Here is a 42,531-nt window from a genome sequence, read left to right as displayed (position 1 = left end):
GACGAAGAGGAAGTGGTAGATGGTCGTCAGGCCGAACTGCCACCGGGACAGCACCAGGGTGCTGAGCAAGTCGTTCATGCGGTCGACCCTGGTGCCCTCACCGGTCGTGCACCAGGGACCTTCGTCCCGCGTGCATCACTCGCTCGGTTCACCGTCAGCGCGCCGCGGCGACTCCGATTCGGGCTGTCGCCGGGCGCGGTCACGCGCTTCCCGCTTGAGGCGTTCCCACTCGGCCTCGGGAACGCGGTGATGCTGGTCGTCTGTGTGCATGGAGTCCAATCTCGCCTGGGATCGTCGAAGCCCGCAGAGTCGAAGGTCCCGTCGTGTCCGCGGGACCTTCGACCCTGCGCGAGGGACCCAGCGGCGCCGAGGATCGAGTCGTCCGCGACCGGTCGGCCGCGGACGGGGAGCGAGGAAGACGCATGAGCGACATGACCACGACGATCACCAGGACGCCCACCGGATCGGAGGCAGGAGCGTTCCGGCGCGGTCCTGGCAGATCGGTGGACGACTCGGTGCTCGATCAGCTCCACACGTGGTGGCGGACGGCGAACTACCTGTCCGTGGGCCAGATCTACCTGCTCGACAACCCGCTGCTCCGTCGTCCGCTCACCCGCGAGGACGTCAAGCCGCGCTTGCTCGGGCACTGGGGCACAACGCCCGGGCTCAACTTCGTCTACGCCCACCTCAACCGCGTCATCCGTGAGCGTGACCTCGACACGGTGTACGTCACCGGACCTGGACACGGTGGACCCGGAATGGTCGCGAACGCGTACCTAGACGGCACCTACAGCGAGGTGTATCCGGGCATCCCGCAGACCGAGGACGGCGTCCGGAAGCTCTTCCGGCAGTTCTCGTTCCCGGGTGGGATCCCGTCCCACGCGGCTCCCGAGACCCCCGGCTCCATCCACGAGGGCGGTGAGCTCGGGTACGCGCTCTCACACGCGTACGGCGCCGCCTTCGACAATCCCGGGCTGCTCGTCGCCGCGGTCGTCGGGGACGGCGAGGCCGAGACCGGGCCGCTCGCCACGAGTTGGCACTCGAACAAGTTCGTCGACCCGCTCCACGACGGAGTCGTCCTGCCGATCCTGCACCTCAACGGGTACAAGATCGCGAACCCGACGGTGCTCGCCCGGATCCCCGAGGACGAGCTCCTCGCCCTGATGCGCGGCTACGGCCACACGCCGTACATCGTCTCCGGCGGCTTCGACGGCGAGGACCCCCGAGCCGTGCACGCTCGCATGGCCGAGACGCTCGACCGGGTCCTCGACCAGATCGCCGACATCAAGGAACAGGCCGCCGCGGGCACGCTCGACGGTCGACCGGCCTGGCCGATGATCATCCTCCGGACGCCGAAGGGATGGACGTGCCCGCCGGAGATCGACGGCAAGCCGGCCGAGGGCAACTGGCGCGCCCACCAGGTGCCGCTCGCGAACGCCCGCGACACCGAGGAGCACCTCCACGTGCTCGAGGGCTGGCTCCGCTCGTACCGCCCCGAGGAGCTGTTCGACGACGCGGGCGCCCCCGTGGCGCTGGCGACAGCGCTCGCACCCCGGGGGGACCGCCGCATGAGCGCGAACCCGGTGGCGAACGGCGGCCTGCTCAAGCGGGACCTCGTGCTCCCCGACTTTCGTGACCATGCGGTCGATGTGCCGACGCACGGTGGCTCGGTCAACGAGTCGACGCGGGTGCTCGGGGAGTGGTTGGCGGAGGTCGTCCGGCTGAACCCGGACAACTTCAGGATCTTCGGACCCGACGAGACCGCGTCGAACCGCCTCGGCGCGGTGCTCGAGGTCACCGACAAACAGTGGGACGGGGAGTACCTCCCGTCGGACGAACACCTCGCACGCGCCGGGCGCGTCATGGAGATGCTCAGCGAGCACCAGTGCCAGGGCTGGCTCGAGGGGTACCTGCTCACCGGCCGGCACGGGCTGTTCACGAGCTACGAGGCGTTCATCCACATCGTGGACTCGATGCTCAACCAGCACGCCAAGTGGCTGAAAGTGAGCAAGACGATTCCCTGGCGACGACCGATCGCTTCCCTCAACTACCTGCTCTCGTCGCACGTCTGGCGGCAGGACCACAACGGGCTCTCCCACCAGGACCCTGGCTTCATCGACCACGTCGTCAACAAGAAGCCGGACGTCGTCCGCGTGTACCTGCCCTTCGACGCGAACACGCTGCTGTCGACCTACGACCACTGCCTGCGTTCCGTCGACTACGTCAACGTCGTCGTGGCGGGCAAGCAACCGACGTTCAACTGGTTGTCGATGGACGAGGCGATCGCGCACATGACGCGCGGCCTCGGGATCTTCGAGTGGGCGGGCAACGAGGCCCCCGGCGAGGAACCCGACGTGGTGCTCGCCTGCGCCGGTGAAGTGCCGACGCTCGAGACGCTCGCGGCCGTGTCGATCCTGCAGGACGAGATGCCGGACCTGCGCGTCCGCGTCGTCAACGTCGTGGACCTCATGCGACTCGTCTCGGAAGGGGAACACCCGCACGGTCTGTCCGACGCGGAGTACGACGCAGTGTTCACCACCGACAAGCCCGTCGTCTTCGCCTACCACGGGTACCCGTGGCTCATCCATCGGCTGACGTACGGCCGCCACGGCCACGCGAACCTGCACGTGCGCGGCTACAAGGAGGAGGGCACCACCACGACGCCCTTCGACATGGTCATGCTCAACGACATGGACCGGTTCCACCTCGTGATCGACGTCCTCGATCACGTGCCGGGGCTCGGGTCCCGCTACGCAGGACTCCGTCAGCGGATGCAGGACGCCCGGGTCGCAGCGCGCGCGTACACGCGGGCCCACGGCGAGGACGCGCCGGAGGTCGCCGACTGGACGTGGAGCGAGATCTCGGCCGCGGCACACCCGGCCGCGGTGCGTGCCGCCAACGTCGGTGTCGGCGCGGCCGGCTCCACGACGTCGGCGGCGGCCGCCACCGGCGGCGACAACGAATGACCACCCTTACCCGACACGAGGACAGGAACACCATGAAAGCAGCTCGCTACCACGACCGCGGCGACATCCGGATCGAGGAGATCCCGGCGCCCGAGGTGGCCCCCGGGACGGTCCTCATCGACGTCGCCTGGTGCGGCATCTGCGGCACCGACCTGCACGAGTACCTCGACGGACCGATCTTCGTGCCGCCGGCGGGGCACCCGCATCCGATCTCGGGCGAGGCGGCCCCCGTGACGCTCGGGCACGAGATGTCGGGCACGGTCGCGGCGCTCGGCGACGGCGTGACCGACCTGCGCATCGGCGAGCACGTCGTCGTCGAGCCGTACATCATCCGCGACGACGTGCCCGCCGACCCGGGCACCGAGTACCAGCTGTCGCCGGACATGAACTTCATCGGTCTCGCCGGCCGCGGGGGCGGCCTCGCCGAGCGGATCGCGGTCCAGCGGCGATGGGTCCACCCGGTGGGCGACCTGCCGCTCGACCAAGCTGCACTCATCGAACCCCTCTCGGTGGGCCACCACGCATTCGTCCGCAGCGGGGCCCGCACCGGCGACGTCGCCCTCGTGGGTGGCGGCGGACCGATCGGACTGCTCGCGGCGGCGATCTGCAAGGCCGAAGGGCTCACGGTCGTCCTCAGCGAGGTCAGTGCCGCGCGGAAGGGCATGGCGAGCCGGACCGGGGTCGCGGACCACGTGCTCGACCCCACCGAGGTCGACGTCCCCGAGCAGGTCCGTGCGCTCACCGGTGGACGCGGCGCCGACGTCGCCTTCGAGTGCGCGGGCGTCGACGTGGTCCTCGACACCCTGCTGAGCGCGGTCCGCCCTGGGGCGGTCATCGTGAACGTGTCGATCTGGGGCCACCGCCCCGTGGTCGACCTCGAGAAGCTCGTCGTCAAGGAGATCGACCTGCGCGGCACGATCGCCTACGCGAACGACCACGCCGCGACCATCGAACTCGTCCGGTCCGGGGCGCTCGACCTCGCGCCGTTCATCACCGGTCGCATCGCACTCGATGACCTCGTCGAGCAGGGCTTCGAGCAGCTCATCCACCACAACGAGGACCACGTCAAGATCCTCGTGCACCCCTGACACCGATCAGGACACGAGGAGGGGTCCGCCGGTCACGGACCGGCGGGCCCCTCCTCTTCGCCTTCTCGCGGAGCAGCGAGGCGGGCCCCCGAGCAGCGGTGCCGTCGCGAGTGTCCACCGCTCGAGGCTGATCACGTTCCTCGACGGGCCGAGCACGCGGCTCACCGTGTTGCTGTCCCGTTGTCCGCTCCGTTGCCAGTCCTGCCACATCCCGGACACCCTGCGCGTGCGCGACGACACCACCACACCCTCGCAGGGTGTGCTCGCAGTGACCAGGCGCTACCGGATCGTGTTCGCGATCGTCGCACGCTGGCCGATCGTCACACGCTGGCCGAACAACGAACGCGTCGAGGTCCTGCCGATCGCGGGGGGACCTTCGGCCCTGCTCCAGCCGTCGGTTCCGGAGAAACATGGACGTCAGCGGGGAAGAAGGAACCCCGACGAAGTCCGAAGGGACATGCGCACCATGACCACCACGACGCACCGCATCCACCACACCCCACGGGCGACCACGACCAACCGCCGCGAGCCTGCTCGCGCGGAACGCACCCTCGTGACCACGTCGGCCGGGCGACGCGCGCTCGGCATGCTGCGCCTGGCCACGGGGTTCATCTTCCTCTGGGCATTCCTCGACAAGACCTTCGGCCTCGGGTTCTCCACGCCGTCGGCGGGGGCGTGGATCAACGGCGGGAAACCGAGCCAGGGCTTCCTCATGAGCGACGCCGTCAGCGGACCCCTCAAGGGCTTCTTCGCATCCATCGCGAGCCCGACGACGGACGTCCTGTTCATGGCGGGCATGCTCGGGATCGGCGTCGCGGTGATGGCAGGTGTCGGGCTGCGCGTCAGCGCGGTCGTCGGGACCGTCCTCATGCTGCTGATGTACCTCGCCGAGTGGCCCTTCGCGGCGAACGCAGCATCGACGAACCCGCTCGTCGACTACCACATCGTCTACGCGCTCGCGCTGATCGTGGTCGCCGTCCTCTCGGCCGGGGACACGTGGGGACTCGGTGCCTGGTGGAAGCGGCTCCCGGTCGTCCGCAAGGCGCCGTGGCTCATCTGAGCTGAACGGCCCGACGCGACAGAGCCCGAGGACGGATGGACCGTCCTCGGGCTCTGCCGCGTCACCGTGCGTCGGGCCTGCGCATCCCGTGGTCCGCGCCGTACAGCGCAGCCTGCGTGCGGCGCTCGAGGCCGAGCTTCGCGAGCAGCCCGGACACGTAGTTCTTCACGGTCTTCTCCGCCAGTTCGAGCCGCTCACCGATCTGGCGGTTGGTCAGCCCGACGGCGATGAGTTCCAGCACCTGACGTTCCCGGAGCGTCAGGTCCGGCATGTCGTCCTCCGGTCGCCTGGTGATCCGTTCGACCGCCTGCGCCACCGGGACGGTTGGGAGGAGACGCCGACCGGCCGCGACCTGCCGGATGTCCTCGACGAGGGTCTGCCCGCGGATGTCCTTCACGACGTAGCCTGCCGCGCCGGCGAGCAGAGCGGCCTGCATCGCCGACTCGTCGTCGTAGGCGGTCAGCATCAGGCACGCGATCGCCGGGTGCGCGGACCGCACCGATCGGCACGCGTCGACGCCGCTGCCGTCCGGGAGGCGGACGTCGAGGACGACGACGTCGGGCCGGGTCGCGGCCACCCGCCCCGGAGTGTCCCGCACGGTGCCGGCTTCGCCGACGACCTGCAGGTCGGGTTGCGCGTCGATGAGGTCGGCGACGCCGCGTCGCACGATCTCGTGGTCATCCACGAGGAACACCCTGATCATCGTGGTTCCTTCCGTTCGGTCCGCCCGAGGGGTGCGGCCCAGATGACGATGGTCCCGCCGTCGACCCCGGGGCCGAGCTCGTAGCGTCCGCCGCGCATCGTCGCGCGCGCGGCCAAGTTGGCGGTACCGCTGCGACGTTCGCTCGACCCGGGACCAGGGCCGTCGTCCTCGACGACCACCTGTACGGCGTCGTCGGTGACGGCGACCTCGACGCGGCACTCAGCGCCGGGGGCGTGTCGCGCGACGTTGGCGACGGACTCCCGGACGGCGGCGACGACGTCGTGAGCGAGCGCCCCCGTGACGTCGATGTCGACCGGTCCGGTGAAGGTGATGCGAGGCGGACGGGAGAGCGCTGGCCGGAGCTCCGCGAGGACGTCGAGCAGCCTGTCCCGGGTGCTCCGTGCGGTCGGGCGGTCGGAGCTGCCGAGCGCGAAGACCGCCGTGCGGACCTCAGCGATCGCCGCGTCGATGGCGCTGACCTGTTCCTCGAGGTGGTCGCGCAGGTCCTCCGGGACGCGCTGGGCGGTCGCCTGCAGTGCCAGACCGGAGCCGAACAGCCGTTGGATGACGTGGTCGTGCAGGTCCCTGGCGATCCTGCTGCGGTCCTCCGCGAGTTCCAAGCGTCGGCGGTCTCGACGGCCGCGCGCCACTGCGAGTGCGACGCTGGTCTGCCGGCCGAACTCGTCCGCCATGCCCAGCTCAGCGTCGGCGAACACCGGCCCGCCCGGCGCACGGGCGACGACGAGCGCGCCGAGTGCGTCGCCGGCCACCCGGAGCGGGATCGCGATCGTCGGCCCGAGCGGGGGCGTCCACTCGCATCCGGCGAACGCGGTTCCGGTCGTGTCCGCGACGACCCGGCCCGTGTCGATGGCACGCCCGGCGAGTGATCCCGCGGCGGGGTACCGGCGGTCGCGGAGCGGCTCAGCGCCCGGACCGACCGCGATGGCCACCTGCAGGTCCTCGGCGTCGGCGTTGGGCAGGACGACGCTGACCAGGTGCGCGTCGACGAACGCGAGGACGCGATCAGCGATGATCGTGAGCACGTCCTCGATGGACTCGTCGGCCACGAGCGCCGAACTGACGTCGGCGGTCGCGGTCGCCCACCGCTCGCGCAGCCGGCTCTCCTCGAACAGGCGCGCGTTGTCGATGGCCACGCCTGCGGTGGCACCGAGCGCCTCGACGAGCTCTTGGTCCTCGTGGGTGAAGTGCCCGCGTCGCGGGTTCGTCAGGTAGAGGTTCCCGTAGACCTTGTCGCGCACCCGCAGCGGGACCCCGAGGAACCCCTCCATCGGCGGGTGACCCTCTGGGAACCCAGCGGAGCGCGGGTCCTCACCGAGGTGCTCCAAGCGGATGGGACGCGCGTCCTGCACGACGGCGCCGAGGACACCGTTGCCTCGCGGGAGGTGTCCGATACGCCCGACGTGCTCCTCGTCCATCCCGACGTGGATGAACCGTTCGAGTTCCTTGCCGTCCGGTGCGATCACGCCGAGCGCGCCGTACTCCGCGTCGACGAGTTCCACGGCCGCGGCCACGACCGCGTGCAACGTGTCCTCGAGGGCCAGGTGCTCGACGATCCGGCGGTTCGCGGCGAGCAGGTTCCGCAGTCGGCCCTGCGTGCGGAGGACCGCTTGCGCACGGTCGACGAGCTCGTCGATCGTGCGCTCGAGCGCGGAACGCGGAGCGTCCGGGAAGGCGAGCGGTTCGGCCATGAGGTCCCTTCGGGTGTGGACCTTCCGATCCTAGGACGGCATGTCGAATCGGACCCATGTTCCCGGACCGTTGAGCGAGCGCTTGGCCGGACCGGGGCGCCCGATCCGCTTCGGGTCCGGATCAGGCGCCCTGCGATGAGCAACCTAGAGGAGCTCTGGGGTCAGTGGTAGGACCAAGGTCCCGTGACCTCGGCCGACGCAGGAGGTCCGGCGAACTCAACGCTCGCGGAGCGCTCGGCGCCGCTGCGGCACCACTGCCACGGGCGTGCGTCCCTGCGTGATGAGGCCGTGCGCGGTGGAGCCGGTGAACACGCCGCCGATGGTCGTCCGGTGCCGGCGGCCGACGACGATCAGCGAGGCGGACGGTGCGTGCGCGAGGAGCCGTGCGACGGGGTCTCCTTCCTCGAGCAAGGGGCGGTGACGTAAGCCGGGGTACCGCAGGTGCAGGAGCCGCTCACTGTCCGCGAGGACCGAACGGTTGTGGTCCTCGTACAGCTGCGGATCCTCGAGCACGCTCAACGCACCCGTCGCCGTGGCAACCGGGAGCTTCCACGCCCGGAGCGCGCTGAGACGTCGGCGGCTCCGGAGTGCCTCGTCGGCGGCGAACCGCAGCGCTGCGTCCCCGGTCGTAGCGTCGACCCCGAGGAGGACGTCGCCGTCCACCGGTTCCCAGTCCTCGGGGACGACCACGACCGGGAGGTCGGCGACCGTCGGCACGCGTTCCGGCATCCAACCGTCGAGAGCCGTTCGTAGGCGGTGTTGGCGGCGGTTGCCGATCACGAGGAGGTCCGCGTCGGCGGCGGCCTCGATCAACGTACGGTCGGGCGCGCCGAACCGAACCAGGGTCTCGACCTCCACGTGACTCCGGTCAGGGAGCCGCGCCGCTGCTGCTTCCACCATTGCCCGATCGGCGCGGGGACTCGTCGTCCATCCGTTCGTCACGGTGACGACGTCGACACGGCTGCCGGACGGAAGATCCCGTTCCATCACCCAGTCGATCGCGCGCAGACTCGCCTCGTGCTCGTCGATGCCGACCACGACGTGCTGCGGCACGAGAGCCGCCGCGTCGTGCATGTCAGTGCACCTCCGCCGGCGCGGGTACGGCTGGGGCCGTTGCCGGCACCGCGGCGGCTGGCTGGGGGACGATGCAGACCGGCGCATGGGAGCGGTGCATCAGCGCTTCACCGACCGACCCTCCGAGGAACGCCCCGATGGCGGTGCGGTGCCGTCGCCCGGTGACGATGAGCGAAGCATCCGCCCCGGCTTCCTCCAGGAGGGCGGTCGCCGTCTGGCCGTGTCGACGGACCGCGTGGACGACGAGGTCCGGGTGACGGTCCGCCACGGCACGGCTCGCGGCCTGGAGCTCGAGCGTGCTCTCGTGCTCCCACAGCTCCCGGTCGTCCGCGAGGTAGATGTTCGCGTACGGGGAGATCGTCAGCGGGATGTCCCAGGCCCGGACGAGGACGAGTTCGCTGCCACGGACGGCGGCCTGGTCCGCGGCGAACGCGAGCGCGGCTGAGGCGGTCCGACCGTCGACGCCGACCACGACCGGGCCCGCACCGTGGTGCCAGTGCTCGGGGACGGCGACGACAGGCACGGTGGTGCGGGCCACGACACGTTCGGCGATCCGTCCGCCGAGCGTCGCGAGCACGACGTGCGCCTGACGGGCCCCGAGCACGAGAACGTCGGTGTCCACGGAGTCCAGGAGCAGCCGTTCGACGGTCGGCCCTTCGGGGACGGACTGCTCGACCACCAGTCCCGGATGGTTCCGGCGCAGCCTGTTCTCCGCCTGATCGAGTCGCTGCTCGGTGTGGACGACCGTCTCGGAGTACAGCTCGCTGACGGTGAGGAGCCGGACGCGGTCTCCTGGGCGGAGGTTCTCGTCGATCCAGTCGACGGTCCGCGAGCCGGCGTCGGTGTCGTCGACGGCGACGGTGTACCTGGTCATGGTTGCTCCTCAGCAGGTTCTTCCGGTCCTTTGCCCGGCAGGTGACCGAGGTGGTCACCTGCGAGGACGGTAGGTCGGCCAGGAGGAGCTGAGGAGGGTCGAACGTCCCACCGGCCGCGCTGGTGCGGTGCCTCGGCGGTCGACGCTCGACCCGACGGTCGCCGTCCGCAGCGTGCGTCGGGAACTCCCTGACCTGCGGATGCGCGCCGGGGAGGCCCACGCCAGCGTCCGCCCCGCCGACGGGTCAGGCGGTGAGTCACGCTCTTCGGGAGACCGCCGGGCTCGGCCTCGGTCTGCACCATGATCGGCGGGACGGCGCTGATCAGGACGGCACGGGCGACGCGCTCCGATGTGGATGGCGTCGTGCGGGTCGAGGTGCTCGGTGAACGCCGCGAGGTCGGGGGCGTCGTGGTCCATGTCGTGATCGTCGGAGGTCTGCGTGGACCGGCCGTGGCTGAAGACGATGGGCTGACCGGTTCCCCAGCCCTCGTCCCCGCCGCGATCGGTGCGCGAACACGAGCGCCGCGGCGTGCACATCGGGTCCCAGATGCCGCGGTCGCGGATCGATCGGCGTCCCGCGGCGGCGACTGGTTGTCTGGGCGCATGACCGAACCTGCCCCGTCGGTGACGCCGCACAGCGGCGAGCCGCACACCGGTGACCTCGCCGGCCGCCTCAACTGGCTCCGGGCCGGGGTCCTGGGAGCGAACGACGGGATCGTCTCGACCGCCTCGATCGTCGTCGGTGTCGCCGGTGCCTCCACGTCCGTCGCGGCCATCGCCACGGCTGGCGTCGCGGCGCTCGTCGGCGGCGCCGTGTCGATGGCCCTCGGCGAGTACGTCTCCGTCAGCAGTCAGCGCGACAGCCAGCGGGCCGTCATCGAGCAGGAGCGCCGCGAGCTCGCCGAGGACCCGGCCGCCGAGCTCGAGGAACTCACGCAGCTCTGGCAGGCCCGGGGTCTGCGCCGTTCGACGGCCGAGCTGGTGGCCGCCGAGCTGACGGAACGGGACGTGCTCGGCGCGCACCTCTCGGCGGAGCTCGGGATCGACGAGGACGACGTGGTGAGCCCCTGGCACGCGGCCTTCGCGTCGGCGGCCGCGTTCTCGATCGGCGCGGTGCTGCCGTTGCTGGCCGTCCTGCTGCCGCCCGATGCGGCGCGGGTGCCGGTGACGTTCGTGGTGGTGCTCCTCGCGCTCGCCCTGACCGGGGCGGTCGGGGCACGCATCGGTGGCGGATCGAAGCGCCGCGCCACCGTGCGGGTCGTCGTCGGCGGTGCGCTCGCCCTCGCGGCGACCTTCGCGATCGGCTCCGCCCTGGGAGCGAGCGGGGTCGCCTGACGACGCTCCCGCACGACGTCCCCGGGCGGCACCCGGATCGTCAGCCGGGCCAGCGCTCCAGCGTCCAGGACCCGTCCGCGCGGCGTTCGTACGCCAGACGGTTGCTCGGCGCGTCGGTCGCCCCCTGCCAGAACAGCACCCGCACGGGGTCGATCGCGAACCCGACCCAGGTCTCCGGCGCGTCGAGTGCGCCCTCGCCGTGGTCCCGCTCGAAGGCCGCCCACCGGGCCCGCCGCTCGCCGTCGGGGAGCGCGGCGAGCTGGTGGTCGTTGACCCAGGCGAGTACCTGGAGGTAGCGGGTCCTCGCGGCGTAGGCGACCCATGCCTCCTCGGCCGTGACGACGCCGACGTCACCCGTCAACACCAGCTGTCGGCCCGCCTCGGGCCAGACGACCGTCGCCGTCGCGCGCGGCACGGCCGCGAGCTCGGCGGCCTTCCTGCTGCGTGCGTCGGTGTGGAAGTGCACGCGGCGTCCGTCGTACGCGGAGACGAGCACGGTCCGCGCCGACGGGTAGCCGTCGAGCCCGATCGTCGAGAGCGTCATCGTCGTGGTCGCGACATCCCGAGGCGCGAGCCACGACCCGACGAGCGCGAGCGGGTCCTCGGGCGCCGCGTCGCTCACCGCCGGACCGCGGGGTCGAACCGGGCGATCTCGTGCAGGGACGCGACGGCCTCGTCGAGCGAGACTTCCCACAGGGCCTGCCCGTAGGCCGCGGTCGCCCGGCTGGCGTCGCCGACGACCCCGGGGGTGCCGAAGTCGTTCGACAGCCACCCGAAGCTCACCGGTCCGCCGTTGAACCGGATCCGCTCGAACTCCGCGAGGTGGTCCGGCACCCAGCGCTCCGCCTTCGTCATGTCGACCAGGTCGGGACGCAGGTGCAGGATCATCGACGTCTCGGCGGCACCGCCGTGGATGCCGAGCCCGCGTTCGTCGGCGTCCTCGCCCGCTGGCCCGGGCGTGCGGGCGAGCGTCGGCATGAGGAACGTCTTCAGGCCGTACCGCTTCCGGATCTCGCGGAGGGCCACCTGGAGCAGCGCGACGTTCCCGCCGTGGCCGTTCGCGAACACGAGGGTCCCCGCGCCGGTGAGGGCGACGGCCCGGCCGATCTGCACGACGGTGTCGAACATCGTGCCCTCGTCGAGCCAGACGGTACCCGGCGCCCAGCTGTGCTCGTCGGACTTCGTGAACGCCAGGGTCGGCAGCTGCCAGACGTCGAGGCCCTCGGCGGCGGCACGCTCCACGGCAGCGGTACCGATCCGGTCGGCGAGGAGGAAGTCGGTGATGAGCGGCAGGTGCGGGCCGTGGTGCTCGACCGCTCCCGTGGGCTGGACGACGATCGTGTCCGACGTCACACGGGCGGCGACCTCGGGGCCGGAGAGCTCGGAGAGCAGCCGCCCGCTCACTTGCCGAACCCCGGGACGGCCGGCTGCGCGGAGGCGGTGGAACCGCCGGTGACGACCAGCGAGGGGTCGATGATGTGGCCGGGGTTGAGGAGGCCGTCCGGGTCGGTCCGCTGCTTCAACGCGACGAGTTCCTCGACACCGTGGTCGACGTAGTACTGGTGGGGGCTGTGCACCCGGACGCCGAGCCCGCGGAGGGTCGGGTACCCGGCGTACACGTCCTCGGCGCCCGTGTACGGCGCGGTCAGCATGCCGATCGGCCCGACGTGCGCGGCCTCGATGTGGAGCATGCCGCCGGGGTAGACGGCCTCGACCTCGGCGATCCGGTCGATGAGCGCCTCGCCGCCGACCTCGACGTGGAAGTACTCGGTGTCGGGGGTGTTCCGCTTCAGCCACCAGATCGGGTGGTTGTAGGAGAGCATCGACACGCGGGTGGTCTGCTGCAGTCCCTCGCGGACGTCCTCGACGGTGCCGCCGGCCGACGCGATGAGCGCGCGGGCGTCGTCGAGCGTCACGGCGTCGATGATCCCCCGGAGGCTGGCCCGCCCCGCGACGAACGCGGGGTCCTTCGGCAGCGTGGCCGTGATCTCCGCGCGGTCGGCGCTCACGAGACGGGGCGCCGGTTCCAGGCCGCGGAGGGTCCGGACGGCGGTCAGCGCGTGCTCGAACGTCGGGAACGACGCGTACACGGCGCGCCAGTCCTGCAGGGGTTCCAGTCGCACGGTCGCCCGCGCGATGACGCCCGCCGTGCCGTAGGTGTGGACGAACGTCTGCGCGTCCTCGCCCTCGACGTGCACGAGGCCCGGTTCGCCGGGCAGGGCGATGTCGAGCGCGGTGACGAAGCCCTCCCAGTTCGACCCGTGCGAGATCGAGCCGGTGCCGCCGGAGCCGCCGGACAGGAATCCGCCGATGGTGGACTGCGCGGTCGACGGGTACATCCAGAGTTGCTGGTTCTGCGCGGCGGCCGCCTGCTCGAGGGCGACCATGGTGGCGCCGGCCTCGGCGGTCACCCAGCCGTCGCCGACCTCGACGACCGCGCGGGCGCGGCTCGTGTCGAGCACGAGGCCGCCGTCGAGCGGGATGCCCTGCCCGTAGTTGCCGGTGCCCTTGCCGCGGGTGGTCACGGGCACGCCGTGCCGGACGGCCGCCTGCAGCGTCGCCGCGATCTCGTCGGCGTCCGCCGGGGAGGCCACCAGGTCGGCGAGGCCGAGGGGCAGCTGCTCGGAGAGGATCGGGCTCATGGTCGCCTCGTCGACGGAGGCGCGCTCACGGGTCTTCTGGTCGGTGCTGACTCCGCGCTCGCCGAGCAGGGCGACGAGGTCGGTCCGCAGCGCCTCGAGGGCGGCGGGGGTGGCGGGCATGGGGACTCCTGGATGAGGGGGAGGGACGCTGGGGGAGACGGGCCGGGAGGCGCGGTGCCGGTCGTGCACCGCGCCTCCCGTCCGTGGGGTGGTCGGCTCGGCCGACCGGGGATCAGTTGCCGAGACCGATGGACTTGTCGAGGAACTCGTTCGTGTACAGGTCCGAGGTCGTCAGGCCGCTCTTGACGTCGCCGGAGCCCGCGAACACCGGGGTCGCCTTCTTCACGAAGTCCGACATCCGCTGCTCGTCCATCGAGCCGATGAAGCCGTCGGTGTCCTTCGCGATTCCGAGCTTCACCATCTGGGCCGCGGCGAACGCGCCGACCTTCGAGTCGTAGGTCCAGCCGTTGTTGTACTGCTGCACCAGCTTCGTGATGAGGTCGTTCGTCGCGCCCGGCGACTTGAGGTAGTCGACGTCCGCCTGCTGCATGACGGGGACGAGCTTCTTCAGGCAGGGGCTGAGCTTCTGGAGGTCACCGGACCGGACGCTCATCGCCTCGGGGTACGGGTTCCACCCCGTGCTGGAGATGAGCGAGTAGTCGACCTTCTTGCCCCAGGCCGCGACCTGGTTCTGGTAGATGTACGGCTCGGCGGTGGCGAAGCCCTGCTGCGCGTCCTTGCCGCCGGCGGCGACGAACTTCGACGGGGTGCCGTCGTAGCTGCCGTCGAGGACGCTCTTCGGCAGGACGCCGGACTGCTGCAGGTAGGTCATGTACGAGGCGCCGTTGAAGTAGCGGACGACCCCGCCGTCCTTCTCGAGCGCCTTGCCGAGGCCCTTGATGCTGTCGACCTTCGGGTACGTCTTCGGGTCCCACATCAGGACCATCGGTGACGTGTCGTTCTCGGCGAACACCGCCGTGGTGGGCAGGTTGCCGGAGAACTGGACGGCCTCGTCGGTCGAGACGTAGCCGAGCGTGATCGACTTGTCCTGGTACATCTGCGAGGAGACCTTCGAGTAGCCGATGGCCGGGCCGCCGGCGCGGATCTCCAGCTTCACGCCGGTGCTCTTGCCGTTCGCGTAGAGGTCGCCGGTGACGGACTTGTCGGACGCGTCGATCGAGGGGTTCGGTCCGAGCATCTCGTAGAGGTGGCCGTGCTCGCCCTCCGGGTTCCAGTCGGTCTGCACGACCACGGTGGACGGGCAGACGCCGGACAGGTCGACCGCCGGGCCGCTGGCGGCCTTGGTGCTCGCGGCGCTCGTGGAGGTGCCGGCGGACGAACCGGCGGCGCACCCGGTGAGGGCGATCGCGGTCGCGGCGACGGCTGCGGTCGCGATGCTGAGGCGGCGGGTGGTGGTGCGCATGGAGGCTCCGTTCGTGGTGCGGGTCTCGTGGTGCTGTCGGGTTGGGGAAGGGGACGGGACGGGTGGGAGGTGGTCAGCTGAACTCGTGCCAGCGGCCGACGGCCAGGCGGCCGAGCAGGCCGAAGACGAGGAACACGGCGACGCCGTAGAGCGAGGCGATGATGATGGTCGCGTAGAGCTCCGGGCCCATCAGCCGCGACGCGGTGACCTGGATGAGCACGCCCAGGCCGGCGTTGCCGCGCTGGAAGAACTGGTCGCCGACGATCGCGCCGATGACGCTCAGGCCGGCGGAGGTGCGGAGGCCGACGAAGATCGACGGAAGGGCCGCCGGGATCCGCAGCTTGAACAGCTGTGCCGCGCGGCTCGCCCGCTGCAGCTGGAAGAGTTCGCGCTGCCCCTTGTCGGCGGACTGCAGGCCGAACAGCGTGTTCGACACCATCGGGAAGAGCGCGATCATCACCGTGACGATCACGCGGCTCGTGAACTCGTACCCGAACAGCGCGCCGATGAGCGGCACGAGCGCGAGGATCGGCACGCACTGCAGGACGACCGCGTACGGGTAGAGCGAGTTCTCGAGCCACTTCGCCTGCGCCATGAGCATCGCCCACACGACGCCGATGACGATCGCGAACGCGAGACCGACGAGGGACACGACGGTCGTGCGGCCGAGCGCGGACCACAGGTCGCTGCCGAACGTCGAGGGCGAGCCGTCCGGCATCGTCGGCGCGACGATCGCCTTGAGCACGAGGTGCGGGTACGGGACGAGGAACGCGAGGTTGCGGACGTGGTCGTAGTAGGCGGCCGCGGCGTACCAGACGCCGACGAGCACGGCGAGGACGACGACGGGCTGCCACCACATCACCGTGCGGCGCGGACGGGAGCGCCGGACGGCGACGCGAGCGACCCGGGCCTCGGTGACCTCCTGCAGCGTGGCCATCAGCGGTGTCCTTCCCGGAGTGCGTGCGAGACCTCGCCGACGAGCTCGGCGAACTCGGGGGTGAATCGGATGTCGGGGTCGCGCGGCATCGGGAACGGCACGTCGAACCGCCCGACGACGCCGCCCGGACGCCCGGACATGACGATGACCTTCGTGGAGAGGTACACCGCCTCGGACACCGAGTGGGTGATGAAGAGCCCGGCGAACCGCTGCTGGACGAAGAGCCGGAGGAGTTCGTCGTTGAGGCGCTCGCGGGTGATCTCGTCGAGGGCGCCGAACGGTTCGTCGAAGAGGAACAGCTCCGGGTCGAGGGTGAGCGACCGGGCGAGCGAGACGCGCATCCGCATGCCGCCGGAGAGCTGCTTCGGCAGGTTCGTCTCGAACCCGTTCAGGCCGACCAGGTCGATGGCGCGCTTCGCCTTCTCGGCGCGCTCGGCCTTCGGGACGTGGCCGAGCTCGGCGAGGAGTTCGACGTTGCCCTGGACGGAACGCCAGGGCAGGAGCGTGGCGTCCTGGAAGACGTAGCCGATGCGGTCCGCGGCGACGCCGGCGGTGCCGTGCGAGGCCGTCTCGAGTCCGGACGCGATCCGGAGCAGGGTCGACTTGCCGCAGCCGGAGGGGCCGACGACGGAGACGAACTCGCCACGGTCGACGGTGAGGTCGACGCCCTGGAGCGCGACGGTGCCGTTCGGGAACGTCATCTCGACGTCCGCGAAGTCGAGCAGCGTGTCCGTCCTCGTGACGGGTGCTGGAGCGGTGGTGGTCACGGCTACCTCTTCTTCTGGCTTCTGGTCGGGGTGGGTGCTGGGTCGGTCGGGCGGGGCCCGGTCAGGAGACGAGCCCGGCGGGGAGCGGGGTGGCGGGGAGCGGGGCGGCCACGGTGCGGCGGACCTCGGTGACGGCGACGACGCGGCCGTTCGCGATCACCGTGCGTTCCGCGGGTGCGTTCGCGACCGCGTCGACGAGGCTCGTGGCCGCGACGGCGACGAGGTCGGCCCGGGCGCCGACGGCGACGCCGGCGACGGGCAGCCCCATGACGCTGCGGGCGCCGTCGGTGACGAGGGTCCACGCCTCGTCCGGGGTGAGGTGCCCCGCGCTCACCAGGAGTGACGCGGTCTCGAAGGCGTCCGAGCGGCCGACGGGATTGAACGGGTCCCGCACGTTGTCCGCTCCGGCCGCGACCCGGACGCCTGCGTCGATGAGGGCCCGGAGCGGTGCGATGCCGCGCGGGGTGGCGACCGGGTGCTGCCACCCCTGCAGGTACAGGTTCGTGATCGGCAGTGCGATGACGCCGAGGTCGGCGGCGACCAGGTCCGCGATGACCTCGTCCAGTCGCGCGGGCGACAGGGTGCCCAGCCGGACGCAGTGCCCTGCGGAGTACTGGCGGTCGCGGGGCCAGTCGCGGACGGTCCGGGCGTAGCGGTCCAGGGTCACCGGGCCGTCCAGGTTCTCGTCGGCGTGGAGGTCGACGCCCAGGCCGCGCCGTGCGGCGACGGCGAGGAGGCGGTCCACGTCGGCGTCCGGGTCGTCGGCCAGGTGGGGTGCACCCCCGACGAGGTCGACGCCCAGGTCGAGGACGGCCTCGACGTGCTCGTCGGGCACGTGCGGGCCGGCGAGGGCCACGAGCTCGATGTCGACGAGCCCGGCGAGCTCGCGGCGCACCTGCACGAGGGCCCGGGCTCCTCGGGTGGCCTCGTGGAGGGACGCCTCCCCGTGGCCGCTGAGCACGTCGACGTGGGACCGGACCGCGGTGGTGCCGGCGGCGAGCATCGCGAGGGCCTGCGTCCGGGCGCGGTCCGCGATGTCCTCCACCGTCATGGTGGTCGCGTGGTCGCGCCAGGCCTCGATCGCGGACCCGAGGTCGCCGAGGGGCGGCTGGATGCGGTCGAAGCTGAGCGCCTTGTCGAGGTGCGCGTGCGGTTCGGCCGGGGCGGTCAGGAGGAGGCGGCCGTCGAGGTCGAGGACGGCGTCGGCCGGAGCGGTGCGGGTCCGTGCCGGAGCGACGTCGGTGACCGTGCCGGCGCTGACGGAGACGTCGACCCGGCGCCCGTCGGGCAGGAGCGCGTCACGCAGGAGGGTGACCGGACGGGGCAGTTGCTGGTCCACGGGACCCCTCTCGATCGTGTGTGAGAATGTTGATCGCATCAACATCGCCGATGCTACGAGGGCCGTGTTTCCCCTCTGTTTCGCGGCGGTTGCCGTTCGTGACACCGCTCCGGCCGACGGCCCCGAGCGGTCCGAGACTCCAGGAGTCGTCATGCCCACAGACCTCGTCCAGACCGTCCCGCCGAACCCCCGTGTCGTCGACGACCAGGCCCGCCGCATCGGTGAGCACATCCGCGGACTCCGCCGGGCCAGGGGCCTGACCCTGGTGCAGCTCGCCGATCGGACCGGCCTGTCGCACCCGTTCCTCAGCCAGCTCGAACGCGGGCACTCGCGCGCCAGCATGGTGTCGCTGGAGAAGATCGCCCTGGCGCTCGAGACGAGCCAGGTCGAGCTGCTCGCCGCTGGCGACCCGCAACCGCGCGACCCCGACGACAGGCGTCCCGACGTCCTCCGGTCGGACGAGGGCGCGCGGGGACCGTTCTCGCAGGGCGAGGCGCGCCTGCTCGTCCACGGCGGCGCGCACGCGTTCGAGCCGCTCGAGTTCACCGGCTCGAACACCGACCCCGGAGCGTTCTACGAGCACCGCGAGGACGAGTTCCTCTACGTCCTCGGCGGCTCGGTCCGGCTCGACCTCGGCGCCGACGAGCCGCTGCTCCTCGGTGCCGGCGACTCCGCGTACTACCGAGGCGGTACCCCACACCGGTGGTGCAGTCCGGACGGGGGCCGCTTCCACCTCATCGTCGTCAAGGAGAGCCCGACGCGCGGGGGTGCGTCGTGAGCGGCGGCATCACGAACGGGCAGGCGGCCCGGTTCCCGGTGCGGGTCGCCGACCGACGGGTCGTGGCGCGGGACGTCGTGACCGTCGACCTCGCACCGGTGGGCACGGCGACGCTGCCCGGATGGGAGGCCGGGGCGCACATCGACGTCGAGGTCACCCCGGGCACCGAGCGGCAGTACTCGCTCGTCACGACGACGCCCGAGGGGCACTGGCGGGTCGCCGTGCTCCGGGAGCGAGACGGCCGCGGTGGTTCGGCGGCGGTCCACGACGGGTTCGCGGTCGACGACCTCGTCGTCGTCGGCGGCCCGCGGAACCACTTCGGGTTCGACCCGTCCCGGCCGGCGGTCTTCGTCGCGGGCGGCATCGGCATCACGCCGATCAGCGCCATGATCGCGGCCGCCGAGGCCGCCGGCACCCCGTGGGAGCTGCACTACGCCGGCCGGAGCCGCGCGGGCATGGCGTTCGCCGACGAGCTGCAGCGCGCCCACCCCGAGCGGGTCGTCGTCGCGGCCGCCGACGAGGGCCGCCGGGTCGACGTCGCGGCGCTGCTCGCGGATCCGCGGGGAGCGGTGGTCTACTGCTGCGGCCCACGGCGCCTCATGGACGCCGTCGAGGCTGCGGCAGCGCACTGGCCCGCGGGCAGCGTCCGTGTCGAGCGGTTCGAACCCGCCGAGGACGTCGACGCCCCGGGGGAGGCGTTCGAGGTCGAGCTCGCCGTGTCCGGGTCGACACTGACCGTCCCCGGGGACCGGTCGGTGCTCGAGGTCGCCGAGGACGCCGGCGTGTTCGTCCTGTCGTCGTGCCGCGAGGGGACCTGCGGGACGTGCGAGACGCCGGTGCTCGAGGGGACGGTCGACCACCGGGACACCGTGCTCAGCCCGGCGGAGCAGGCGGACGACCGCACGATGATGATCTGCGTGTCCCGCGCGGCCGCGGGCTGCCGGAGACTGGTGCTCGAGCTGTAGCGACGCCGACGAGCACGGCTGGCGAGCTGCACCGCGGCTCGCCAGCCGTGCCGTTCACGGTCGTTCGGTCCCGTCGAGCGACGCCCCGGTGAGCGCCGACAGCCGTTCCAACCCCGCCTCGCGGACGAGCTGCCGCGCGAGGGGCCGGGCACGCTCGACCGCCTCGACCACGTCGACCTTCGTCACCTCGGAGTCCTCGACGCTGAGGTCGCCGTCGACCCACACGTCCCGGACCTCCCGGCTACCCGCGACGAACACGACCGCCTGGTACGGGTCGTGCACGTTCGCGAGCGTCGGGCTCTCGCCGTCGAACACGACCAGGTCGGCACGCTTGCCGGGTTCGAGCGACCCGATCTCGTCGTCCATCCGGAGCGCCCGCGCGCCGCCGATCGTCGCCATCTCGAACGCCTCCCGAGCGCTCATCGCGGTGGCCTGCAGGTCCCGCACGCGGGCGAGGAGGGCCGCGGTCTTCACCGCCTGCAGGAAGTCCTGCGAGTCGTTCGACGCGGGCCCGTCGACCCCGATGCCGACCGGGATCCCGAGCGCCCGCATCTCTGCGACGGGTGCGATGCCGCTGGCGAGGATGCCGTTCGCGACGGGGTTGTGGGCGACGCCGACGCCGTTCGCCGCGTAGCGCTCCCGGTCGTCGCGGTCCACCCAGACGCTGTGTGCGGCGATGACCGGGACGGCGAACATGCCGGAGGCCTCGGCGTGCCCGACGACGGTCTTCCCGGTGCGCTGGCGTGCGGCCGTGACCTCCTCCCGGACCTCCTGGATGTGGATGTGGATGCCGTGCCCGCCGTCCACGGCGTAGCCGATGTGCTGCTCCCAGGCGTCGTCGGTGTACCGCCCGATCGAGGACATGCCGACGCGGAACGTGCTGTACCGGCTGGCGTCGGCGGCTTCGCGCAGGGCGTGGAACTCCTCGAGGATCGGCGCGGGACCGAAGCCGCGGTCCACGTCCCCCGACCCGAACGAGACGACGCCACGGAGGCCGAGTTCCTCGAGCGCCTGCACGACCCCGGGCGTCGCCGGCTCGCCGGGGATCGGGTCCGAGCAGAACATGTCGTTGGCCGTGGTCACCCCGCTGCGGAGCATCTGGATGCCCTGCAGCAGCGTGCCCGCGTACGCCTTGTCCCGGGTCATCACCGGGTTGACCCGCGAGATGAGCTCCTGCAGCCACTCCCACAGGGTGTACTGCGAGCCGATGCCGGTGATGAGCCCCTCGCTGAAGTGTCCGTGCGTGTTCACGAACCCGGGCGTCACCACGTCGTTCGCTCCGCCGCGGACCACGGCGTCGGGGTGGGCGGCCGCGAGCTCGGCGTACGGACCGACCGCGGCGACGCGGGCGCCGTCGAGGAGCACCGCGCCGTCTCGGATCGCCGCGGGGGTCGCGGCACTGGCGGGGGCGGCGGTGAGCACCCAGCCGCCGCGGATCAGGGTGAGGGTCATGCCGCGACCCTAGGAGCGCCGTGTCACGCGGGTGTTTCGGCCAGGTGTCCGGCCGACACGTGCCCGAAACGCGCCGCTGCTAGAACGTCGTCATGCTCACCGTCTCCGGCGCCGTCCGTGTCCTCGTCGATCCCCGGACCGAACGCGACGGCGACGTCGTGCTCGACGACGGCCGTCCCGAGCACAGCGTCCTCGACGCCTCCGGCGCCGTGGTCACCGCGGGGCTCGTCAACGCGCACCACCACCTCCTGCAGACCGCGTTCCGCACGCTCCCCGGGACCCGCGGCGTGCGCATGGCGGACTGGCTGCCGACCATGGCCGCGGCGTACGGCCGTGTCGGGCACGACCCGGAGCTGTACGGGCTCGCGGCCGCGGTCGGGGCGGCCGAGGGGCTGCTGTCCGGGGTCACCACGATCGCCGACCACCACCTCAACTGGCCCGCAGACGCGTCCGCCGACGACACCGTCGGCCTCGCTGCCGCCACCGCCGATGCCGTCCGCGGGCTCGGTGGACGGCTCGTGTTCGTCCGCGGCTCGGCTCGTGACGACGCGGACCGCGCGGGGGAGTCGGCCGAGGCGATCGTGCGCGGACTGCTCGGTCCGGGGGCGCCGGGCGGGGTCAGCCCGGACGGCCGGCTGCAGGTCGCGGTCGGTCCGGCCGGGGTGCACTCCGACCCGGAGGCGACGTTCCGGGTCCTCGGCGACGTCGCGGCACGGTACGGCCTCCGTCGTCGCACGCAGGCGAACGAGCAGGTCGACACGGCCATCGCCCTCGAGCGCTACGGTCGTCGGCCGGTCGACCTGCTCGAGGAGTGGGGCTGGCTCGCTCCCGACGTCACCCTCGCGCACCTCTGCGACGTCACCGACGACGAGATCGCACGGCTCGCGGCCGCCGGCGTCACCGCGACGCACGCGCCGGGGTGCGACGTCCCGATGGGCTGGGGGATCGCGCCCGTGGCCAGGCTCCTCGACGCCGGCGTGGCCGTCGGTCTCGGGACGAGCGGGGGCGGCAGCAACGACGCCGGTCACCTGCTCGCCGACGCGCGGCTGGCGATGCAGGTCTCGGCGCTGGTCGGTCCGCAGCTGCCCGCCCGCCAGGTGCTCGGCGCGGCGACGGAGGGCTCTGCGACCGGCCTCGGTCGCCCCGAGCTGGGGCACCTCGGTGACGGCACCGCCGGGGACCTCTGCGTGTGGGACGTCTCCGGGGTCGCGGACGCGGGCGTCGACGACCCGGTCGCCGGACTCCTCTGGGCCTCGCCGGGTCGCCGTCCGCGGCACGTCGTCGTCGGCGGCCGGGTCGTGGTGCGCGACGGTGCGCTCGTCGGCGTGGACGAGCGCGAGCTGGCGGCCCGGCTCCGTGGACGGCTCGCCCGCACCCCGGCCGTCTGACCGTCGACGTCGCAGCGGCCTGGAGGCGCGTCAGCCGACCGCGAGCGGGCGGCGGTGGAGCGGGCCCTCCGTCCGTGCCAGGGGGCGGCCGGTCGCGCCCGACCGGACGGCGATCACCTCCGCCATCACCGACACCGCGATCTCGGCGGGGGTCGTCGCGCCGATGTCGAGCCCGATCGGGGACCGCAGACGCTCGACGTCCGGTGTCCCGAGCGCACCCAGGGCGTCGAGCCGGCGTGCGTGGGTCGCGCGGGACCCCATCGCGCCGACGTACCCGGCGCCCCGTCGGAGGGCCAGGTCGATGACCTCCGCGTCGAAGCGGTCGTCGTGGGAGAGCACGACGACGACCGTGCTCGGGTCGATCACGGTGTCCGCGAGGGTGCGGGGCGGCCAGCCGAGCACGAGGTCGTGCGCCGCCGGGAACCGCTCGGGGGTGAGGAAGACCGGGCGCGGGTCGTACACGGAGACGGCGTAGCCGAGCACGGCCGCGGCGTTCGTCACGGCGACGGCGAACTCGACCGCCCCGACGACGAGGCAGCGGGCGCGCCCACCGGCGTGCTCGGTGTAGACCCGGCCCGCACAGCCGTCGGGCCGCACGACGACCTGCCCGAGCGTGTCCGGCGCGAGCGACAACCCGAGCGAGGTCGGCGTGCCCGCGGCCGCACGTCGGAGCGCGTCGACCACGGCGGTGTCGTTCGGGCCGACGCGGTGCACGAGGACCTCGACGCGGCCACCGCACCGCAGCGCGGGCGCCCACACGGCGTCGGGGTCGTCCGGCGACGCGTCGAACCCGAAGCGCTCGAGGACGGCGGTGCCGGTCGCGAGCACGTCCTCGGCGACGGTGAACAGCGCGCCCTCGACGCACCCGCCGGAGATCGTCCCGACGACCTGACCGCCGGGCAGCACCGCCATCGACGTCCCGGTGCCGTTCGGGGCGCTGCCCTCCACGTCCACCGCGGTCGCCACGACGACGGGAGCACCGGTGTCCAGCACGGCGAGCAGCCGGTCCGCGAGCTCGAACATCAGCGGTCCCCGTCCTGGACGAGCGCCCAGACCCGGTCCCGGGTCATCGGCAGGCGGTACGGCCGCACGCCGATGGCGTCCCGGACGGCGTTCGCCACGGCGGGTGCGACAGGGTTGTACGGCGCCTCGCTCATCGACTTCGCCCCGAGGGGGCCGAGCGGGTCGTGGGTCCGGGCGAACAGCACGTCGGTCCGGGGCACGTCGGAGATCTTCGGGACGCGGTAGGCGCGGAAGCTGTCGGTGGTGACCCGGCCGGTGTCGTCGACCACGACCTCCTCGTACAGTGACGACCCGATGGCCTGGGCGGCCCCGCCCTCGACCTGGCCGCGCAGCTGTTCCGGGTTCATGACCGTGCCGGCGTCGACGGCCTGGACGCTCTGCAGCACGCGGACCTCGCCGGTGGGCCGGTGCACGGCGACGCGGACGCCGTGCACCGTGAACGCGACCGAGCGCGGGGTGCCGTCGTGCTGGCCGTGCGCGACGAGCGGCCCCTCGGCGAGGAGTTCGGCGGCCGTGACGAGGACCCCGCCGACGTGCACGCCGTCGGGTCCGAGCTCGACCGCCGGGCCGAGCACGCCGGAGTCGGTCCGGGGCGTCCGGTCGGCGACGAGGGTGAGGGCACGGGCGACGACCTGCTCGCGGAGCGTCGTGGCCGCCGCGTACAGGGCCTTGCCGGCGACGACCACGCCCGCCGAGCCGAACGCGCCGGTGTCGTGCACGGCGGCGTCCGTGTCGGACTGGTGCACGGTGACGCGGTCGGGTGTGGTACCGAGCGCGGTGGCGACGAGCTGCGTGTGCACCGTGGTCGTGCCGTTGCCGAACTCCGCGGTGCCGACGCCGATCCGGTAGCGCCCGTCCGCCGTCAGCTCGACCGACGCGTGGGCGTGGTGACCGCGCGGCGGGACCGTCGCGATGGCGGCGAGGGCCGTCCCGGTGCCGAAGGCCCAGTCGTCGGAGTCGTCCAGCACCGGTCCGTCCATGCGCGGCACCAGGGCGTCGCGGGCGGCGGTGTCCGGTCCGGTCGCGAGTGCCTCCTCGACCAGGTCGAGGCACTGGTCGAGGCCGTAGCTGCCGTCGAAGTGCAGGTCGGTCTCCTCGTCCGGGTCGGTGACCACGAGCGGGTCGCCGGGCACGATGACGTTGCGGCGGCGCAGGGTGAGCGGGTCGACGCCGAGCTCCCGGGCGAGCTCGTCCATCGCGGACTCGATGGCGAAGACCACCTGGCCGAGGCCGTACCCGCGGAACGCCCCGGACGGCAGGTTGTTCGTGTACACCGACTCGGCGTCCACGCGCTTGTTCGCGCAGCGGTACACGGCGACGGACTCGCTGACGGAGTGGTACATCACGCCGATGCCGTGGTTGCCGTAGGCGCCCGTGTCCATCGTCTGGTCGACGTGCAGCGCCGTGAGCACGCCGTCCGCGGTCGCACCGAGTCGGACGCGGACGCGCATCGGGTGCCGTGCGGGAGCGATGGTGAACTCGTCGCGCCGGCTGAACTCGTACTGCACGCTCCGGCCGGTCCGGAGCACGGCGAGCGTGACGAGGTCCTCGGTGAGCAGCTCCTGCTTGCCCCCGAAGCCGCCGCCGACGCGCTTCGCGACCACCCGCACCCGCTCGGGGTCGAGGCCGAACACGTGGGCGATCTCGTCGCGGACCAGGAACGGCACCTGCGTGGCCGTGCGCAGGACGAGCCGACCGTCCTCGTCGATGCGGCCGCGGGTCGCGTGGGTCTCGAGCGCGGCGTGCGAGACGCGACTCGTGGTCCACACGCCCTCGACGGTGGCGGCTGCGGCGGCGAGGGCGCCCTCGACGTCGCCGGTCTCGCCGTGCAGTGCGGCGACGACGTTGCGGCCGGGCTCGGCGATCCGGTGCTCGGCGGTGGTCTTGTCGCCGTGCAGCAGGGGTGCGCCCGGGCGTCGTGCCGCGTCGACGTCGTGGACGCTCGGCAGCACCTCGTACTCGACGTCGAGGAGCGCGCACGCGCGTTCGGCGGTGCGCACACTGTCGGCGACGACCGCGGCGACCCGCTGCCCGCGGAATCGCAGGACGCGGTCGAGCACCCGCGTGTCGTCGGGGTCGTCGAGCCGTGACTCGTGCCGACCCGTCGAGAAGAGCACGCCGGGGTCGTCGCGCCAGGTCAGGACGGCGTGGACGCCCGGCAGGGCCTCGGCCGCGGCGGTGTCGATCCGGACGATCCGGGCGTGGGCGTGCGGGCTGCCCAGGACGGCGAGGTGCAGGAGCGTCTCGGTGGCGCGGACGTCCCCGGAGGACGGCACGTCGAGCGTGTACTCCTCGCGCCCGGTCACGATCCGCATGGCGGCCGGAGCGCGGACCGATGTCCCGACGGCGTCCCCCGGGGCGGCGCAGGTCGTGTTGACGACCCCGGCCAGGGCGTCCTCGATCGCCCGGTACCCGGTGCACCGGCAGAGGTTCCCCTTGAGTGGCCGGTGGTGGTCGGCGACGTCCTCGGCCGTGAAGGTCGATGCCGTCACCACCATGCCGGCGGTGCAGAACCCGCACTGGAACGCGGCGGCCTCGGCGAACGCCCGCTGGACCGGGTGGGGCTGCTCGGGGGTGCCGAGTCCCGCCGCGGTGGTCACGGTGCGGCCGTCGATGCGGTGCGCGGGGTAGATGCACGAGTGCACGGGGTCGCCGTCGACGAGCACCGAGCAGGCGCCGCAGTCGCCGGAGTCGCAGCCCTTCTTGACGGCGGTGACGCCCTGTTCCCGGAGGAGCGTGCGGAGGACCTGCCCGGGTTGCGGTGTCGCGTCGACCGGGGCGCCGTCCACCTCGAACCTCATGCCGCACCTCCGGCCTCGGCGCAGAGCTGCGCGGCGTGCTCCCTGGCGACGGCCCGTCGCCAGTCGGGGGAGCCGTGCGGGTCGTCGTACCAGTCGTCGTGCGCGGCGAGCGCCGCGTCGACCACGGCGGCGTCGGGCACCCGGTCGTGGCGGAGCACGAGTGGCCGGGGTGTCGCCGCGGTCACGACGAGCACGAACCCGTCGGCGTCCCAGCGTGCGGTGACGAGGACCCCGGAGCGGCCGTGCGGGCTGAGCGCCGTGCGGCGGGAGCCGGTGCGTGCGCGGAGGGCGGTCGTCGGGACCTCGAAGGCGCGGATCACCTCGCCGTCGGCGAGGTCGAGCGACCGGACGCCGAGCACGAGCCGCTCGACCGGGACGCGCCGTTCCCCACCGTCCGGCGTCCACACCACCGCCACGGCGTCGAGTGTGACGAGCAGGGCGATCAGTGCACCGGCCGGCAGCGCGACGCCGACGTTCCCGCCGACGGTGGCGACGTTCCACACCTTGAACGACGCGAGGAGCGCGTTGGCGCACGTCGACACCAGCGGCCACGCCGCCCAGTCGGGGTCGGGGTCGAGTCGGGTGAGCGTCGCGATCGTGCACGTGGCAGCGATCGTGAGGGTGCCGGGACGACGCTCGACGTCGGGCCAGCCGAGGGTCGTCAGGTCGACGAGACCGGTGGTCTCCGGTTGCTCCTCGGAGAAGAGCCAGGTGCCGCCGCCGAGGGGGCGTTCACCGGGCGAGAAGGTGAGTCCGTCGCGGTGCGACGGCGTCCGGACGGTGCGGACGGTGACGAGGTCCATGGGCGAGGGGTCCGATCTGGGCGGTGCGGGCAGGGGCGGGTGCGGACACCGGCCGTCGTCCGTGCGCGATCATGCCCCGGTTCCACCCGGTGACCGGTCGGCTCGAGCAGCTGGCGTGCATGGCGACCTCCCGTCCCGGACCGTGCCTCGATGGGCCAACGGTAGGACCCGGGTGTTTCCGGCCCGTTACGGTCCGCGAACGGCTGACGCATCCCCGAAACACGGCTGTGCGATCCTCCCGACATGAACGGATCCCGAACCGCCCCGACGGGCGCGCACCGCGCCTCCACGGCGTTCCGTGGTGACCGCGTGTGGACCGACGGCGCCTTCCGGCCGGCCACCGTCCTGGTCCGCGGCGACCGCATCGACGCCGTCCTGCCGGTCGACGCCGAGGTCGACGCCGACGTGAGCGTCGTCCGGGTGCCCGCCGGCGCGGTCCTGCTGCCCGGTCTGGTCGACACCCACGTGCACGTGAACGAGCCGGGTCGGACCGAGTGGGAGGGCTTCGCGTCCGCGACTCGGGCCGCCGCGCTCGGCGGCGTCACGACGATCGTGGACATGCCGCTGAACTCGGTCCCGCCGACCACGACCGTCGATGCCCTCGCGGTCAAGCGCGCCAGCGCGGACGGCCGTGCGGCGGTCGACGTCGGGTTCTGGGGCGGTGCGGTCCCCGAGAACGCCGGGGCGCTCGCGCCGCTCTGGGACGAGGGCGTGTTCGGGTTCAAGTGCTTCACGGCGCCGTCCGGCGTGGACGAGTTCGGGCACCTCGACCCGGTCCAGCTGCGGCGGGCCCTGGCGGAGGTGGCGGCGATCGGCGGGCTGCTCATCGTCCACGCCGAGGACCCGGACCGGCTGGGGGCCGGCGGTCCGCTCGGCACCGGCTACCGCGCGTTCCTGGAGTCGCGGCCGCCCGTCGCCGAGGAGGACGCGATCGCGCGGGTGATCGACGGTGTCCGGGCGACCGGGGCGCGTGCGCACGTGCTGCACCTGTCCGACGCGGGCGCCTTGCCGATGCTGCGTGCGGCGAAGGCGGAGGGACTGCCGGTCACGGTCGAGACCTGTCCGCACTACCTGACGCTCGACGCCGAGCACGTGCCGGACGGCGCGACCGAGTACAAGTGCTGCCCGCCGATCCGCGACGCCGGCAACCAGGACGCGCTCTGGGACGGGTTGCTCGACGGGACGATCGACCTGGTCGTCACCGACCACTCGCCCTCGACGGTCGACCTCAAGCGCGGCACCGGTGGGGACTTCGGCCTGGCCTGGGGCGGCATCGCCGGACTGCAGGTGGGCTTCCGTGCGGTCTGGACGGAGGCGGCGCGCCGGGGGATCGCCCTGGAGCGGCTGCTGCCGCTGTTCAGCACCGGGCCCGCCGCCCTCGTCGGTCTCGACGACCGCGGCGTCATCGCACCGGGGGCGGTCGCGCACCTGGTGGTCTTCGACCCGGACGCGGTCGGGACGGTGCACGCGGACGCGCTCGAGCACCGGAACCCGATCTCGGCGTACGACGGCGCACGGCTGCGCGGACGGGTCGCCGAGACCTGGCTGCACGGACGCCGGGTCGCGACCGCGGCCGAGGGCGTGACCGCCACCGACGGAAGGCTCCTGCGACGTGTCTGACCGCCACCCCCTCATCGCCGACGACCTCGCCACGGTGCTGCCGCACGGCGTCCTGCAACCGGGCAGCGGACCGGTCGCCGGGGACCACCTCGTGTCCTCGGGGCCGGACGAGGTGCTCTGGGGGCGGCTCCCCGCGCGGCACGACGAGCCCCGGCGCACGGTGCAGCCCGGCGCGACGGTGACCTTCGACACGGTGAGCCACGAGGGTGTCCTCGACGACCAGGGACGCGACCCGGTGGCGTTCTTCGGCCGCAGCGGGGTGCCCCGCGAGCTCGTGCTCGACGATGCCGTCGGTGTCGCCGCGCACGCCGCGCGTGGGTCGTCGGACGGCCCGCACGTCGTGACCTGGCCGATCGCGGTGGACGGTGCGGAACCGGGTGACCTCGTGTCGATGACCCTGCTCGAGGCGCTGCCGCGTGTGCCGTACGGCGTGGTGTCGAACCGGCACGGCCGCGGTGCGCTCCCGGGCGAGATGCCGCGGGGCGAACTGCCGGTGAGCGTGTTCGCGGACGTCGCCGAGCAGGACGGCGAACTCGTCGGTCGGCTGCCCGTGCGCGAGGGCGGCCCGCGGCTCGTCACCTTCCCGCTCCGGCCGTTCCTCGGCATCGTCGGCGTCACCGTCGACGACGACGAGCGGCCGCACTCGGTGCCGCCGGGGCCGCACGGCGGGAACCTCGACGTGGCACTGCTGACGGTGGGTACCACCCTGCACCTGCCGGTCCAGGTGCCGGGCGCGGGCGTGTACGTCGGCGACCCGCACTTCGCGCAGGGCGACGGCGAGGTCGCGCTCACCGCGATGGAGGCCTCGTTGCGGGCCACGTTCCGGATCGACGTCGTGCCCCGGGCCCTGGCGCTGCAGGAGTTCGGCGAGCTCGCCGGGCCGCTCGGCGAGACGACGGAATACCTCGTGCCGACCGGCCTCGACGCGGACCTCGACGAGGCCGTGCGGAAGTGCGTGCGACAGGCCATCGCGCTGGTCCGGGCACGGTGGGGCGTGGACGAGCACATCGCGTACGCCTACCTCAGCGCCGCCACCGACTTCCGTGTCTCGCAGGTGGTCGACCTGGTGTGCGGCGTCCACGCGACGGTCCGCAAGGCGGACTTCCGGGCGGTGCCGCGTGGCTGAGCAGGCGTGGCCGGCGGGACTCCGGACGGCGTTCGACCGGTACGAGGCGGCGATCCTGGCGGACGACGTCGCCGTGCTCGACGAGCTGTTCGAGCCCGGGCCGGACACGATGCGGGGCGACGCCGCCGGGCTGCTGGTCGGGCACGACCGGATCAGCGCCTTCCGGTCGGTGCGCGGCGGGGTCGCGGCGCGCCGGATCGGCCGCACCGAGCTCCGGGTGCTCGGGGACGACTGCGTGTTGATCGTCGCGGAGTCCTGGTTCGACCGGGGCGGACACGGACTGCAGACCCAGCTCTGGAGGCGATCGGGAGCGTGGCGGATCGCCGCCGCGCACGTGACCGGCCGGTCGGTCGCGTTCGACCGTTCCGTCTGGCGGGTGCTCGGCGATCCGCTCGTCGCCGGGGTGACGGGACCCGAGGTGCCGCTCGCCGGGGTGCGGGTCGCCGTGAAGGACCTGTTCGCCGTCCGCGGGCAGGTCGTCGGCGCCGGCAACCCCGCGTACGAACGCGAGGCGCCGGTGGCGGCCGAGCACGCCGTCGCCGTGCAGCGCCTCCTCGACGCCGGCGCCTCGGTGCTCGGGATCGCCCGCACCGACGAGTTCGCGTACAGCATCGCCGGTCGGAACGCCCACACGGGCACCCCGCCGAACGGTGCCGCGCCGGACCGGATGCCCGGCGGGTCGACCTCGGGTGCAGCCGCGGCCGTCGCGCTCGGTCAGGCGGACCTCGCACTCGGGACGGACACCGCCGGCAGCGTGCGGGTCCCCGCGTCGTACCAGGGACTCTGGGGCCTCCGGACGACGCACGACGCGGTCTCCCGGGCCGGCCTCCTCCCGCTCGCGCAGACCTTCGACACCGTCGGCTGGCTCGCCAGGGACGTCGCGACGCTGCGCGCGGCGGCGGCCGCGAGCCTGCCGGACCCCGGCGCGGCGGGCGCGCCGGCGCTCGGTGGGGGACCGCTCCTCGTGGCGGACTCCTTGCTGGAGGCCGCCGATCCGGCGACGCGGGCCGCGTTCGAGGCGTTCCTGGCCGACAGCGGACGCGCCGTCACGGCCGTCGAGCTCCCGCCCCTCGCCGATCTGGCCGAGACCGTCCGCGTGGTCCAGGCCGCAGAGGCGTGGCGCAACGACGGCGACTGGGTCTCCGCCCACCGCGACGGCCTCGGCGCCGACGTGCTGGCGCGGTTCGACGCGGCCGCGCGGGTCACCGCCGCCGACGAGGCGGGCGCACGGGCGCGGCTCGCGGAGCTCCGGACCGCGGTGCGTGCCGTGCTCGCCCGGGGCGTGCTGTGCCTCCCGACGGTGCCGGGGCCCGCGCCCTGGCGTACGGCGGACGGCGCGGCGGTCGAGCGCACCCGGAGCGCGACCCTCCGGATGACCGCGCCGGCCGGCGTCGCGGGCGCACCGGCGGTCTCGGCACCGGTGCTCGTGGTCGAGGGCGCACCCGTCGGGGTCTGCTTCATCGGCGCGCCCGGCACGGACCTCGCCCTGCTGGACGTCGCGAGGACCGCAACGCAGTCGTCACGCGGCTGAAACAACCGTTCCCTACGCTCGGAACCGGAACGGAAGGAACACCGATGCAGCCTGTCGACCCGCCCGCCCGACTCCTGATGGGACCGGGGCCGGTGAACGCCGACCCGCGCGTGCTCCGCGCGATGTCCGCGCCACTGGTCGGCCAGTACGACCCGTGGATGACAGCGACGATGACGGAGACCCAGGAGCTCTACCGGCAGGTCTTCGCGACGCGGAACGACGCCACGGTCCTGGTCGACGGCACCTCCCGTGCCGGCATCGAGGCGGCACTCGTGTCCCTGCTCGCACCGGGGGACCGCGTGCTCGTCCCGGTGTTCGGCCGGTTCGGGCACCTCCTCACCGAGATCGCCGGACGTGCCCAGGCCGAGGTGCACACGATCGAGACGGACTGGGGCCAGGTGTTCCCGGTCGCCGTCATCGAGGACGCGATCGTGCGGACGAAGCCGAAGGTCCTGGCGATCGTGCAGGGCGACACCTCGACCACGATGAACCAGCCGCTCGACGAACTCGGTGCCGTGTGCGACCGCCACGGGGTGCTGCTCTACACCGACGCGACCGCGAGCATCGCCGGCAACCCGTTCGAGATGGACGCCTGGGGGATCGACGCGGTGACCGCCGGCCTGCAGAAGTGCCTGTCCGGTCCCTCCGGCAGCTCCCCGACGAGCCTGTCCGACCGGGCCGTCGCCGTCGTCCGCGCCCGCCACTCGATCGAGGCCGGGATCCGCGAGCCGGGCGACGACGTCCAGGACGACCCCGTCCGCTCGAACTACTTCGACCTCGGCATGGTGCTCGACTACTGGGGGCCGCGCCGACTGAACCACCACACCGAGGCGACGACGATGCTCTACGGCGCCCGCGAGTGCGCGCGGGTCGTGCTCGAGGAGGGCACCGACGCCGTCGTCGCCCGACACGAGCTCGCCGGGCGCGCGATGCTCGAGGGCGTCCGAGCGCTCGGGCTCGGCGTGTTCGGGGACGTCGCCCACAAGATGCACAACGTCGTCGCCGTCGAGATCCCGGAGACCGTCGTCGGAGACGCCGTCCGCAGCGCGATGCTCGAGGACCACGGCATCGAGATCGGCACCTCGTTCGGACCGCTGCACGGTCGGGTCTGGCGGATCGGCACGATGGGCGTCAACGCGCGGAAGGACGCCGTCGTCACCACGCTCGCCGCGCTCGAGCAGTGCCTGCGACGCGGCGGCGCGTCCGTGCCGCAGGGCGCCGGTGTGGACGCGGCACTCGACACCTACGCGGCCGCGGCGCACGACGCGACCGCCCCGGGGACCGCAGCGGCGGGACCACGGTGAGCAGCGCCTCCCGTGCCGCCACCGACCTGGCGACCCGGATCGCCGGACGCTGCGACGAGCTCGCCCGGATCAGCTCGATGCCGGACGGCATCCGCCGCGTGTACCTGTCGTCCGAGCACGCGCGCGCGAACGACCTCGCAGCCCGGTGGATGACCGACGCGGGCCTGCGCGTCAGGCAGGACGCCGCGGGCAACCTGCGCGGCCGCACCGCCGGCGACGACACCCGACCGGTCCTGCTGCTCGGGTCGCACCTCGACACCGTGGTCGACGCCGGCCGGTACGACGGCATCGTCGGGGTCCTCATGGGCATCGCGATCGTGGAGATGCTCGGGGACCGGGTGCACGACCTGCCCGTCACCATCGAGGTCATCGCGTTCTCGGACGAGGAGGGCACCCGGTTCGGGAAGGCGCTCATGGGGTCGTCCGCCGTGGCGGGTGTCTGGGACGACGCCTGGTGGGAGCTGGTCGACGAGGACGGCGTCACCCTGCGCGACGCCTTCACCGCGTTCGGCCTCGACCCCGCCCGGGTCCACGAGGCGGCGGTCGACCCCGCGACCCTCGTCGGCTACCTGGAGGCGCACATCGAGCAGGGCCCGTACCTGGAACGGGCGGACCAGGCGCTCGGCGTCGTGACGAGCATCGCCGCTGCCCGTCGGTTCACGGTCGACGTCGTGGGCGAGGCCCGGCACGCCGGCGGCACCCCGTACGAGATGCGCCACGACGCGCTGCTCGGCGCCGCCGAGGCGGCGCTCGCGGTGGAGCGGATCTGCATCGCCGAGCGGCACGTCGGGACCGTCGGGACGATGCACGTCGAGCCGGGTGCCGTGAACGTCGTTCCCGGGCACGCGCGGTTCTCGGTGGACCTCCGCGGCGAGTTCGACGACGGCCGCGACCGGGTCTGGGACGAGATCACGAGTGCGTTCGACGCCATCGCCGGACGACGCGGGTTGCGGGTCTCCGTGAGCGAGGTGCACCGCGCTCCCGCGGTCTTCTGCGCGCCCCGCCTGACGGACGCGGTCCGTTCCGGCATCGCCACGACCGGCGAGGGGCAGCCGATGGAGCTGTTCTCGCGGGCCGGCCACGACGCGATGTCGCTCGGACTGGTGACCGACGTCGCGATGCTCTTCCTCCGGAACCCGGGCGGCATCAGCCACCATCCCGACGAGTTCGTCTCGACCGACGACGTGGCGCTCGGCCTCGACGCGCTCCTCGCTGCCGTGCTCGACGTCGCCGCGGGGCAGGGGGCGTCGACGTGACGACCGACCTGCGGACGCGCATCGCCCGGCTCTGGGACGACCTGACCCCGGCGGAGCGACGGGTCGCCGCGCTCGTCCGTGCCGATCCGGACCTGCTCCTGCTGCGCACCTCCGCCGAGGTCGCGGCCGAGTCCGGCACGTCGAAGGCGACCGTGAGCCGCCTCGTCCGCGCGCTGGGGTTCCGGGATGCCGGTGAGGTGCGGGAGACCCTGCTGGCCGCCCGCGGATCGGGCCTGCCCTGGGCGTCGACGCGCGTCGGGGACGTGGACGAACGGACGGTCGAGGCGAGCAACCTGGAGGCGGCGTTCGCGTCCCTCGCACGGGTCGACCGGTCCGCGCTCGCCCGCCGCATCGTCGGTGCGCAGCGGGTCACCGTGGTCGGGCTCCGCAACGCGCACCCGGTCGCCCTGCAGTTCCGCGCGCAGCTCGCCCAGGTCCGCCCCGACGTCCGGCTCGCCCCGGTGGCCGGGCAGAGCCTCGGCGAGGAGCTCGCCGACCTCGGTCCGGACGACGTCGTCGTGGTCGTCACGATCCGACGACACGCGTCGGTGGTCGGCCGACTCGTCCGCCACTGTGCGGCGGCGGGGGCGGACGTGGTGGTCGTCACCGACCCCACCGGCGCCGTGCTCGCCGCACCCGCCACCACGGTCGTGCTCTGCCCCGTCGACTCGCCGTCCGCGTTCGACAGCCTCGCGGCGCCGATGGCCGTCGTCGCCGCGGTCGCCAACGACGTCTACGCAGCGAGCGGCGCCGACGGACGGGCGCGCGTCGCGGCGGTCGCGGACGCCTACGACGCCCTCGACGAGCTGGCCGCACCGTGAACGGAGGAACGATGGACATCCGAGCACTCGACACGCTCGACGAGGCCGCCGCCCGCGAACTCGTCAGCACCTGGGCGCAGGTGCCCCGGTGGGTGGACGCCGTGGTCGCCGACCGCCCGTACGGCTCCGTCGACGAGCTCCGGACGCACGCCGCCGGGCTCGCCGCGTCGTGGACCGACGCCGAGGTGGAGGCGGCGCTCGCGCACCACCCGCGCATCGGGGAACGACCCACCGGCGACGACGCGTCCTCGGCAGCCTCGCGACACGAACAGGCATCGGCGACGCGCACCGACGAGGCCACCGCCCGGGCGCTGCGGGACGGCAACGCCGCCTACGAGCGGCGGTTCGACCGGGTGTTCCTCGTCCGCGCCGCGGGTCGCACCGCGCCGGAGATCCTCGCCGAGCTCGAGCGGCGGCTCCGCAACGACGACGCGACCGAACGCGCCGAGGTCGCGGTGCAGCTGCTCGAGATCGCCCTGCTGCGCATGGAACGGAGCCTGACGTGAGCCACCTCACCACCCACGTCCTCGACACCACGAACGGACGGCCGGCGGTCGGCGTCGAGGTGACCCTGACGGACCCGTCCGGCACCGAGGTCTCGCGCAGCACCACCGACGCCGATGGGCGGATCGCCGCGCTCGGGCCCGAGCGGCTCGGACCGGGCGACTGGACCCTGTCGTTCGGCACCGGCGCCTACTGGCGGTCGCTCGGCGTCACCGCGTTCCACCCGCGCGTCGACGTCGTCGTCACCGTCCCCACCGACCCCGCGGAGCACTACCACGTGCCCCTGCTGGTGAACCCCTTCGCCTACTCCACCTACCGAGGGAGCTGACCCCACCCATGACCGACACCACCGTGCGCCTCGGCGCGAACCAGTACGGCAAGGCCGAGGTGCGCCTCGTGCGCATCACCCGGGACACCCCACGGCACGAGATCGAGGACCTGACGATCACGACCCAGTTGCGCGGCGCCGCCCTGGCCGACTCGTACACCGCGGGCGACAACGCCAAGGTCGTCGCGACCGACACCCAGAAGAACACCGTCTACGCGTTCGCCCGGGAGCACGGGGTGCACAGCCCCGAGGAGTTCCTGCTGCGACTCGGGCGCCACTTCACGACGGCCTTCGACTGGTACGACGGGGCCACGCTCTCGGCCGAACAGCACGCCTGGTCGCGCATCCCGGTCGACGGGGTCGAGCACGACCACTCCTTCGTCCGGTCGGGCAGCGGCACGCGCACCGCGGTGGTGCAGTTCGACGGCGAGGACGTGCACGTGCTCGCCGGTGTGACGGACCTCACGGTCCTCAAGTCGACCGGCAGCGAGTTCCACGGCTTCCCCCGCGACGGGTACACGACCCTCGGCGAGACCGACGACCGGATCCTCGCGACCTCGGTCACCGCGAGGTGGCGCTACCTGCCCGAGGCCGTCGCGGCCGGCATCGACTGGGACGCCGTCCACGCGGGCGTCCTGGAGCGGATGCTCGCGACGTTCGCCGACCTGCACTCCCTGGCGCTGCAGCAGACGCTGTTCGCGATGGGGAAGGCCGCGATCGAGGCGTTCCCGGAGCTCGCCGAGGTGCGGTTCTCGATGCCGAACAAGCACCACTTCCTCGTCGACCTGGCGCCGTTCGGGCTCGAGAACCCGAACGAGGTCTTCTTCGCCGCAGATCGGCCGTACGGGCTCATCTCGGGCACGGTCGTGCGGGACGGTGTCGCCGAGGCCCCGGGCGCGTGGGTGTCGGTGCCCGGGTTCGTGTGACCGGGCCGTCGCGGTGAGGGACCTCGGCGTGGCCGCTGGTGCCCGTCGGGGCCCGCGGACCCCTACGCGGGTCGTCGGTGTCGTGCTCGCCGCCGGCGCCGGGACGCGCATGGGACGACCGAAGGCACTCGTGCGGGACGGCGACGGCCGGCCGTGGATCGACCGGGCCGTCGCGGCGCTGCTCGACGGGGGCTGTCCGGACGTGGTGGTGGTCCTCGGTGCGGCGGCCGACGAAGCGCGTCCGCTCGTGCCGGACCTGCCGTCGGTGTCGGTCGTCGAGGCTCCGGCCTGGGGCCGCGGCCTCGGGGCGTCGCTCGCCGCCGGACTCGCGGCCCTCGACGGCACGACGTTGGACGAGGACACGCCGGACGCTGCGCTCGTCACGCTCGTCGACCTGCCGGGCCTCCCGTCGGCCGCGGTGCGACGGGTCCTCGGCCCCGAGCCCTCGCGTCCGGACACGCTGCGGCGCGCGGTCTTCGGCGGCCGCCCGGGCCACCCCGTCCTGATCGGCCGCGGGCACTGGGCGGCGATCCGCGACGGTCTCGACGGCGACCAGGGCGCGGGGGAGTACCTGCGTACCCACGGTGCGACGGCCGTGGAGTGCGGTGACCTCTGGGACGGCGCCGACCAGGACCGCCCGGCTCAGACCGGCCGGTAGACGGCGATCGGGGGAGCGTCCGGGTCCCCGTCGTCGTGCGCGTCGCCCGTCGCGAGCCAGGTGCGTCCCTCGTGCTCGATCGTGGTCGGCAGGTCGCCGTGCACGAGGATGCGGACGGCGGGTGCGTCGCCGTCCACGAGGTCCACGCCGTGGGCCTCGGTACCGCCGGGATTGTCGTGCACGTAGCTCATGGTCCGATCCAACCCCTCGAGCCTGGTAATGTGGCTGCTACGCGGATGTGGCGCAGCGGTAGCGCATCACCTTGCCAAGGTGAGGGTCGCGAGTTCGAATCTCGTCATCCGCTCGGAACACCGAAGGCCCCGGTCACCTCGACCGGGGCCTTCGTCGTGCAGCAGTGCTGCCGACGCCGACGTGCGCAGGCTCCGGGTCCCCGCGCCAGCCGGGCGCGCGGGCACCGGTGCCCACTCGGAGGGCGCGGGTGGGTGGCCCACGTGATCCTCCGAGTGAGCGTCCGGAGCGGCAGGGCTCCGCGGATTGGTCCCGCTGCCTGGCATGCGGGTGACCGCAGACACGCCGCACCGCACCGCACGATCCGACCGGAACCCTTGACAGCGGCTGGCGGACCGGGTCGTCGTCGGTCAGCCGGACGCTGCGACCGTCCGAGCGCCGGGCAGGGCCACCCACCGCCGGTTGCCGGCCTCGACGACCGTGACGAGCACCGTGTCGCAGCCCCGGCAGCGTGCGACCGAACCCATGGCCGTCGCGAACACCCGGGTCCGTGCGAGCGCGTCGAGCGCCCCGCAGCCCCGACACCGGAGCAGCGTCGTGGTCGGGTCCGCGCCCAGCAGGTCGGCCAGCGCGCCGGCGAGGGCGTTCCCGTCCACGATCACGACGCACCCCCGAACCGCTCGGCACGCACGTCGGTCGTGTCGTGTCCGAGCTCACCGAGCCACCGCAGCACCTGCTCGACGAAGGGTGTCGATCCGCACACGTAGACGAGCGCCCCGACCTCGGGCGGGAACACCGCGGCGGCCAGGGCGACGCGCGTGAGTCGTCCGGCGGGCACGGTGGCGCCCGCGGGGGCTCGCCGGCTGTACACGTGCGTGACCTCGACACCCGCGGACGCCGCGCGGTCGAGCTCGGGCCGGAAGAAGACGTCGTCCGGCGTCCGGACCGCGTAGAGCAGTCGGAAGGGCGCGGCGTCCCCGGCGTCGGCGTGGGCGCCGGCGATGGCGACGAGCGGCACGATCCCCGAGCCGCCCGCGATCAACTGCACCGGGCGGTCCGAGCCGTCCGGCCGCCAGACGAACCAGCCGCCGAGGGGCCCGTGCACCTCGAGCGCGTCGCCGACCTCGACCGCGTCGACCAGGAACGGCGAGACCTCGCCGTCCTCGACGCGATCGACCGCCAGCGTGACGCGGGTCCCGTCGCCCGAGGACGCGATCGAGTACGAGCGGGACGCCTGGTACCCGTCCTCGGCGGTGAGGCGCAGGTCCAGGTGCTGCCCGGGTTCGTTGCCGGGCCACGTCGGCACGTCGAGGACGATGCGGCGCGCATTCGGCGTCTCCGGCGCGACCGACGCGACCGTGGCGTCGTGCCAGGCCGGCCGCCTGCGTGCGCCCGGACGTGGGGCGGCGGCGATCCGCGCCTCCAGTCCGACGGGACCGGACGGGACCGGACCGCTCACCAGTACCGCTCTTCCTTCCACGGGTCCCCGTGCATGTTGTAGCCCGCGTTCTCCCAGAAGCCCGGCTCGTCCTCGTCGTGCATGACGATGCCGCGCACCCACTTCGCGCTCTTCCAGAAGTACAGGTGCGGCACGAGGAGCCGGGCGGGACCGCCGTGCTCGGGCTCGAGCGGTGCGCCGTCGGCCTCGAACGCGATCCAGGACTGCCCGTCGAGCAGTTCGTCGAGCGGGACGTTGGTCGTGTAGCCGCCGGAGCTGTGCACCATGCAGTACTCGCGGGTGGTCTCGACGTCCGCGAACAGGCGGTCGAGGGGGACGCCGCGCCACGGCATGTCGAGCTTCGTCCAGTGCGTGACGCAGTGGATGTCGACGGTGACGTCCTCGACCCCGAGGGCCTGCACCTCGTCCCAGCTCCACTCGTGCAGTCCGGACTCGGTGCGGATCGAGAACGACCACTCGGACGGCTCGATCTCGGGCGTGGCACCGGCGGAGAGCACCGGCCAGTCCCGCACCAGTGTCTGTCCGGGCGGCAGGCGGGAGTCGTCGCGGTCGTGACGTCGCCCGCCGAAGCCCCTCGTGAAGGTCGCCATGGCTGCTCCTGACAGTCGTGTGTGTCTCGATCATGCCCGGTGCACGGGCTGTGCGCACCTGCCGGGATGCGCAGGGTCCTTGTGATGAGGTAAGGCTTCCCTTACCGTGGAGCGCATGGCACGGACCCGGCGGCAGCCCAGCGAACGCATCCTCGTCGCCGGGGGTCCGGACGACCTGCAGGAGATCACCCGCATGCTGCAGGAGCTCCCGGCGAACGCCTACGGCCAGGTCTTCGTCGAGGTCGCCCTCGCCGAGCAGGTCGCGACGCTGCCGGCACCCCCGCGCGTCACGGTCACGTGGCTGGTCCGGAGCGAGCGTCCGTCGGCGGTGTCGACGCTCGTGTTCGCCGACCACGGGGAAGCACTCGCCGAGGCGGTGACGGCCTGGGCGGCCGAGTGGTGCGTCGCCGACTGCGAACCCCGGACCACCGTCTGGATCGGCCTCGCCGAGAGCCCGTGGGTGGAACGCGCACGCTCCGTCGTGCAGCTGGAGCTGGCGGACGCGGGCTTCGACACGCTCGTCGGCTGATCCGCGACGGCTCGTTCATGACGGTGGGTGAGGTCAGCCTTCGCTTCCTTGCGGCATGCAAGAGAAGGGTCCACTGTTGTCCCCATCGGTTGCACTCCGCCCGGCGGGACAGTCGCAGCGGACCGGTGTAGCCACGAGGCAGGAGGAAACGACATGACCACGCAGAGCAGCACCACGACCACCACCACGACGACGTCGACCACGTCGCCGTTCTCGACCACGCCGGAGCTCGCGGCCGGGGTCGCGCAGTTCCTCGCGCCCGTCGTGATCGACCTCGAGGCGCTCGTCGTGAACGGCAAGCAGGCGCACTGGCACGTCCGGGGCCGCAACTTCGTCGGCGTGCACGAGCTCCTCGACACCATCGTCGAGCACGCACAGGAGTGGGCCGACCTCGCCGCGGAGCGCATCGTCGCCCTCGGCCTGCCGGTCGACTCTCGCATCGCCACCGTCGCGGCGAACACGACCGTGCCGCCGCTGTCGGAGGGCTTCCAGAACTCCGACGTCACGATCACCGAGGTCATCGCCGAGATCGACGCCGCGCTCGCGCAGGTCCGCCGTGCGGTCGAGGGGCTCGACGAGGTCGACCTCAACAGCCAGGACGTCGTCATCGAGATCGAGCGTGGCCTGACGAAGGACCGCTGGTTCCTGCAGGCGCACCTCGCCGCGTAGACGCGTCCGGTCCGTCCCGTCCTGGAGGCGCGGNCCACTCGGCACCGCGCCTCCAGCCGTTCGTGGGGTCACGTCCCGTTCACGGACCCGCCCCCGGTGGTTCACCCGCCTGTACCCCTGCACAGGTCATCCTCGGATGGCACCCGTTCGGGGCACAGACGAGGGGAACAACGCAATGCAGCACACTCCGCAGCGCCGCCACCGCGCAGCGCTCGTCCTCGGTGCGGCGCTCGTCGCCGGCGCCGTCGCGCTGCCCGGCGCGGCCGAGGCCGTCGGGCAGCTCGCACTCGACCAGCACGGCGGCGCGCAGCGCCACCACGGCGACCAGACCCGTTCCGTCCGGCAGGAGATCGAGCGGGCCGGCGCGAAGAACGTCATCCTGCTCATCGGCGACGGGATGGGCGACTCCGAGATCACCATCGCGCGCAACTACCAGTACGGCGCGGCCGGACGGCTGCCCGGGCTCGACGCGCTCCCGCTGACGGGGTCCTACACGACGTACTCAGTGGTCAAGGACGGTGCCGACAAGGGCAAGCCGGACTACGTCACCGACTCGGCGGCGTCCGGCAGCGCCTGGTCGACCGGCACGAAGACCTACGACGGCGCGATCTCCGTCGACGTCGACGGCAAGCCGCAGCAGACCCTGCTCGAGCTCGCGAAGGCGAACGGTCTGCGCACCGGCGACGTCTCCACGGCCGAGATCCAGGACGCCACCCCCGCGGTCCAGGTCGCCCACGTCGGTGCGCGCTCCTGCTACGGCCCCGACACCGCTTCCTGCGGCACCGACGCCCTGCAGAACGGCGGCCTCGGCTCGATCAGCGAGCAGCTGCTGAACGCCCGCCCGGACGTCACGCTGGGCGGCGGCTCGGCGAGCTTCCAGCAAACCGCGAAGGCCGGCCAGTGGGAGGGCGACACGCTCGTCTCGCAGGCTCAGCAGCGCGGGTACCAGGTCGTGTCCGACGCCGCCGGGCTCGCCGCCGTCCGTCAGGCGGACCAGGCGAAGCCGCTGCTCGGCCTCTTCACGCCGGGCAACTTCCCGACCCGCTACGCGCCGACCACCGCGACCGTCGGCGGAGCGGACCAGGCACCGGTGACCTGCACCCCGAACCCGGCGCGCCTGTCGACCGGGCTCTCGCTGCAGTCCCTGACGAACAAGTCCATCGACCTGCTCAACCGCGACCGGAACCGGTCGGGCAAGGGCTTCTTCCTGCAGGTCGAGGGCGCGAGCATCGACAAGCAGGACCACGCTGCCGACGCGTGCGGCCAGATCGGCGAGACGATCGACTTCGACGAGGCCGTGCAGGCCGCGCTCGCCTTCGCGAAGAAGGACGGCAACACGCTCGTGATCGCGACCGCCGACCACGCCCACTCGAGCCAGATCGTCGACAGCACGCCGCCGACCTCGCTCTCCACGGCCCTCCGCACCGCGGACGGCACCACGATGAAGGTCTCGTACGGCACCGCCGGTGCGGGTTCCTCGCAGCAGCACACCGGCACGCAGGTGCGCATCGCGGCGTACGGTCCCGGTGCGGCGAACGTCGTCGGGCTGTCCGACCAGACGGACACGTTCTTCACCATCCGTGACGGCCTGCGGCTGCGCACGGACCTGGCGGCGCTGTCCCGCGGCGCCCGCATCGACCTCTCCGTGGGTGCGCCGCGCCCGGGTCAGCGTGTGACGCTCACCGGATCGCGGTTCGCCGGCGACCGCCAGGTCGAGGTCGCGGTGGGGTCGACGGACCTCGGGACCGTCGACGTCATCGACGGCACGGCGTCGGTGCAGTGGCAGGCGGTCCCCGGCAACGCGACCGTCACGTTCACCGGCGTGCAGTCCGGCAAGCAGGCGTCCAAGCAGGTCCGCGTCCGCTAGACACGCCCCTCCGGAGGTGTCGCCCGG

39 protein-coding genes and 1 tRNA gene are annotated in these 42,531 nt (G+C 73.0%); 21 read left to right on the top strand and 19 right to left on the bottom strand.

Annotated features, from left to right (window positions below; translation table 11 throughout):
- The first annotated feature begins 431 nt into the window (after positions 1-431).
- The 3 genes from ACTJKO_RS04010 to ACTJKO_RS04000 all read left to right on the top strand — a co-directional run bounded on the left by ACTJKO_RS04010 (position 432) and on the right by ACTJKO_RS04000 (position 5,114).
- The gene (locus ACTJKO_RS04010; protein WP_440685930.1) at positions 432-2,966 is read left to right on the top strand and encodes a phosphoketolase family protein; all 2,535 of its coding nucleotides are present in this window, start codon (positions 432-434) and stop codon (positions 2,964-2,966) included.
- Between the two features lie 32 nt (positions 2,967-2,998).
- On the top strand, positions 2,999-4,054 hold the full coding sequence (locus ACTJKO_RS04005; protein ID WP_440685896.1) for a 2,3-butanediol dehydrogenase: 1,056 nt from the start codon (positions 2,999-3,001) through the stop codon (positions 4,052-4,054).
- A 466-nt stretch (positions 4,055-4,520) separates the two neighbouring features.
- On the top strand, positions 4,521-5,114 hold the full coding sequence (locus ACTJKO_RS04000) for a DoxX family protein (RefSeq protein ID WP_440685894.1): 594 nt from the start codon (positions 4,521-4,523) through the stop codon (positions 5,112-5,114).
- Between the two features lie 61 nt (positions 5,115-5,175).
- Here ACTJKO_RS04000 and ACTJKO_RS03995 read toward each other — a convergent pair whose 3' ends face one another.
- From ACTJKO_RS03995 to ACTJKO_RS03980, 4 genes are all read right to left on the bottom strand, one after another.
- The gene (locus ACTJKO_RS03995; RefSeq protein ID WP_440685892.1) at positions 5,176-5,817 is read right to left on the bottom strand and encodes a response regulator; all 642 of its coding nucleotides are present in this window, start codon (positions 5,815-5,817) and stop codon (positions 5,176-5,178) included.
- Positions 5,814-7,526, bottom strand: a complete 1,713-nt coding sequence (locus tag ACTJKO_RS03990; RefSeq protein ID WP_440685890.1) for a sensor histidine kinase — start codon at positions 7,524-7,526, stop codon at positions 5,814-5,816. Before ACTJKO_RS03990 ends, ACTJKO_RS03995 begins: the two co-directional genes overlap by 4 nt.
- Before the next feature lie 216 nt (positions 7,527-7,742).
- Positions 7,743-8,600 (bottom strand): universal stress protein, encoded by an 858-nt coding sequence (locus ACTJKO_RS03985; RefSeq protein WP_440685888.1) that lies wholly within the window; start codon positions 8,598-8,600, stop codon positions 7,743-7,745.
- A 1-nt stretch (position 8,601) separates the two neighbouring features.
- Positions 8,602-9,474, bottom strand: a complete 873-nt coding sequence (locus ACTJKO_RS03980; protein ID WP_440685886.1) for a universal stress protein — start codon at positions 9,472-9,474, stop codon at positions 8,602-8,604.
- A gap of 603 nt (positions 9,475-10,077) precedes the next feature.
- Here ACTJKO_RS03980 and ACTJKO_RS03975 point away from each other — a divergent pair.
- Positions 10,078-10,809 carry a VIT1/CCC1 transporter family protein gene (locus ACTJKO_RS03975; protein ID WP_440685885.1) on the top strand — a complete coding sequence of 244 codons (732 nt, stop codon included), beginning with the start codon at positions 10,078-10,080 and terminating at the stop codon, positions 10,807-10,809.
- Between the two features lie 40 nt (positions 10,810-10,849).
- On the opposite strand, the gene ACTJKO_RS03970 is transcribed toward ACTJKO_RS03975, so the two are convergent.
- The 7 genes from ACTJKO_RS03970 to ACTJKO_RS03940 all read right to left on the bottom strand — a co-directional run bounded on the left by ACTJKO_RS03970 (position 10,850) and on the right by ACTJKO_RS03940 (position 17,917).
- Positions 10,850-11,431: a pyridoxine/pyridoxamine 5'-phosphate oxidase gene (locus tag ACTJKO_RS03970; RefSeq protein ID WP_440685883.1), complete on the bottom strand. Its 582-nt coding sequence runs from the start codon at positions 11,429-11,431 to the stop codon at positions 10,850-10,852.
- Entirely contained in the window at positions 11,428-12,213 is a 786-nt protein-coding gene (locus ACTJKO_RS03965) for a creatininase family protein (RefSeq protein WP_440685881.1), read from the bottom strand. Before ACTJKO_RS03965 ends, ACTJKO_RS03970 begins: the two co-directional genes overlap by 4 nt.
- Complete coding sequence (locus ACTJKO_RS03960) at positions 12,210-13,571, bottom strand: FAD-binding oxidoreductase (protein ID WP_440685879.1); 1,362 nt, start codon at positions 13,569-13,571, stop codon at positions 12,210-12,212. The genes ACTJKO_RS03965 and ACTJKO_RS03960 overlap by 4 nt, the downstream gene beginning before the upstream one ends.
- A 112-nt stretch (positions 13,572-13,683) precedes the next feature.
- Positions 13,684-14,874: an ABC transporter substrate-binding protein gene (locus ACTJKO_RS03955; protein WP_440685877.1), complete on the bottom strand. Its 1,191-nt coding sequence runs from the start codon at positions 14,872-14,874 to the stop codon at positions 13,684-13,686.
- A gap of 73 nt (positions 14,875-14,947) precedes the next feature.
- Positions 14,948-15,811: an ABC transporter permease gene (locus ACTJKO_RS03950; RefSeq protein ID WP_440685875.1), complete on the bottom strand. Its 864-nt coding sequence runs from the start codon at positions 15,809-15,811 to the stop codon at positions 14,948-14,950.
- Positions 15,811-16,578, bottom strand: coding sequence for an ABC transporter ATP-binding protein (locus ACTJKO_RS03945; RefSeq protein ID WP_440685873.1), 768 nt, complete (start codon positions 16,576-16,578; stop codon positions 15,811-15,813). Before ACTJKO_RS03945 ends, ACTJKO_RS03950 begins: the two co-directional genes overlap by 1 nt.
- A 61-nt stretch (positions 16,579-16,639) precedes the next feature.
- Positions 16,640-17,917: an amidohydrolase family protein gene (locus tag ACTJKO_RS03940; protein WP_440685871.1), complete on the bottom strand. Its 1,278-nt coding sequence runs from the start codon at positions 17,915-17,917 to the stop codon at positions 16,640-16,642.
- Positions 17,918-18,068: 151 nt separating this feature from the next.
- On the opposite strand from ACTJKO_RS03940, the gene ACTJKO_RS03935 reads away from it, so the two are divergent.
- A complete protein-coding gene (locus ACTJKO_RS03935; protein WP_440685869.1) occupies positions 18,069-18,695 on the top strand; it encodes a helix-turn-helix domain-containing protein in 627 nt (208 codons plus the stop codon).
- Positions 18,692-19,660, top strand: coding sequence for a PDR/VanB family oxidoreductase (locus ACTJKO_RS03930; protein ID WP_440685867.1), 969 nt, complete (start codon positions 18,692-18,694; stop codon positions 19,658-19,660). Before ACTJKO_RS03935 ends, ACTJKO_RS03930 begins: the two co-directional genes overlap by 4 nt.
- A 54-nt stretch (positions 19,661-19,714) precedes the next feature.
- Here the strand turns inward: ACTJKO_RS03930 and ACTJKO_RS03925 are convergent, their stop codons facing one another.
- Positions 19,715-21,112, bottom strand: a complete 1,398-nt coding sequence (locus ACTJKO_RS03925) for an amidohydrolase family protein (RefSeq protein WP_440685865.1) — start codon at positions 21,110-21,112, stop codon at positions 19,715-19,717.
- A gap of 92 nt (positions 21,113-21,204) precedes the next feature.
- On the opposite strand from ACTJKO_RS03925, the gene ACTJKO_RS03920 reads away from it, so the two are divergent.
- Positions 21,205-22,500, top strand: coding sequence for an amidohydrolase family protein (locus tag ACTJKO_RS03920; protein ID WP_440685863.1), 1,296 nt, complete (start codon positions 21,205-21,207; stop codon positions 22,498-22,500).
- A gap of 30 nt (positions 22,501-22,530) precedes the next feature.
- Here the strand turns inward: ACTJKO_RS03920 and ACTJKO_RS03915 are convergent, their stop codons facing one another.
- Genes ACTJKO_RS03915 through ACTJKO_RS03905 form a run of 3 tightly spaced genes read right to left on the bottom strand, consistent with a single transcriptional unit; the run spans position 22,531 to position 27,127 of the window.
- A complete protein-coding gene (locus ACTJKO_RS03915; RefSeq protein ID WP_440685861.1) occupies positions 22,531-23,523 on the bottom strand; it encodes an XdhC family protein in 993 nt (330 codons plus the stop codon).
- The gene (locus tag ACTJKO_RS03910) at positions 23,523-26,324 is read right to left on the bottom strand and encodes a molybdopterin-dependent oxidoreductase (RefSeq protein ID WP_440685859.1); all 2,802 of its coding nucleotides are present in this window, start codon (positions 26,322-26,324) and stop codon (positions 23,523-23,525) included. The genes ACTJKO_RS03915 and ACTJKO_RS03910 overlap by 1 nt, the downstream gene beginning before the upstream one ends.
- On the bottom strand, positions 26,321-27,127 hold the full coding sequence (locus ACTJKO_RS03905) for an FAD binding domain-containing protein (RefSeq protein WP_440685857.1): 807 nt from the start codon (positions 27,125-27,127) through the stop codon (positions 26,321-26,323). Before ACTJKO_RS03905 ends, ACTJKO_RS03910 begins: the two co-directional genes overlap by 4 nt.
- A 243-nt stretch (positions 27,128-27,370) precedes the next feature.
- Between ACTJKO_RS03905 and allB the strand changes: the two genes are divergently transcribed.
- The 10 genes from allB to ACTJKO_RS03855 are packed head-to-tail and all read left to right on the top strand — an operon-like array spanning position 27,371 to position 37,201.
- A complete protein-coding gene (gene allB, locus ACTJKO_RS03900; protein ID WP_440685855.1) occupies positions 27,371-28,747 on the top strand; it encodes an allantoinase AllB in 1,377 nt (458 codons plus the stop codon).
- On the top strand, positions 28,740-29,873 hold the full coding sequence (locus ACTJKO_RS03895) for an acetamidase/formamidase family protein (protein ID WP_440685853.1): 1,134 nt from the start codon (positions 28,740-28,742) through the stop codon (positions 29,871-29,873). The genes allB and ACTJKO_RS03895 overlap by 8 nt, the downstream gene beginning before the upstream one ends.
- A complete protein-coding gene (locus ACTJKO_RS03890) occupies positions 29,866-31,404 on the top strand; it encodes an AtzH-like domain-containing protein (protein ID WP_440685851.1) in 1,539 nt (512 codons plus the stop codon). Before ACTJKO_RS03895 ends, ACTJKO_RS03890 begins: the two co-directional genes overlap by 8 nt.
- 44 nt (positions 31,405-31,448) lie before the next feature.
- Complete coding sequence (locus ACTJKO_RS03885; protein WP_440685849.1) at positions 31,449-32,708, top strand: pyridoxal-phosphate-dependent aminotransferase family protein; 1,260 nt, start codon at positions 31,449-31,451, stop codon at positions 32,706-32,708.
- Positions 32,705-33,964 (top strand): allantoate amidohydrolase, encoded by a 1,260-nt coding sequence (locus ACTJKO_RS03880; RefSeq protein ID WP_440685847.1) that lies wholly within the window; start codon positions 32,705-32,707, stop codon positions 33,962-33,964. Before ACTJKO_RS03885 ends, ACTJKO_RS03880 begins: the two co-directional genes overlap by 4 nt.
- Entirely contained in the window at positions 33,961-34,785 is an 825-nt protein-coding gene (locus tag ACTJKO_RS03875; protein ID WP_440685845.1) for a MurR/RpiR family transcriptional regulator, read from the top strand. The genes ACTJKO_RS03880 and ACTJKO_RS03875 overlap by 4 nt, the downstream gene beginning before the upstream one ends.
- An 11-nt stretch (positions 34,786-34,796) precedes the next feature.
- Positions 34,797-35,291, top strand: a complete 495-nt coding sequence (uraD, locus tag ACTJKO_RS03870; protein ID WP_440685843.1) for a 2-oxo-4-hydroxy-4-carboxy-5-ureidoimidazoline decarboxylase — start codon at positions 34,797-34,799, stop codon at positions 35,289-35,291.
- Complete coding sequence (gene uraH / locus ACTJKO_RS03865; protein ID WP_440685841.1) at positions 35,288-35,617, top strand: hydroxyisourate hydrolase; 330 nt, start codon at positions 35,288-35,290, stop codon at positions 35,615-35,617. The genes uraD and uraH overlap by 4 nt, the downstream gene beginning before the upstream one ends.
- An 8-nt stretch (positions 35,618-35,625) precedes the next feature.
- Positions 35,626-36,543 carry a factor-independent urate hydroxylase gene (pucL, locus tag ACTJKO_RS03860; protein WP_440685839.1) on the top strand — a complete coding sequence of 306 codons (918 nt, stop codon included), beginning with the start codon at positions 35,626-35,628 and terminating at the stop codon, positions 36,541-36,543.
- 13 nt (positions 36,544-36,556) lie between these two features.
- A complete protein-coding gene (locus ACTJKO_RS03855; protein ID WP_440685837.1) occupies positions 36,557-37,201 on the top strand; it encodes a nucleotidyltransferase family protein in 645 nt (214 codons plus the stop codon).
- Here ACTJKO_RS03855 and ACTJKO_RS03850 read toward each other — a convergent pair.
- The gene (locus ACTJKO_RS03850) at positions 37,186-37,392 is read right to left on the bottom strand and encodes a hypothetical protein (RefSeq protein WP_440685835.1); all 207 of its coding nucleotides are present in this window, start codon (positions 37,390-37,392) and stop codon (positions 37,186-37,188) included. The genes ACTJKO_RS03855 and ACTJKO_RS03850 overlap by 16 nt on opposite strands.
- 41 nt (positions 37,393-37,433) lie before the next feature.
- Between ACTJKO_RS03850 and ACTJKO_RS03845 the strand changes: the two genes are divergently transcribed.
- A tRNA-Gly gene (locus ACTJKO_RS03845) sits at positions 37,434-37,505 on the top strand.
- 295 nt (positions 37,506-37,800) lie between these two features.
- On the opposite strand, the gene ACTJKO_RS03840 is transcribed toward ACTJKO_RS03845, so the two are convergent.
- From ACTJKO_RS03840 to ACTJKO_RS03830, 3 genes are read right to left on the bottom strand one after another with little or no spacing between them, the layout of a single operon-like run.
- Complete coding sequence (locus tag ACTJKO_RS03840) at positions 37,801-38,052, bottom strand: DUF6510 family protein (RefSeq protein ID WP_440685833.1); 252 nt, start codon at positions 38,050-38,052, stop codon at positions 37,801-37,803.
- Positions 38,049-38,849 carry an FAD-binding oxidoreductase gene (locus tag ACTJKO_RS03835; protein WP_440685831.1) on the bottom strand — a complete coding sequence of 267 codons (801 nt, stop codon included), beginning with the start codon at positions 38,847-38,849 and terminating at the stop codon, positions 38,049-38,051. Before ACTJKO_RS03835 ends, ACTJKO_RS03840 begins: the two co-directional genes overlap by 4 nt.
- Positions 38,846-39,439, bottom strand: coding sequence for a molybdopterin-dependent oxidoreductase (locus tag ACTJKO_RS03830; protein ID WP_440685829.1), 594 nt, complete (start codon positions 39,437-39,439; stop codon positions 38,846-38,848). The genes ACTJKO_RS03835 and ACTJKO_RS03830 overlap by 4 nt, the downstream gene beginning before the upstream one ends.
- A gap of 115 nt (positions 39,440-39,554) precedes the next feature.
- Between ACTJKO_RS03830 and ACTJKO_RS03825 the strand changes: the two genes are divergently transcribed.
- The 3 genes from ACTJKO_RS03825 (at position 39,555) to phoA (ending at position 42,504) form a co-directional block, all read left to right on the top strand.
- Complete coding sequence (locus ACTJKO_RS03825) at positions 39,555-39,968, top strand: SIP domain-containing protein (RefSeq protein ID WP_440685827.1); 414 nt, start codon at positions 39,555-39,557, stop codon at positions 39,966-39,968.
- A gap of 153 nt (positions 39,969-40,121) precedes the next feature.
- Entirely contained in the window at positions 40,122-40,637 is a 516-nt protein-coding gene (locus ACTJKO_RS03820) for a Dps family protein (RefSeq protein WP_440685825.1), read from the top strand.
- A gap of 175 nt (positions 40,638-40,812) precedes the next feature.
- Entirely contained in the window at positions 40,813-42,504 is a 1,692-nt protein-coding gene (gene phoA, locus ACTJKO_RS03815) for an alkaline phosphatase (RefSeq protein ID WP_440685823.1), read from the top strand.
- The last annotated feature ends 27 nt before the right edge of the window (positions 42,505-42,531 follow it).

The sequence above is a fragment of the Curtobacterium sp. 22159 genome (assembly GCF_052045775.1).
Lineage (GTDB): Bacteria > Actinomycetota > Actinomycetes > Actinomycetales > Microbacteriaceae > Curtobacterium.
Note: the sequence above shows the minus strand (reverse complement) of the source record. Positions and strands in the feature narration are given on the sequence as shown.

Excerpts from the sequence above, each read along its gene's own strand:
- ACTJKO_RS03915 (WP_440685861.1), bottom strand. The coding sequence starts at position 23,523 with ATGTTCGAGCTCGCGGACCGGCTGCTCGCCGTGCTGGACACCGGTGCT.
- uraD (WP_440685843.1), top strand. The coding sequence starts at position 34,797 with ATGGACATCCGAGCACTCGACACGCTCGACGAGGCCGCCGCCCGCGAA.
- allB (WP_440685855.1), top strand. The coding sequence starts at position 27,371 with ATGAACGGATCCCGAACCGCCCCGACGGGCGCGCACCGCGCCTCCACG.
- ACTJKO_RS04005 (WP_440685896.1), top strand. The coding sequence starts at position 2,999 with ATGAAAGCAGCTCGCTACCACGACCGCGGCGACATCCGGATCGAGGAG.
- ACTJKO_RS03825 (WP_440685827.1), top strand. The coding sequence starts at position 39,555 with ATGGCACGGACCCGGCGGCAGCCCAGCGAACGCATCCTCGTCGCCGGG.
- phoA (WP_440685823.1), top strand. The coding sequence starts at position 40,813 with ATGCAGCACACTCCGCAGCGCCGCCACCGCGCAGCGCTCGTCCTCGGT.
- pucL (WP_440685839.1), top strand. The coding sequence starts at position 35,626 with ATGACCGACACCACCGTGCGCCTCGGCGCGAACCAGTACGGCAAGGCC.
- ACTJKO_RS03985 (WP_440685888.1), bottom strand. The coding sequence starts at position 8,600 with ATGCACGACGCGGCGGCTCTCGTGCCGCAGCACGTCGTGGTCGGCATC.
- ACTJKO_RS03905 (WP_440685857.1), bottom strand. The coding sequence starts at position 27,127 with ATGGACCTCGTCACCGTCCGCACCGTCCGGACGCCGTCGCACCGCGAC.
- ACTJKO_RS03830 (WP_440685829.1), bottom strand. The coding sequence starts at position 39,439 with ATGGCGACCTTCACGAGGGGCTTCGGCGGGCGACGTCACGACCGCGAC.
- ACTJKO_RS03990 (WP_440685890.1), bottom strand. The coding sequence starts at position 7,526 with ATGGCCGAACCGCTCGCCTTCCCGGACGCTCCGCGTTCCGCGCTCGAG.
- ACTJKO_RS04000 (WP_440685894.1), top strand. The coding sequence starts at position 4,521 with ATGACCACCACGACGCACCGCATCCACCACACCCCACGGGCGACCACG.
- ACTJKO_RS03925 (WP_440685865.1), bottom strand. The coding sequence starts at position 21,112 with ATGACCCTCACCCTGATCCGCGGCGGCTGGGTGCTCACCGCCGCCCCC.
- ACTJKO_RS04010 (WP_440685930.1), top strand. The coding sequence starts at position 432 with ATGACCACGACGATCACCAGGACGCCCACCGGATCGGAGGCAGGAGCG.
- ACTJKO_RS03920 (WP_440685863.1), top strand. The coding sequence starts at position 21,205 with ATGCTCACCGTCTCCGGCGCCGTCCGTGTCCTCGTCGATCCCCGGACC.
- ACTJKO_RS03960 (WP_440685879.1), bottom strand. The coding sequence starts at position 13,571 with ATGCCCGCCACCCCCGCCGCCCTCGAGGCGCTGCGGACCGACCTCGTC.
- ACTJKO_RS03950 (WP_440685875.1), bottom strand. The coding sequence starts at position 15,811 with ATGGCCACGCTGCAGGAGGTCACCGAGGCCCGGGTCGCTCGCGTCGCC.
- ACTJKO_RS03935 (WP_440685869.1), top strand. The coding sequence starts at position 18,069 with ATGCCCACAGACCTCGTCCAGACCGTCCCGCCGAACCCCCGTGTCGTC.
- ACTJKO_RS03820 (WP_440685825.1), top strand. The coding sequence starts at position 40,122 with ATGACCACGCAGAGCAGCACCACGACCACCACCACGACGACGTCGACC.
- ACTJKO_RS03885 (WP_440685849.1), top strand. The coding sequence starts at position 31,449 with ATGCAGCCTGTCGACCCGCCCGCCCGACTCCTGATGGGACCGGGGCCG.
- ACTJKO_RS03850 (WP_440685835.1), bottom strand. The coding sequence starts at position 37,392 with ATGAGCTACGTGCACGACAATCCCGGCGGTACCGAGGCCCACGGCGTG.
- ACTJKO_RS03980 (WP_440685886.1), bottom strand. The coding sequence starts at position 9,474 with ATGACCAGGTACACCGTCGCCGTCGACGACACCGACGCCGGCTCGCGG.
- ACTJKO_RS03910 (WP_440685859.1), bottom strand. The coding sequence starts at position 26,324 with ATGAGGTTCGAGGTGGACGGCGCCCCGGTCGACGCGACACCGCAACCC.
- ACTJKO_RS03995 (WP_440685892.1), bottom strand. The coding sequence starts at position 5,817 with ATGATCAGGGTGTTCCTCGTGGATGACCACGAGATCGTGCGACGCGGC.
- ACTJKO_RS03955 (WP_440685877.1), bottom strand. The coding sequence starts at position 14,874 with ATGCGCACCACCACCCGCCGCCTCAGCATCGCGACCGCAGCCGTCGCC.
- ACTJKO_RS03975 (WP_440685885.1), top strand. The coding sequence starts at position 10,078 with ATGACCGAACCTGCCCCGTCGGTGACGCCGCACAGCGGCGAGCCGCAC.